Source organism: Hydrogenophaga sp., assembly GCF_026125825.1.
Classification (GTDB): Bacteria; Pseudomonadota; Gammaproteobacteria; order Burkholderiales; family Burkholderiaceae_C; genus Hydrogenophaga.
This window is the reverse complement of record NZ_JAHCKK010000029.1, coordinates 1-46,245: the sequence shown is the minus strand read 5'-3', so window position 1 is coordinate 46,245 and position 46,245 is coordinate 1. Positions and strand designations below refer to the sequence as shown.

The 46,245-nt window shown below is 68.4% G+C and carries 50 protein-coding genes; 21 read left to right on the top strand and 29 right to left on the bottom strand.

Going from position 1 to position 46,245, the window contains the following annotated elements:
- The 3 genes from KIT86_RS11840 to KIT86_RS11830 all read left to right on the top strand — a co-directional run.
- On the top strand, nucleotides 1-251 hold a 251-nt coding region (locus KIT86_RS11840), incomplete at its 5' end, for an HTH domain-containing protein (protein WP_297398571.1).
- A gap of 49 nt (nucleotides 252-300) precedes the next feature.
- Nucleotides 301-954, top strand: coding sequence for a hypothetical protein (locus tag KIT86_RS11835; protein WP_297398569.1), 654 nt, complete (start codon nucleotides 301-303; stop codon nucleotides 952-954).
- A gap of 516 nt (nucleotides 955-1,470) precedes the next feature.
- A complete protein-coding gene (locus KIT86_RS11830; protein ID WP_297398567.1) occupies nucleotides 1,471-1,926 on the top strand; it encodes an SRPBCC family protein in 456 nt (151 codons plus the stop codon).
- 13 nt (nucleotides 1,927-1,939) lie between these two features.
- Here KIT86_RS11830 and KIT86_RS11825 read toward each other — a convergent pair whose 3' ends face one another.
- From KIT86_RS11825 to KIT86_RS11810, 4 genes are all read right to left on the bottom strand, one after another.
- Nucleotides 1,940-2,506, bottom strand: coding sequence for an NADPH-dependent FMN reductase (locus KIT86_RS11825; protein WP_297398565.1), 567 nt, complete (start codon nucleotides 2,504-2,506; stop codon nucleotides 1,940-1,942).
- Nucleotides 2,507-2,520: 14 nt separating this feature from the next.
- On the bottom strand, nucleotides 2,521-3,447 hold the full coding sequence (locus KIT86_RS11820) for a LysR family transcriptional regulator (protein WP_297398563.1): 927 nt from the start codon (nucleotides 3,445-3,447) through the stop codon (nucleotides 2,521-2,523).
- Between the two features lie 63 nt (nucleotides 3,448-3,510).
- On the bottom strand, nucleotides 3,511-4,722 hold the full coding sequence (locus KIT86_RS11815; RefSeq protein WP_297398561.1) for a CaiB/BaiF CoA-transferase family protein: 1,212 nt from the start codon (nucleotides 4,720-4,722) through the stop codon (nucleotides 3,511-3,513).
- Between the two features lie 20 nt (nucleotides 4,723-4,742).
- Nucleotides 4,743-5,666: a hydroxymethylglutaryl-CoA lyase gene (locus KIT86_RS11810; RefSeq protein ID WP_297398559.1), complete on the bottom strand. Its 924-nt coding sequence runs from the start codon at nucleotides 5,664-5,666 to the stop codon at nucleotides 4,743-4,745.
- A 97-nt stretch (nucleotides 5,667-5,763) separates the two neighbouring features.
- Between KIT86_RS11810 and KIT86_RS11805 the strand changes: the two genes are divergently transcribed.
- Entirely contained in the window at nucleotides 5,764-6,510 is a 747-nt protein-coding gene (locus KIT86_RS11805; protein WP_297398557.1) for an IclR family transcriptional regulator, read from the top strand.
- A gap of 124 nt (nucleotides 6,511-6,634) precedes the next feature.
- Here the strand turns inward: KIT86_RS11805 and KIT86_RS11800 are convergent, their stop codons facing one another.
- Complete coding sequence (locus KIT86_RS11800) at nucleotides 6,635-7,723, bottom strand: porin (RefSeq protein ID WP_297398555.1); 1,089 nt, start codon at nucleotides 7,721-7,723, stop codon at nucleotides 6,635-6,637.
- Nucleotides 7,724-8,079: 356 nt separating this feature from the next.
- Here KIT86_RS11800 and KIT86_RS11795 point away from each other — a divergent pair, with 356 nt between their 5' ends.
- A complete protein-coding gene (locus KIT86_RS11795) occupies nucleotides 8,080-10,293 on the top strand; it encodes a malate synthase G (protein ID WP_297398553.1) in 2,214 nt (737 codons plus the stop codon).
- Nucleotides 10,294-10,409: 116 nt separating this feature from the next.
- Nucleotides 10,410-10,703: a hypothetical protein gene (locus KIT86_RS11790; protein ID WP_297398550.1), complete on the top strand. Its 294-nt coding sequence runs from the start codon at nucleotides 10,410-10,412 to the stop codon at nucleotides 10,701-10,703.
- Nucleotides 10,704-10,720: 17 nt separating this feature from the next.
- Here the strand turns inward: KIT86_RS11790 and KIT86_RS11785 are convergent, their stop codons facing one another.
- Nucleotides 10,721-11,470 (bottom strand): GDSL-type esterase/lipase family protein, encoded by a 750-nt coding sequence (locus tag KIT86_RS11785; protein WP_297398548.1) that lies wholly within the window; start codon nucleotides 11,468-11,470, stop codon nucleotides 10,721-10,723.
- Nucleotides 11,471-11,586: 116 nt separating this feature from the next.
- On the opposite strand from KIT86_RS11785, the gene KIT86_RS11780 reads away from it, so the two are divergent.
- Both KIT86_RS11780 and KIT86_RS11775 read left to right on the top strand, forming a co-directional pair.
- A complete protein-coding gene (locus tag KIT86_RS11780) occupies nucleotides 11,587-13,173 on the top strand; it encodes a gamma-glutamyltransferase family protein (RefSeq protein ID WP_297398546.1) in 1,587 nt (528 codons plus the stop codon).
- On the top strand, nucleotides 13,170-14,273 hold the full coding sequence (locus KIT86_RS11775; RefSeq protein WP_297398544.1) for an acyltransferase family protein: 1,104 nt from the start codon (nucleotides 13,170-13,172) through the stop codon (nucleotides 14,271-14,273). Before KIT86_RS11780 ends, KIT86_RS11775 begins: the two co-directional genes overlap by 4 nt.
- Here KIT86_RS11775 and KIT86_RS11770 read toward each other — a convergent pair.
- Nucleotides 14,260-15,075, bottom strand: coding sequence for a crotonase/enoyl-CoA hydratase family protein (locus tag KIT86_RS11770; protein WP_297398542.1), 816 nt, complete (start codon nucleotides 15,073-15,075; stop codon nucleotides 14,260-14,262). The genes KIT86_RS11775 and KIT86_RS11770 overlap by 14 nt on opposite strands.
- Before the next feature lie 60 nt (nucleotides 15,076-15,135).
- Here KIT86_RS11770 and KIT86_RS11765 point away from each other — a divergent pair, with 60 nt between their 5' ends.
- Entirely contained in the window at nucleotides 15,136-15,369 is a 234-nt protein-coding gene (locus tag KIT86_RS11765; RefSeq protein ID WP_297398541.1) for a cysteine-rich CWC family protein, read from the top strand.
- Here KIT86_RS11765 and KIT86_RS11760 read toward each other — a convergent pair.
- Nucleotides 15,366-16,472, bottom strand: a complete 1,107-nt coding sequence (locus KIT86_RS11760; RefSeq protein WP_297398539.1) for an AI-2E family transporter — start codon at nucleotides 16,470-16,472, stop codon at nucleotides 15,366-15,368. The genes KIT86_RS11765 and KIT86_RS11760 overlap by 4 nt on opposite strands.
- Before the next feature lie 142 nt (nucleotides 16,473-16,614).
- Between KIT86_RS11760 and KIT86_RS11755 the strand changes: the two genes are divergently transcribed.
- From KIT86_RS11755 to KIT86_RS11710, 10 genes are all read left to right on the top strand, one after another.
- Nucleotides 16,615-18,120 (top strand): DHA2 family efflux MFS transporter permease subunit, encoded by a 1,506-nt coding sequence (locus KIT86_RS11755; RefSeq protein WP_297398537.1) that lies wholly within the window; start codon nucleotides 16,615-16,617, stop codon nucleotides 18,118-18,120.
- Nucleotides 18,121-18,125: 5 nt separating this feature from the next.
- Entirely contained in the window at nucleotides 18,126-18,890 is a 765-nt protein-coding gene (locus KIT86_RS11750) for a class II glutamine amidotransferase (protein ID WP_297398535.1), read from the top strand.
- Between the two features lie 64 nt (nucleotides 18,891-18,954).
- Entirely contained in the window at nucleotides 18,955-19,980 is a 1,026-nt protein-coding gene (locus KIT86_RS11745) for an ABC transporter substrate-binding protein (protein ID WP_297398533.1), read from the top strand.
- Between the two features lies 1 nt (nucleotide 19,981).
- A complete protein-coding gene (locus KIT86_RS11740) occupies nucleotides 19,982-20,794 on the top strand; it encodes an ABC transporter ATP-binding protein (protein WP_297398531.1) in 813 nt (270 codons plus the stop codon).
- 4 nt (nucleotides 20,795-20,798) lie between these two features.
- A complete protein-coding gene (locus KIT86_RS11735) occupies nucleotides 20,799-21,626 on the top strand; it encodes an ABC transporter permease (protein WP_297398529.1) in 828 nt (275 codons plus the stop codon).
- A 280-nt stretch (nucleotides 21,627-21,906) separates the two neighbouring features.
- The gene (locus KIT86_RS11730) at nucleotides 21,907-23,244 is read left to right on the top strand and encodes an NAD(P)/FAD-dependent oxidoreductase (RefSeq protein ID WP_297398528.1); all 1,338 of its coding nucleotides are present in this window, start codon (nucleotides 21,907-21,909) and stop codon (nucleotides 23,242-23,244) included.
- On the top strand, nucleotides 23,241-24,257 hold the full coding sequence (locus tag KIT86_RS11725; protein WP_297398525.1) for a hypothetical protein: 1,017 nt from the start codon (nucleotides 23,241-23,243) through the stop codon (nucleotides 24,255-24,257). The genes KIT86_RS11730 and KIT86_RS11725 overlap by 4 nt, the downstream gene beginning before the upstream one ends.
- Nucleotides 24,254-25,051: a 1-acyl-sn-glycerol-3-phosphate acyltransferase gene (locus KIT86_RS11720; protein ID WP_297398523.1), complete on the top strand. Its 798-nt coding sequence runs from the start codon at nucleotides 24,254-24,256 to the stop codon at nucleotides 25,049-25,051. Before KIT86_RS11725 ends, KIT86_RS11720 begins: the two co-directional genes overlap by 4 nt.
- 3 nt (nucleotides 25,052-25,054) lie before the next feature.
- Entirely contained in the window at nucleotides 25,055-25,813 is a 759-nt protein-coding gene (locus tag KIT86_RS11715; protein ID WP_297398521.1) for a glycosyltransferase family 2 protein, read from the top strand.
- 13 nt (nucleotides 25,814-25,826) lie between these two features.
- Nucleotides 25,827-27,035: a cation:proton antiporter gene (locus tag KIT86_RS11710; RefSeq protein ID WP_297398519.1), complete on the top strand. Its 1,209-nt coding sequence runs from the start codon at nucleotides 25,827-25,829 to the stop codon at nucleotides 27,033-27,035.
- Between the two features lie 146 nt (nucleotides 27,036-27,181).
- On the opposite strand, the gene KIT86_RS11705 is transcribed toward KIT86_RS11710, so the two are convergent.
- The 19 genes from KIT86_RS11705 to KIT86_RS11615 all read right to left on the bottom strand — a co-directional run bounded on the left by KIT86_RS11705 (nucleotide 27,182) and on the right by KIT86_RS11615 (nucleotide 42,722).
- Complete coding sequence (locus KIT86_RS11705; RefSeq protein WP_297398517.1) at nucleotides 27,182-27,790, bottom strand: hypothetical protein; 609 nt, start codon at nucleotides 27,788-27,790, stop codon at nucleotides 27,182-27,184.
- Between the two features lie 19 nt (nucleotides 27,791-27,809).
- A complete protein-coding gene (locus KIT86_RS11700; RefSeq protein ID WP_297398515.1) occupies nucleotides 27,810-28,166 on the bottom strand; it encodes a hypothetical protein in 357 nt (118 codons plus the stop codon).
- Between the two features lie 111 nt (nucleotides 28,167-28,277).
- Nucleotides 28,278-29,387: a phospholipase A gene (locus tag KIT86_RS11695; RefSeq protein ID WP_297398513.1), complete on the bottom strand. Its 1,110-nt coding sequence runs from the start codon at nucleotides 29,385-29,387 to the stop codon at nucleotides 28,278-28,280.
- Nucleotides 29,388-29,397: 10 nt separating this feature from the next.
- Nucleotides 29,398-30,117, bottom strand: coding sequence for a 3-oxoacyl-ACP reductase FabG (fabG, locus tag KIT86_RS11690; protein ID WP_297398511.1), 720 nt, complete (start codon nucleotides 30,115-30,117; stop codon nucleotides 29,398-29,400).
- Between the two features lie 22 nt (nucleotides 30,118-30,139).
- Nucleotides 30,140-30,586, bottom strand: coding sequence for a hydroxymyristoyl-ACP dehydratase (locus KIT86_RS11685; RefSeq protein WP_297398509.1), 447 nt, complete (start codon nucleotides 30,584-30,586; stop codon nucleotides 30,140-30,142).
- Entirely contained in the window at nucleotides 30,583-31,377 is a 795-nt protein-coding gene (locus KIT86_RS11680; RefSeq protein ID WP_297398507.1) for a beta-ketoacyl synthase chain length factor, read from the bottom strand. Before KIT86_RS11680 ends, KIT86_RS11685 begins: the two co-directional genes overlap by 4 nt.
- Nucleotides 31,374-32,570, bottom strand: coding sequence for a beta-ketoacyl-[acyl-carrier-protein] synthase family protein (locus tag KIT86_RS11675; RefSeq protein ID WP_297398505.1), 1,197 nt, complete (start codon nucleotides 32,568-32,570; stop codon nucleotides 31,374-31,376). The genes KIT86_RS11680 and KIT86_RS11675 overlap by 4 nt, the downstream gene beginning before the upstream one ends.
- Nucleotides 32,571-32,632: 62 nt before the next feature.
- Nucleotides 32,633-33,355, bottom strand: a complete 723-nt coding sequence (locus KIT86_RS11670; RefSeq protein ID WP_297398503.1) for a class I SAM-dependent methyltransferase — start codon at nucleotides 33,353-33,355, stop codon at nucleotides 32,633-32,635.
- Nucleotides 33,352-34,161: a polysaccharide deacetylase family protein gene (locus KIT86_RS11665; RefSeq protein ID WP_297398500.1), complete on the bottom strand. Its 810-nt coding sequence runs from the start codon at nucleotides 34,159-34,161 to the stop codon at nucleotides 33,352-33,354. The genes KIT86_RS11670 and KIT86_RS11665 overlap by 4 nt, the downstream gene beginning before the upstream one ends.
- A gap of 1 nt (nucleotide 34,162) precedes the next feature.
- Nucleotides 34,163-34,801, bottom strand: coding sequence for an alpha/beta fold hydrolase (locus KIT86_RS11660; RefSeq protein WP_297398498.1), 639 nt, complete (start codon nucleotides 34,799-34,801; stop codon nucleotides 34,163-34,165).
- A complete protein-coding gene (locus KIT86_RS11655) occupies nucleotides 34,798-37,137 on the bottom strand; it encodes an MMPL family transporter (RefSeq protein ID WP_297398496.1) in 2,340 nt (779 codons plus the stop codon). The genes KIT86_RS11660 and KIT86_RS11655 overlap by 4 nt, the downstream gene beginning before the upstream one ends.
- Nucleotides 37,134-37,697 carry a LolA-related protein gene (locus KIT86_RS11650; RefSeq protein ID WP_297398494.1) on the bottom strand — a complete coding sequence of 188 codons (564 nt, stop codon included), beginning with the start codon at nucleotides 37,695-37,697 and terminating at the stop codon, nucleotides 37,134-37,136. Before KIT86_RS11650 ends, KIT86_RS11655 begins: the two co-directional genes overlap by 4 nt.
- Nucleotides 37,694-38,599, bottom strand: a complete 906-nt coding sequence (locus KIT86_RS11645; protein WP_297398492.1) for an acyl-CoA synthetase — start codon at nucleotides 38,597-38,599, stop codon at nucleotides 37,694-37,696. The genes KIT86_RS11650 and KIT86_RS11645 overlap by 4 nt, the downstream gene beginning before the upstream one ends.
- Nucleotides 38,596-38,910, bottom strand: coding sequence for a hypothetical protein (locus KIT86_RS11640; protein ID WP_297398490.1), 315 nt, complete (start codon nucleotides 38,908-38,910; stop codon nucleotides 38,596-38,598). The genes KIT86_RS11645 and KIT86_RS11640 overlap by 4 nt, the downstream gene beginning before the upstream one ends.
- Complete coding sequence (locus KIT86_RS11635) at nucleotides 38,891-40,243, bottom strand: AMP-binding protein (RefSeq protein WP_297398488.1); 1,353 nt, start codon at nucleotides 40,241-40,243, stop codon at nucleotides 38,891-38,893. The genes KIT86_RS11640 and KIT86_RS11635 overlap by 20 nt, the downstream gene beginning before the upstream one ends.
- Entirely contained in the window at nucleotides 40,240-40,902 is a 663-nt protein-coding gene (locus tag KIT86_RS11630) for a hypothetical protein (RefSeq protein ID WP_297398486.1), read from the bottom strand. The genes KIT86_RS11635 and KIT86_RS11630 overlap by 4 nt, the downstream gene beginning before the upstream one ends.
- 1 nt (nucleotide 40,903) lies before the next feature.
- Nucleotides 40,904-41,188: a phosphopantetheine-binding protein gene (locus tag KIT86_RS11625; protein WP_297398484.1), complete on the bottom strand. Its 285-nt coding sequence runs from the start codon at nucleotides 41,186-41,188 to the stop codon at nucleotides 40,904-40,906.
- A gap of 25 nt (nucleotides 41,189-41,213) precedes the next feature.
- The gene (locus KIT86_RS11620) at nucleotides 41,214-42,479 is read right to left on the bottom strand and encodes a beta-ketoacyl synthase (RefSeq protein ID WP_297398482.1); all 1,266 of its coding nucleotides are present in this window, start codon (nucleotides 42,477-42,479) and stop codon (nucleotides 41,214-41,216) included.
- 3 nt (nucleotides 42,480-42,482) lie between these two features.
- Nucleotides 42,483-42,722, bottom strand: coding sequence for an acyl carrier protein (locus KIT86_RS11615; RefSeq protein ID WP_297398480.1), 240 nt, complete (start codon nucleotides 42,720-42,722; stop codon nucleotides 42,483-42,485).
- A gap of 242 nt (nucleotides 42,723-42,964) precedes the next feature.
- Here KIT86_RS11615 and KIT86_RS11610 point away from each other — a divergent pair, with 242 nt between their 5' ends.
- Nucleotides 42,965-43,630 (top strand): phosphatase PAP2 family protein, encoded by a 666-nt coding sequence (locus KIT86_RS11610; RefSeq protein ID WP_297398478.1) that lies wholly within the window; start codon nucleotides 42,965-42,967, stop codon nucleotides 43,628-43,630.
- Here KIT86_RS11610 and KIT86_RS11605 read toward each other — a convergent pair.
- Entirely contained in the window at nucleotides 43,611-45,155 is a 1,545-nt protein-coding gene (locus KIT86_RS11605; RefSeq protein WP_297398476.1) for a methyl-accepting chemotaxis protein, read from the bottom strand. The two genes, KIT86_RS11610 and KIT86_RS11605, sit on opposite strands and share 20 nt — an antisense overlap.
- 190 nt (nucleotides 45,156-45,345) lie before the next feature.
- Between KIT86_RS11605 and KIT86_RS11600 the strand changes: the two genes are divergently transcribed.
- Nucleotides 45,346-45,825 carry a cupin domain-containing protein gene (locus KIT86_RS11600; protein WP_297398474.1) on the top strand — a complete coding sequence of 160 codons (480 nt, stop codon included), beginning with the start codon at nucleotides 45,346-45,348 and terminating at the stop codon, nucleotides 45,823-45,825.
- Between the two features lie 2 nt (nucleotides 45,826-45,827).
- Here the strand turns inward: KIT86_RS11600 and KIT86_RS11595 are convergent.
- Nucleotides 45,828-46,245, bottom strand: a 418-nt coding sequence (locus tag KIT86_RS11595) for an amidohydrolase family protein (RefSeq protein WP_297398472.1), incomplete at its 5' end; no start/stop codon positions are given.

Sequence of the window (46,245 nt, the reverse complement as noted above, 5' to 3'; positions counted from 1 at the left end):
TCGCACCACCGATCGACGGCGAACAGGCCTCGCTGCAGGCCCTGCTGGCCGATGGCGCGGCCTGGTCCACCTCCGCGCTTGCGCTCGCACTGGGCGCGAGCCAGCGCACCGTGCAGCGGGCGCTGGCCGAACTGGAGGCCGAAGGCCGCGTGCGCGCCATCGGGCAGGCGCGCGCGCGGCGCTGGCTGGCGCCCCCGCTGGCCGGATTCGCGACGATCTTGTTACTCCCTGCTTCGCTGCCGATTGAATAGAGTGACCCTCAAGCGCCGACCCCCGGTGCTGCCCCCAAGGAGATTCACCATGACCCCAACCACCACCATCGCGCGCACCGCCGAAGTCGTGCGCGAATATGGCCCCTTCCTCGGCTCCGAACGCGTGCATGGCGTCACCCACGACGGCCAGCGTGTGTGGGCCGCCACCGACGAAGGCATCGTCGCCTTCGACCCTGCCAGCGGCGACATCACCCGCACTCTGAAGCGCGCGGGCGACGCAGGCACCGCCTTCGACGGCAAGCACCTGTACCAGATCGCCGAAGCGCGCATCGACAAGATCGACCCGCTCACCGGCAAGGTGCTCGCGTCCATCCCCGCGCCTGGCGGCGGCGCCGACTCCGGCCTCACCTGGGCCGAAGGCAGCCTGTGGGTGGGCCAGTACCGCGACCGCAAGATCCACCAGATCGACCCGGCCACGGGCGCGATCCGACGCACCATCGAATCCAACCGCTTCGTCACCGGCGTCACCTGGGTCGATGGCGAGCTGTGGCACGGCACCTGGGAAGGCGACGAAAGCGACCTCCGCCGCATCGACCCGCAGAGCGGCAAGGTGCTCGAAAGGCTGGACATGCCGCCCGGCATCGGCGTGAGCGGCCTTGAATCCGATGGCGCCGACCTGTTCTATTGCGGCGGTGGGCCGAGTGGCAAGGTGCGCGCGGTGCGCCGGCCCAAAGCGGCCTGAGCCAGGCCGCCTCTTTGCTAAGCACCTTCGCCGTCGCGCGCGATGTGCTCGCGCGTGCGTCGATGTGCCGGGCGGCGCCTGAACTCCAAGGGACTCTCTTCCCACGACCAAGCGTGTTCATGTCGAACACACCTGTCCCAAGTAGCCGAATCCCCACTTGATCAACACGAAGAGAGAGAAACGCTGAGGCGTTCGAAGCACTCGCCGAGAACATGCTCCGTCGCACAGACCCCTTTGGCAGCAACGTGCTGCATGTCATCGCCAGGGCAGTGGTCGACCACATCTTCGAGATTGCGCTGAGCATCTGCCGTGGGGCGACATGAACTGTCATTTGATGGAGACGGCCATCGAGCAGCCGCCCCGCAGAAGGAGAGCCAACAGCACCTGGAATGACGACTGACGACGTGGGTCAATGTCGAAACGGCGCATGCCGGAGCGTCGTGGAGTCAGCAGCTGGGCGTCCCTTGTCGACGACCCGCGCTTGCCACATGATCCACCACCTGAAAGGCCCTGACCATGAGCACCTCGTCTTCCCGCGCCGTTCGTCTCCACCGCGTCCTCAAGGCGCCGCCCGAAAAGGTCTACCGCGCCTTTCTCGACGCCGACGCGCTGGCCCGATGGCTACCGCCCTATGGATTCCTTTGCAAGGTGCACCATCTCGACGCGAAGGTGGGCGGCACGTTCAAGATGTCGTTCCTCAATTTCTCGACCGGCCACGCGCATTCGTTTGGTGGTGAGTACCTGGAGCTCGTGCCGAACGAGCGCCTGCGCTACACCGACAGGTTCGACGACCCGAACCTGCCGGGCTTGATCACGGTGGATGTGCAGCTCAAGGCGGTGTCCTGCGGCACCGAACTCCACGTGGTGCAGGAGGGCATCCCTGATGTGATTCCGCTGGAGATGTGTTACCTGGGCTGGCAGGAATCCCTGGCTCAGCTGGCCCACCTGGTGGAGCCGGACATCCCCGGCTGAGGCGGCGCCGCGCTCAGGGTGTCTTCGTGGCCGCGACGAAGGCCGCGAAGCCCTGGACGAATTCACCCAGCTGCTGGCGCACCTTGTCGTCCAGCAGCGCGCCGTCGGGGCCGAACACGGATGAGGCGCGCGAGACCATCAGACGCCCGCCCTGCCAGGTGTGGGTGCCCAAGGTGCGCAGCACAGGCAGCCAGTGGGCCTGCGAGAGGATGGTGCCAAAGCCGCCGGGCGAAGCGCCCATGACGGCCACGGGCCGGTCGCGGAACACATCGGGCAGGCCGGGCGTGGGCCGCGAGAGCCAGTCCACGGCGTTCTTGAACACGCCGGGAATGCCGTTGTTGTATTCGGGCGTGACGAGCAGCAGGCCGTCGCTGGCCAGAATCTTTTCCTTGAGTTCGCGCACGGCCGCTGGCGTGCCTTCGCGCTGTTCGAGGTCGCCGTCGTAAAGGGGAATCCCGTGCAGCGTGGCCGCGTCGAGCCGGACCGCGTCGCCCGCCAGCGGAACCGCTGCGCGCAGCAGGGCGGTGTTGAAGGATGGCTGGCGCAGGCTGCCGGAGATGCCGAGGATTTGGGTGGTCATGGTGCGTCGAGGGTTCAGGTTTTCCAGAATTCGGGGCGAGCGTACTCGTGCTTGAGGAAGTCGATCCAGAGGCGCACGCGCAGCGCCAGGTGCTTGCGCTGCGGGAACAGCACGAAGATGCCGTTGGGCGGCGCGGCAAAGTCGTCGAGCACGCTCTCCAGCCGGCCGGCGGCGATGTCGGCCTCCACCTCCCAGGTGCTGCGCCAGGCAATGCCATAGCCGGCCAGGCACCATTCGCGCAACACCTGGCCGTCGGTGCAGTCCAGTGGGCCGTTGGGCCTCAGGTGCACGATCTCCACCTCACCCAGGCCGCCGGGCGCCGGCACGGTGAAGGCCCAGCCCCGGGTCTGCGAGGCGTCGCTGGAGAGGGTGAGGCAATCAAAGCGCGCCAGGTCGGTCGGCACCAGCGGGCGGCCATGCTGCTGCAGATAGCGCGGCGTGGCCACGCAGAGGCGGCGGTTGTCGGCCAGCCGCACGCTGACCAGGGACGAGTCGGGCAGGTCCCCGACGCGCACGGCGCAGTCGTAGCCTTCACCCGCCACGTCGACCACGCGGTCGCTCAGGTTGAGGGAGATGGTGACTTCGGGGTGCAGCTCGCGAAAGCGCGGCACCAGCGGGGCCACGTGGCGGCGGCCAAAACCGGCCGGCGCGGTGATGCGCAGGTGACCGCTGGCCTTGACGCCGCCAGCGCTCACGCTGGCTTCGGCGTTGGCCATGTCCACCAGCAGGCGCTGGCAGTCTTCCAGAAAGGCGCTGCCTTCGTGGGTGAGGGTGATGCGCCGGGTGGTGCGCACCATGAGCTTCACGCCGAGCCGGGCCTCCAGGGCGTCGAGCCGGCGACCGATGATGGCCGGGGCCACGCCCTCGGCTTTGGCGGCAGCGGTGAGGCTGCCGCGCGTGGCGACCGCCACGAAAGTTTCGAGTTGCTTGAGTTTGTCCACCCGGGCAGATTACCCCACCCACAGGAACGAATCAATGGCACTCGGTGGTTGATTGATGACTTTTCAGGCGGCTTTGACGACGTTGCGGCTGAGTTCGGCGGCGGCCTCGGCGCTGTAGCCCAACTCGGCCAACAGCTCGGCGCTGTGCTCGCCAAGTGTCGGCGGGCTGCGGCGCACACCCAGGCGCTCGCCGTCGAGCGCGAGAGGCAGCAGCACGGTCTGCGCGGTCTGGCCGGCGCGCTCGCCGTCGGGCAGGGTGATGGGCGCGAGCCCGCCGGTGGCGCAAAGGTGGGGATCGTCCAGCAGTTCGTGGGGCTTGGTGATGGGGGCGAATGGCAGGCCGTGGCGCTCGAACAGCGCGGCCAGGTCGGCCGCGCTCTGCAAGGCGAGGCGCTCGCGCAGCAGGGGGATGAGCCAGTCGCGGTTGCGCACGCGGTTGTTGTTGCCCTGCAGGCGCGGGTCGGCCTGGAGATCCTGGTAGCCGAAGGCGTCGCAGAAGATGGCCCATTGGGTGTCACTGACCACGGCCAGGAAGATCTGCTCGCCGCCTTTGACCTGGAACACGTCGTAGATGCCCCAGGAAGAGATGCGGTCGGGCATGGGCGCGGCGGGTTTTCCGGTGACGGCGAACTGCATCATGTGCTGCGCGACGAGGAAGACGTTGTTCTCGAACAGCGCGCTTTGCACCTCGCAGCCTTCGCCCGTTTTCTCGCGGGCGCTGAGCGCGGCCATGACGCCGATGGCGCCGAACAGGCCGCCCATGATGTCGTTCACCGAGGACCCTGCGCGCAGGGGGTCGCCGGGGCGGCCGGTCATGTAGGCCAGGCCGCCCATCATCTGCACCACCTCGTCGAGCGCGGTGCGGTGGTCGTAAGGGCCGGGCAGGAAACCTTTGTGGCTGACGAAGACCAGGCGAGGGTTGAGCTTCTTCAGGCTCACGAAATCGAGCCCCAGCTTCTTCATGGTGCCGGGCTTGAAGTTTTCGCTGACCACGTCGGCGGTGGCGATGAGCTTGAGCACGGCCTCCAGGCCCTCGGGCGACTGCAAGTCGAGCACCAGGCTTTTCTTGTTGCGGTTGAACAGGGGGTAGAAGCCCGCGCCCGAGCCGAGCAGGCGGCGCGTGTTGTCGCCCGCGGGTGGCTCCACCTTGATGACCTCGGCCCCGAGGTCGGCCAGCACCATGCCGCAGGTGGGGCCCATCACCATGTGGGTGAATTCAACGACGCGGATGCCCGCCAAGGGCAAGGGACGGGAGGTGTGTGGGGTGTCTGGCATGGAAGGGGGAGGCAGAAGGTTCAGGCGGCGCGCCAGCCCTTGGGCAGGCCGGCTTCGGGCATCATGCCGTACACCGGCTCGCCGGGCAGGCCGGCCCGCAGGGGATCGCGCGCGGCGATGAGGGTCGGGAGATCGATGCCGGTGCGAACACCCATGGCCTCGAACATGAAGACGAGGTCTTCGGTGACCACATTGCCGGAAGCGCCCGGCGCGTAGGGGCACCCCCCCAGACCGCCGAGCGAGGCGTCGAAGGTGCGCACGCCCACATCGAACGCGGCCAGGCAGTTGGCCAGCCCGAGGCCACGCGTGTTGTGCATGTGGGCCGCTCCAGCGCGCTCGCCCAGTTCGGCGCGCAAGCGCTTGAACAGGCGACGCACCTGCGCCGGGTTGGCCATGCCCGTGGTGTCGGACAGGCCCACCTCGTCCACCCCCGCGTCCGCGCAGGCCACGGCGAGGCGGATCACGTCGTCTTCGGCCACCTCGCCCTGCAGCGTGCAGCCGAAGGCAGTGGACAGGCCCACCTCCATGGCCGTCCCCGGTGCCGTGTCGCGGCGCAGCGCGTGCACCTCGCGCAACTCGCCGACCATCTGCTCGCGCGTTTTGCGCACGTTGGCCATCGAATGGGCCTCGCTGGCCGACACCGGCAAGGTGATCTTGTGCACACCGGCGGCCAGCGCGGCCTCGGCGCCGCGCCGGTTGGGCACCAGCGCCATCACGGTGACGCCGGCATGGCCTAGCGCATGGCGCACCACGTCGTCCACGTCGGCCATCTGCGGCAGCAACCTCGAAGGCACGAAGGACCCCACCTCGATCTCGCGCAGGCCGGCGGCCACCAGCGCGTCGATCCAGCGCAACTTGTCGGCGGTGGGCATCGTGGCCTTCACCGATTGCAGGCCGTCGCGGGGGCCGACTTCGCTGATCAGGACTTCGGGGTCGTTTTGCATGAAAGACGTGGCGCTGCTTGCGTTTTGTAAGATAGAACGATATTCTTTCTAACAAAAGAATCGCAGATCACCCGCGTCCTGTCAACCAAGCCCTTCCATGCCTCGCAAAGCGCAGACCCCTTCGCTGGCCGATGCCAACGCCGCTGCCGGCGGCACCGCTGCGGTGGACCGCGCACTCTCGCTGCTGGGTGCGTTTCACCCGGGCGATGCTTCGTTGTCGCTGGCCGAGCTGGCCGAGCGCACACAGCTGCACAAGAGCACCGCGCTGCGCCTGCTCTCCTCGCTGGAGCATGCGCAGCTGCTGCAGCGGCTGGACGATGGGCGTTATGCCCTGGGTGGCGAGGTGGCGCGGCTGCATGGCATCTACGCGGCCTCGTTTTCGCTGGACCGCGTGGTCATGCCGGTGCTGCGCCAGCTGATGTCCGCCACCGGCGAAAGCGCGGCCTATCACGTGCGGCAGGGCCAGGCGCCGAACCAGACGCGCCTGTGCCTCTACCGCGTGGACTCACCCCACCCGGTGCGCGACCACATCCGCGCGGGCGACGTTCTGCCTCTGCACCGAGGCACTGGCGGGCGCGTGTTGTCAGCCTATGGCGCAGGCGACGACAGCCGCCCACCCACGGCCGCCGACAAGCGGGTGTTGGCGCGCATCCGCGCGGACGGGTTCATGACGGCCGTGGGCGACCGCCTGGCCGAGGTGGCCGGCATCTCGGCGCCGGTGTTCCATGCAAGCGGTGCGATTGCGGCCTCTCTCACGCTCACCATGCCGGCACACCGGTTCGATGATCGGCATGTGGGCAAGGTGCTGGCGGCGGCTCGGCAGCTGAGTGGGCGGATCGGCTGATCGCCGGATTCGCAGTCGGCGCGAACCGGTCGCCCGACGCAGACAAAAAAAAGCCCGCAACTGATCGCTGCGGGCAATTCCAACACCTGGCCCCCTGCGGCCAGGTGTTGGCCCTTGCGGATGCTCAGAACTTGTGGCGCACGCCCACACCGTAAAGCCGATCGCGCGAGGTCAGCACAGGGGTGGTTTCGGTTTCGAACTTCACATTGTTGAAACCGGCATACACCGTGGTGCGCTTGCTCAGATCGTGACGGTATTCGACGCTGGCAGACGACGTCTTGACCTGACGCGTACCGGTGGCGGCGTCCTTCTGCGACTCGGAGCCGATGCCCGCATTGATGGTGCCAGCAGCGCCGACCGGCACCGCGACGCTCAACACGTAGCCGTTTTCCTTGATGCCATTGACCCAACCATCCTTTTGGGCAATGTACTGTGCCAGCACCTTGACCGAATTGAAGTCGTAGCTGGCACCCAGTGCAGTTGTCTTGGCGGTGGCTGCGCCAGAGCCCGCGCCCTTGAGGGTTTCATACACGCCTTGCACTGCCAGCGGACCAGATGCGTAGAGCGCCGAGACGCCCATGGCGTGGCCAGCCGAGACACCAGGACCGCCGTTTTCGCCAAACGCGTATTGCAAGGATCCGGTGAACCCTCCCATGGTCGGCGTGGTGTATTGCAGCATGTTGTCCCTGCGCAAGGCCGGTGAGAGCGTGCCGGTGGCCACCAGGCGAGCAGGCCCGAAAATGGCGTTGGTGGCCGAGAAGCTGGACGTGCCCTGGGCATCGAAACGGTCCATCAGCTGGAACACCTGCGTGTATTGGCGGCCCATTTCAAGGGAACCGAAGCCACCGCTCAGGCCCAGCTTGCTGGTGCGGTTGAAACCACCACCCGCCGCGACACTGGTGCCGGTGTCGGCGTAGAAGCCGGACTCCAATTGAAAGGTGGCCTTCAGGCCTCCACCGAGGTCTTCGGTTCCCCGCAGGCCCCAACGGCTTCCGTTCAGCCCGCCGCTCGTCAGGCTCATACCGGGACTGGTTCGCGAGCTCAGATCACCAACCGTGACCTTGCTGGTGCTTTTGCCGACAAAAAGGTCGACCAGGCCATACAGCGTGACCTCAGATTGGGCATGGGCGACCCCGGTCAGGGCCCCGAAAGCGGCCAGGGCGACCGCCGTCTTTTTCAAAAGTGTCATTTTTGAGATTTGAGATGGGTTCAACACATGCCACCAGCGAGCGACTTTTGAACAGCCGGTGGCTTCTAAACGGACACGCAAACGGCTTTGCGCACCGAATCCTGGAAGAACACGTAATCTATGAATTTATTTCCAACGAATTACATTGATGGAACGAAATGACCGTTCAATGGATTCATTTGAACACTTTTTTACACATTCCGCTTCTTCTTCAGCGCGGGCGCGTGCAACGGGAGCGCAGCAAGCGGGCCATTACCCACGGCCAAGTCACTGATCCGTGACGAAAAATCGAATTAATGCTGACCCAGGTATGGAATACAGTTCGCTCACGCCCGCGCAAGTGCGGGCACCCCCCACTTTTCGCCCAGACGGAGCTTTCCATGACCGCACGCACCCAGATCCACGGCCTGAAGGTCGCCACCGAACTGTTCGACTTCATCAACCAGCAGGTGCTGCCCGGCACCGGCGTGAGCGAAGCGACCTTCTGGAAGGGTTTTGACGGCATCGTGGCCGACCTGGCGCCCAAGAACGCGGCCCTGCTGGGCGAGCGCGACCGCCTGCAGACCGAGCTGGACACCTGGCACGCGGCCAACCCGGGCCCGATCCGCGACATGGCGGGCTACCGCAAGTTCCTGGAAACCATCGGCTACCTCGTGCCCCAGCCCAAGAGCGTGAAGGCCACGACGAAGAACGTCGACGACGAGCTGGCCGTGCAGGCGGGCCCGCAGCTGGTGGTGCCGATCCTGAATGCGCGTTACGCGCTCAATGCCGCCAACGCGCGCTGGGGCTCGCTGTACGACGCGCTGTATGGCACCGACGTGATTTCGGAGGACAAGGGCTGCGGCAAAGTCGGCCCCAAGGGCGGCTACAACCCCAAGCGCGGCGCCAAGGTCATCGAGTACGCGCGCCACGTGCTGGACCGCACCGCGCCGCTGAAGAAGGGCTCGCACGTGGGCTCGATGGGCTACCGCATCAACAAGGACGGCGAGCTGGTGGTGACGCTGGCCGACGGCGGCACCAGCAAGTTGGCCGACAAGTCGCAGTTCGTGGGTTACCAAGGTGAGGCCAAGAGCCCCAGCGCGGTGCTGCTCGCGCACAACGGCCTGCACCTGGAGATCCAGATCGACCGCAGCACGGCCATTGGCAAGGGCGATGCCGCCGGCGTGAGCGACCTGGTGGTGGAGGCCGCGCTCTCGACCATCCTGGACCTGGAAGACTCCGTGGCCGCGGTGGATGCCGAGGACAAGGTGCTGGCCTACCGCAACTGGCTAGGCATCCTGCAGGGCACGCTTACCGAGTCGGTGACCAAGGCCGGCAAGACTTTCACGCGAGGCCTCCATGGCGACCGCGAATACACCACGCCCAACGGCAAGAAGAACGGCGTGCGTCTGCACGGCCGCTCGCTGATGTTCGTGCGCAATGTGGGCCACCTGATGACCAACCCCGCCATCCTCTGGGGCGCGGACGACAAGGAGATCCCCGAAGGCATCATGGACGCGATGGTGACCACCACCATCGCCATGCACGACCTCAAGCGCACGAAGAAAGACGCGATCCGCAACTCGCGCAAGGGCTCGGTCTACATCGTCAAGCCCAAGATGCACGGGCCGCGAGAAGTCGAGTTCGCCGCCGAGCTGTTCGGCCGCGTGGAGAAGGTGCTGGGCCTCAAGGACAGCACGGTCAAGCTGGGCATCATGGACGAGGAGCGCCGCACCTCCGTCAACCTCAAGGCCTGCATTGGCGCGGCCGCCAGCCGCGTGGCGTTCATCAACACCGGCTTCCTGGACCGCACCGGCGACGAGATGCACACCGCCATGCTGGCCGGCCCCATGGTGCGCAAGGGCGACATGAAGGCCAGCGCCTGGATCCAGAGCTACGAGAAGAACAACGTGATCGTGGGCTTGTCTTGCGGCCTGCGCGGCAAGGCGCAGATCGGCAAGGGCATGTGGGCCATGCCGGACCTGATGGCCGAGATGTTGCGCCAGAAGATCGCCCACCCCAAGGCCGGTGCCAACACCGCCTGGGTCCCCAGCCCCACGGGCGCCACGCTGCACGCGCTGCACTACCACCAGGTGCTGGTGTCGGACGTGCAGAAGGAGATGGAGAAGATCGACGCCAACGCCGAGCGCGACAACCTGCTCACCGGCCTGCTGACGGTGCCTGTGAGCAGCAACCCGAACTGGAGTGCGGCAGAGAAGCAGCAGGAGCTGGACAACAACGTGCAGGGCATTTTGGGCTATGTGGTGCGCTGGGTGGACCAGGGTGTGGGCTGCTCCAAGGTGCCCGACATTCACAACGTGGGTCTGATGGAAGACCGCGCGACGCTGCGCATCTCCAGCCAGCACATCGCCAACTGGCTGCACCACGGCATCGTGACCGAGAAGCAGGTGCGCGACACCTTCGAGCGCATGGCGGCCGTGGTGGATGGGCAGAACGCCGGTGACCCGCTGTACCAGAAGATGGCCGGCAACTTCAAGACCAGCAAGGCCTACCTCGCCGCGATGGACCTGGTGTTCAAGGGCAAGGAGCAGCCCAGCGGCTACACCGAGCCGCTCCTGCACGCCTGGCGCCTGAAGGTCAAGGCGTCGGCCTGACCCTCGAAAGCCCGCCACCCGGCGGGTTTCTTCTTGAGACACCCAGGTGCAGCCTGCTGCGGCAGCCGCTCTGGAAAGCCAGCGGACAACCGGCCGAGCTTGCCGCGATGCCCACGATGAACTACCTACTTTTTGACGCCAGCGACGACGGCGAAGGCACCGGCACCTGGGAGGCCATGGCCAGCGTGCGCGCCGCGCAACTCCCCGAGGTGATGACCGAGGTGCGCGCGGTGCTGGATTGGGCCGAGACCCACGCGCCGGGCCCGCGCGGCCCGCTCGACGAGGGCGGCGCGTGGGACGCAGACGAGCAGGTGCAAGCGGAGGGCGAATGGATCACGGTGACGCTGACGATCACCGGTCCCTGGGTCTGGGGCGAGGCCCTGCTGGCGCACTGTGCGCCAGAGAATTGACAACGGGCATGCGCGCGCTAGCGCGCCTTCGCTGCTGCCAGCACGGGTGCGAGCCCGCCTTGCGCCATGAGTTCGTCGAACCACACGCGGTAGCCCGCGTCGCTGGGGTGCAGGCCATCGGCGGCGTTGAGTTCGGGCCGCTGGGCGAACGGGTCGTCTGCCCGGTCCTTGAACAGGTTCACGTAGACCGCCTCGTGCCGCGCCGCGGCTTCGCGCACGAAGCCGTGCATCGTGCGGGCTCGCGAGGTCATGAGCCAGGACACCGGTGCGAAGAAGAACGGCGCGTTCCCCACGTTGCCGGCCGGCATGAGCAGTGCGCGCGCGCCCCGCGCGCGGGCGAGCGCGGTCACGCGGTCGATGTCGGCGCGCACATCGTCGAGCGAACGCAGCCGGATCACATCGTTGCCCCCGGCCTGCACCAGCACCAGGTCGTAGCGCGCGGTGGTGGCTTCGAGTTGACCGATCACTTTCGCAAAGGTCGCGCCATCGCTGGCGCGGTTGTCGATGTGCAGCCTCGGATAGGCCTGTGCGAGCAGGCCGGCCAGGCTGCGGCGCGGGTCGCTCGCCCCAGTCCCCACGCCGGTGCTGTCGCCCACGATGAGCAGGCGCAGCGTGGCGTCGGCCGGGGCGTGCTGCAGCGGTTCGCTGCGCTGGGCCAGCTCGCGCGCCTGGCCGATGCGCCAGACCGCACAGCCCGAGGTGGCGAACAGGGCGACCAGCAGAACGGCGACGAGGGCAGGCAGCACGGGCCAGGACGGGGAACTCATGCGCCCCAGTCTATGCCCCGGCAGCCATGGCGTGCGAACGGCCCGCATTTACCCCTTGGCGGCACCGCGACAATAGCGGGTTGCCGGCATTTTTCCAACGCAGGAGACGTTTTCCGATGATCCACACCCACAAGGCCCTTGGCGGCATGGTGGTCGCTCCCCATCACCTGGCGGCACAGGCCGGGCGCGACGTGCTGCGCGAGGGTGGCAACGCGGTCGAGGCCATGGTGGCCGCCGCTGCGGCCATCGCCGTGGTCTACCCCCACATGAACGCCATCGGGGGCGATGGCTTCTGGCTGATCCACGAGCCGGAGCAGCCCATGGTGGCGATCGACGCCAGCGGACCGGCCGCGGCGCTGGCCACGCGCGATTTCTACGCCGGCCTGCAAGAGATCCCCGCGCGCGGCCCCACTGCCGCGCTCACGGTGGCCGGCACCATCGGCGGCTGGGCTCAGGCGCTGAACGTCGCCGCACCCTGGGGCAAGGCCCTGCCACTGGCGAGGCTGCTGGCCGACGGCATCCGCCATGCGCGCGACGGCGTGGTGGTGACCCGCAGCCAGGCCGCCCTGACACGGCAAAAGCTCGACGGTCTGAAAGATGCACCGGGTTTCGCACCGACCTACCTGGTGGATGGCCAGCCACCCGAACCCGGCCACCTGCTGCGCCAGCCCGCCCTGAGCCGCACGCTCGCCACGCTGGCCGAACGTGGCCTGGACGATTTCTACCGCGGCGATCTGGGCCGGCGCATCGGTGCCGAGCTGGAGCGCCTGGGCAGCCCCCTGCGCGCCAGCGACCTGGCAGCCTACCGGGCGAAGCAGGTCCAGCCGCTCGCGGTGCGCCTGAAGGACAGCACCGTCTACAACCTGCCGCCGCCCACGCAGGGCCTGTCGGCGCTGATGATCCTGGGCCTGTTCGACCGCCTGGGTGTCCGCGAGAGCGAGGGCTTCGAGCACCTGCACGGGCTGGTGGAAGCCACCAAGCGCGCCTTCCGCGTGCGCGATCGCGTGGTGACCGACCCTGGCCGACTTCCGGCCGACCCGCAAGCCTTGCTGGCGGCCGCCTCGCTGGACGATCTGGCCGCGCAGATCGACCCGCGCCGGGCCCTGCCTTGGCCTGACCCGGCCGCGCCAGGCGACACCATCTGGATGGGCGCGATCGACGCCCAGGGCCGCTCGGTGAGCTTCATCCAGAGCGTGTATTGGGAGTTCGGGTCGGGTACCGTGCTGCAGGACACCGGCATCTGCTGGCAGAACCGCGGTACCAGCTTTTCGCTCGACCCCCAGGCACTCAACCACCTTGAACCAGGCCGCCAGCCCTTCCACACGCTCAATCCGTCGATGGCGGTGTTTGACGACGGCCGTGTGATGCCCTACGGCACCATGGGCGGCGAAGGCCAGCCGCAGACACAGGCCGCGGTGTTCACGCGCTATGCGCGCTTTGGCCAGCCGCTGCAGCAGGCTGTGAGCGCGCCGCGCTGGCTGCTGGGCCGCACCTGGGGCGACACGAGCACCACGCTCAAGCTGGAGAGCCGCTTCAACCCGTCGCTGGTGCAGGCCTTGCGCGACGCCGGCCACGTCATCGAGGAACTTGCCGAGGCTTTCAGCGACACCATGGGCCACGCGGGCGCGCTGGTGCGACATCCCAACGGGGTGATCGAGGGCGCGGCCGACCCGCGCAGCGATGGCGGGGTGGCGGCGCTGTGAGCACCGTCAAGCGCCCTGGCGCCGGCGAGCGCCTGATGTTCATCGACCTGCTCAAGGCCGTGGGTTCGCAGCTGATCGTGCTGCACCACCTCGCCTTCTATGGCCCCATGTCGGACTGGACGCACCGGCTCGCGCCGGACCTCGTGACCTGGTTCAGCCAAGACGCGCGCATGGCGGTGCAGGTCTTCCTGGTGGTCGCGGGTTTCCTGGCCGCGCGCAGCCTCGCGCCCGACGGTGTGCTGCGCTCGGCCTCACCGCTGGGCCAGGTCGGCCAGCGCTACGTGCGCACCGCCCTCCCCTATATCGCCTCGCTGCTGGTGGCCATGCTGTGCACCGAGCTGGCGCGACGGTGGATGGCACATGACTCGATTTCTGCGCCGCCCGGGTTGTGGCAGTTCATTTCGCACGCCCTGCTGCTGCACACGCTGCTGGACGTGGACTCGCTGTCGGCCGGCGTCTGGTACGTGGCGATCGACTTCCAGCTCTACGTGCTGCTGCTGGGCCTGCTCTGGCTGGCGCGCCGCCAGCACGCGGCCGGCACCTGGGCGCAGGCGCTGGTGGTGGTCGTGGTGGCGGCCTCGCTGCTGCACTTCAACCGCGAGAGCGACTGGGACAGCTGGGCGTTGTACTTTTTCGGCGCCTACGGCCTGGGCGCGCTCACCTGGTGGGCCACCCACAGCGATGAGGCCTGGCGCAGCGGCCGCTGGCTGCTCGGCGCCCTGGCCGCGATGACGCTGCTGGCGCTGGCGATCGATTTTCGCGCGCGCATCGCGCTGGCGCTCGCGGTGAGCCTGGCACTGGCCTGCTCGCAGCGCCAGGGCTGGCTGCTCACCTGGCCACGCAGCCGCGCGGTGGCCTACCTGAGCCGCATCTCCTACGCGGTTTTCCTGCTCAACTTCCCCATCGCGCTGGTGGTCAACGCACTGTTCACGCGCTTTGGCAGCGCGGACGCCGGGGTGCAGACCCTGGGAGTGCTGCTGGCCTGGCTGGCCTGCAACGTGGCTGGGGCGCTGTTCCATCATGCGGTGGAACAGCCGCTGGGCCGCATCGGCCGCCAGCGCGAGCCTGCGCTGGCCGGGGCGACACTCACCGCCCGGTAAAGCGCGCGGCGCGCCTGGCCTGGAAGGACAGCACGCCCTCGCGCGCATCATCGCTGCACGCCAGCCGCTGCTGCGTGGTTTCGAACTCGTCGGCCGCCGCCATCGGGCCCTCCTCCACCGCCTTGAGCGCGTTGAGCCGCGTGGCCACCACCGCCAGCGGCGCCTGCTGGGCGATCGCCTGCGCGATGCGCAAGGCCTCATCGAACTCGCTGCCAGCAGGCACCACGCGCTGCACGAAGTGCAGCCGCAGCGCTTCGGCGCTGTCGAACACGTCCGCGGTCAGCAGGTGCAGCATTGCGTTGCCCAGGCCTGCGCGCTCGGCCATGCGCAGGGTGGCTCCGCCGGTGGCCATGATGCCGCGCTGCACCTCCAGCTGCGAGAAGCGGCAGTCGTCCGCCGCGACCACCATGTCGGCCGCCAGCATGAGCTCGATGCCCAGCGTGTAGGTGATGCCTTTGACGGCCACCACCATCGGCTTGGTGCGCCGCCGCAGGCCGGGGCGGCCCAGGTTGAGCGGGTCCACCAAGCCCTCGGCGATGGCGCGTTGCCCGCGCTGCATCAGCGGCGCGAAGCTCGGCAGATCCAGGCCCGCAGTGAAGTGGTCGCCCTGGGCGTGCAGCACCCCCACCCGCAGCGCGGGGTCGTCGTCGAGGCGGGTATAGGCTTCGGCCAGGGCTTGCAACATGGCTGGCGTGAAACCGTTGCGCTTGGCCGCGCGATCGATGGCGATCAGCAACACCGGGCCTTGCACCTCGGTGTGGATGCGGCCTTCGGGCGTGGGGGCGAGGACGTCGTCGTTCATGAGGACCATGGTAGTGAGGCGTGGCGCTGCGCTTGTCGCTGATGCGTCATACACTGCGCCATGCCCACCCCCGCGATCGACCCCGGCCGTTGCCCGCTTTGCGGCTCGGACAACCGCTGCGCGATGGAAATCCAGCGCGAGACCGGCCAAACCCAGCCCCCTTGCTGGTGCGTGGACGCGACGTTCAGCCCCGACCTCTTCAAGCGCATCCCCGAGGCGGCTCGCGGCCAGGCCTGCATCTGCGCGGCCTGCGCAGCACAGGCCTTGCGGGGCGCGCGCGACGCGGCTGGCTAGGGCTCGCGCGCGGCGTCCGCCTGCGGTGGCGGCACCAGCGCGGGTGGCGGCGCTGCGCTCAGGCTGTGCAGCCACTCTCGCCAGATCGCCACCAGCAGCGCCATCAGCACCGGGCCGACGAACAGGCCGACGATGCCCATGGTCTTCACGCCGCCCACCAACCCGAAGAAGGTCGGCAGAAAAGGCAGCTTCACCGGCCCGCCCACCAGGCGCGGGCGCAGCGTCTTGTCCACGATGAAGAGCTCGATCGACCCCCACGCGAACAGGCCCACGCCGGCCCACAGGTGGCCCGAGCCCACCAGGTAGAGCGAGACCAGCGTGAACGACAGCGGTGCGCCGCCCGGAATCAGCGCCATGAAACCGGTGGCCACGCCCAGCAGCACCGGCGAGGGCACGCCCGCGACCCAGTAAGCCACGCCCAGCACCACGCCTTCGCCGATGGCGATCAGGCCCAGACCGGTCACGGTGGCGCTCACGGTGGCCGGCACCACGCGGGAGAAACGCTGCCACTGCAGCGGCAGGATGCGCTCGCCAATGGTGTCGAGCTGGCCGGCGATGCGCGCGCCGTCCTTGTAGACGAAGAACAGCGTGATCAGCATGAAGAGCACCGTCAGCGCGAGGTTGACGGCATCGCCCGTGGCGCTGAGCACCATGCGGTAGATGTTGCCGATGTGCTGGCCACTGAGCAGCTGGATCCAGTCGCCCAGCGCGTGCGGCTCGCCCAGGTGCTCGCGCCAGTAGGTGGCCAGCGTCTCACCCACCCAGGGCAGGGCTTCGATCCACTGCGGCGGCGGGGCGCCGTTGCGGTTCACATCCAGCAGCCAGGCCACCAGTGATCCCGCCTCCTTCAATGCGTAGTGCAGGGCCAGGCTCAGCGGCACGATCAATACGACGACCACCACCAGCAAGGCCAGGCTGGCCGCCAGCGCGGTGCGCCCGCCGCAGGCGCGCACGCCCCGGCGGTACAAGGGCCAGCTGGCGAAGCCGATGATGAGCGCGGCCAGCACCGGCACCAGAAAGCCCCGGAAGAAGTAGACACCGGCCGCCACGATCAGCAGCAGCAGGCCGCGAATGATCAGTGAAGCGTTCGGGACCGGGGGCATGGAGGGAGAAGAAGGGCGCGAAAATGGACAAAAAGACCTGGGGCAATATACCCGACCCCCCTGCGGCACCGGATGAAGCCCGTCTGCGCGCGGGCCCAACCGCAAAGGCGCTAAGCTTGACCGCCACCACGGCACCCATCCCATGAGCCCACCGCCCGACCATTCCCTGCCCGCTCTGCGCGAACGGTACGGCGAGCGCTACCGCTGGCTGCTGCTGCTCTCGGTGATGGTGGGCACCATGGCGGCCATCATGTCGTCCACCATCATCAACGTGGCGATCCCGGACATGAGCCGCCACTTCACGCTCGGCCAGGAGCGCGCGCAGTGGGTCACCTCCGGCTTCATGGCCGCCATGACGGTTTCCATGCTCACCACCCCCTGGCTGCTGGCGCGATATGGCTACCGGCGCACCTACGTCGGCTGCATGTGCCTGCTGATGGCGGGCGGCATGGCCGGCGGTTTCGCCAGCGACTACCCGTTGGTGCTGGCCGCCCGCGTGGCCGAGGGCCTGGCCGCGGGGGTGGTGCAGCCCATCCCGGCCATCATCATCCTGCGCGCCTTCCAGCCGCACGAACAGGGCCGCGCCAGCGGCATCTTCGGCATGGGCGTGGTGCTCGCGCCCGCGCTGGGACCCAGCATCGGCGGGTTGCTGGTGGACGGCTTCGGCTGGCGTTCGATCTTCTTCATGGTGGTGCCCTTCTGCGTGGCCTCGCTGTGGCTCGCGCACCGCTTCGTGCCCACCACTTCGCCGGGCGGCGCCGCGGCCAACCCGCAGGGCAGCGGGCTGGACTGGCGCGGCCTGTTGCTGGCCGCCGTGGGCACGCTGTGCCTGCTCAACGGCCTGGTCGAACTGCACGGTGGCACCGCCACCACCGCCGCGCTGCTGCTGGGCGGCGCCTTGCTGGCGCTGCTGGCCTTTGTGGTTCTGGAGCGGCGCACGCTGCGCGCGCGCCGGCGCCAGCCCGAGCAGGGCACGGATCCGCTCATGAACCTCTCGCTGTTCAAGGACCGGCGCTTCGCCATGGGCAGCATCGTGGCCTTCATCTACGGCATCGCCCTGTTCGGCTCCACCTACCTGCTGCCGGTCTACATGCAGAGCGGCCTGGGTCTGTCGGCCTCCCACGTCGGCACCATCCTGCTGCCGGCCGGGCTGGTGCTGGCCGTGGCCATCGCGGTGGTGGGGCGGCTGGCCGACCGGCAGCCCACGCACCGGCTGGTGAGCATCGGCCTTGTGCTGTTGTCGGCTTCGTTCGGCCTGATGGCCACCATCGACCCCAGCCGCCCGGCGCAGATCATCCCGCTGCTGGTGACCTGGGCCATCGTGGGACGCATCGGCCTGGGCTTCATCCTGCCCTCGCTCAACATCGGCGCCATGCGCGGGCTGGAGCGCGTGGACATCGCGCAGGGTGCGAGCGTCATCAATTTCCTGCGCATGCTCGGCGGAGCGGCCGGCGTGAGCCTGTGCGGCATCGTGCTCGAATGGCGCCTGGCCGCGCACGGCGCGCAGCTCACCGCCGGCAGCGTCGCCACCACGGCGCGCGTGGCGGCATTTGAAGAGACTTTTCTCATGCTGGCCGCCATTTGTGCGCTGGCACTGACCGCTGCGCTGCGGCTCAAGGCCGCGCCCGGGGCCCAGGCATCACAATAAACACCATGTGCCAACTGCTCGGACTCAACTGCGCCACGCCGACCGACGCGGCCTTCAGCTTCACCGGTTTCTGCCAGCGCGGCGGCAAGACCGACCACCACGCCGATGGCTGGGGCATCGCCTTCTTCGAAGGCAAGGGCCTGCGCCTGTTCGTGGACCACCAAAGCGCGTCCGATTCGCCCATGGCGGCCTTCCTGCAGCGGTACCCGCTCAAGAGCCGCAACATCATCGCCCACGTGCGCAAGGCCACCATCGGCGCCGTGGCGCTGGAAAACGCCCACCCTTTCGTGCGCGAACTCTGGGGCCGCCAATGGGTGTTCGCGCACAACGGCGACCTGAAGGACTACGCGCCCACATTGCACAGCCACTTCCGCCCCGTGGGCACCACCGACAGCGAGCGGGCCTTCTGCTGGCTGATGCAGGAACTCGCCAAGTCGCACGCGAGCCTGCCCGATGTGCGTGAGCTCACCCTGACGCTGCGCGAGCTGGTGCCGCAGGTGCGCCAGTTCGGCACGTTCAACTTCCTGCTCTCCAACGGCGAGGCGCTGTGGGCCCACTGCAGCACCAAGCTGCACTGGCTGGTGCGCCAGCACCCCTTCGCCCAGGCCACGCTCATGGACCAGGACTGGACGGTGAACTTCGCCGAACTCAACCACCCCGGCGACCGCGCCGCCGTGGTCGTGACCACGCCACTGACCAGCAACGAGCAATGGACCGCCTTCGAGCCCAACGAGCTCAAGGTCTTCGTGGACGGCCTGCCTCTGCCGTGATTTCCCGGATGCGTGGGGCCGGGGCCGGGGCTACCATGCCTCCTTCAACGAAGGAGACATCACCATGCAAAGACGACACCTCGTGGCCGGCGGTCTGGCCGCTGTGGCCCTCCCCCCGCTCGCGTTCGCTCAAGGCCTGGAGAAGCCCAAGGTCACGATCGCCGTCGGCGGCAAGAACCTGCTGTACTACCTGCCGCTGACCATCGCCGAGCAGTTGGGCTACTTCAAGGCCGAGGGGCTGGATGTGACCATCGTCGACTTCGCGGGTGGCTCGCGCGCGCTGGCCGCCGTGGTGGGCGGCAGCGCCGACGTGGTGTCGGGCGCCTTCGAGCACACGGTCAACATGCAGTTCAAGGGGCAGCCCATGCGCGCCTTCGCGCTGCAGGGCCTGGCACCGCAGATCGTGCTGGGGGTCAACCCCAAGACCATGGGCAGCTACAAGGCCATCAGCGATCTCAAGGGCAAGAAGATCGGCGTGACCGCGCCCGGCAGTTCGACCAACGTGATGGTCAACTTCGTGCTCGCCAAGGCCGGCCTCAAACCCAGCGACGTGAGCATCGTCGGCGTGGGTGCGGGCAACGGCGCGGTGGCCGCGATGCGGGCGGGCCAGATCGACGCCATCAGCAACCTCGACCCCGTCATCACCCTGCTGCAACGCTCGGGCGACCTCAAGATCATTTCGGACACGCGCATCGTCGCCGAGTCGGCCAAGGTGTTCGGCGGCCCCATGCCGGCGGCCTGCCTGTACGCACCTCAGCCCTTCCTGGACAAGAACCCCAACACCGCGCAGGCGCTCACCAACGCCATCGTGCGTGCCGACAAGTGGATCCAGGCCGCGGGCCCGGGCGACATCATCAAGGCCGTGCCCGAGAGCTACCTGCTCGGAGACCGCGCGGTCTACATCGACGCCTTCATGGCCGCCAAGGGCGCGCTCTCGCCCGACGGCAGCTTCCCGGCCAAAGGGGCGGACACCGCCTTGCGCGCCCTCGCCAGCGTCGACGCCGAACTGGCCAAGGCCAAGATCGACCTCAACGCGGTCTACACCAACGACTTCGTCCAGAAGGCCAACGCGAAGTACCCGAAAGGTTGATGTGACGAGTCCGGCGATCGACCTGCAGGGCGTGTCCTGCACCTTCATCAGCAAGGACAAGCCCGGCCAGCGCTACACGGCGGTGCAGAACGTCACCCTGACCGTGGGTGCGGGCGAATTCGTGAGCGTGGTGGGGCCCACGGGGTGCGGCAAGAGCACGCTGCTCAACGTCGCAGCCGGGCTGCTCGCACCCAGCACAGGCTCCGTGCAGGTCTTCGGCCAGCCGCTGCGGGGCATCAACACGCGCGCGGGCTACATGTTCCAGACCGAGAGCCTCATGCCCTGGCGCACCGCGCTGGACAATGTGATGGCGGGCCTGTCGTTCCGGGGCACGCCCGAGGCCCAAGCGCGGGCCCAGGCCGAGGACTGGCTGCGCCGCGTGGGCCTGGGCAGTTTTGGCGACCGCTACCCGCACCAGATGAGCGGCGGCATGCGAAAGCGCGCCAGCCTGGCCCAGACGCTGGTGCTGGACCCCGACATCATCCTGATGGACGAGCCCTTCTCCGCACTCGACATCCAGACCCGCCAGCTGATGGAGAACGAGGTGCTCGACCTCTGGACCGCGAAAAAGAAGGCTGTGCTCTTCATCACCCACGATCTCGACGAAGCCATCGCCATGAGCGACCGCGTGGTGGTGCTCAGTGCCGGCCCGGCCAGCCACCCCATCGGCGAGTTCGCCATCGACATTCCACGCCCACGCGACGTGGCCGAGATCAAGACCAGCGCCCGCTTCGTCGAGCTGCACGCGGCCATCTGGGCCGTGATGCGCGAGGAGGTGCTCAAGGGCTACCAGCAACAACTCAAGGCGGCCTGACCCCATGTGGAAGCACATCAAACCGCAGGCATCCACACTGCGCCTGTGGCAAGGGGCGCTGCTGGTGGCGCTGGTCCTGTTTTGGTACCTGATGACCACGCCAGGACTGGTGCCGCCCTTCATGTTCGACAACGATCGGCAGGCTGCCTTCTTCTTCGGCGAGCCCTTGCGAGTGGCCGAGCGCATCTGGACCTGGTTCGTGCGCGATGCCGACATCTACCAGCACCTGGGCGTGACCCTCACCGAGACCGTACTGGCCTTCGCCATCGGCGCGATCGGCGGTCTGGGTGGTGGCCTGTGGCTCGCGCTCTCGCCCATGGCCTCGGCCATCCTGGAGCCCTACATCAAGGCCTTGAACTCGATGCCGCGCATCATTCTCGCGCCCATCTTTGCGGTGTGGTTCGGGCTGGGCATCGCGAGCAAGGTGGCGCTGGGCGTGACCCTGGTGTTCTTCATTGTGTTTTTCAACGTCTACCAGGGCGTCAAGGAAGTCAGCCCGGTCGTCCTGGCCAACGCGCGCATGCTGGGCGCCAGCCAGAAGCAGCTGCTGCGCCACGTGTACCTGCCCAGCGCCACGAGCTGGGTTTTCAGCTCGCTGCACACCTCGGTGGGGCTGGCCTTCGTGGGCGCGGTGGTGGGCGAATACCTGGGCTCGAGCCAGGGCGTGGGCTACCTGATCCTGCAGGCCGAGGGCAGCTTCGACATCAACACCGTGATGGCAGGCATCGTGGTGCTCACGGCGTTCGCGCTGGCACTGGACTGGGCCGTCGGCCGCATCGAGAAACGGCTCATGAAGTGGCAGCCACGAGCCGGGGAAACCGAGAAGCTCTGACCCCGCTGGACGTCAGGACGGGGCGACAGGCGTTTGGCGCCCGCGGTTGGTCAGCGACGCGCAGCAATTGGAAAGGCATGCGCACAGCCTCGCCCAGATGGAACGCGGGGGACGAAACCCTGACTGGGTGAACCGCCCTTCGGAAGAATTCGGTTTTTCAACAAAATACCGTCGGGCCTTCTGAATCAGTTGCCGCGTGTAACCAACGCCCGGCAGGGCGCGACCACCCTCGTTTGGCACCGTACAATTTTGGACTACCCACTGTCCGAGAACCCCGGCCATGAATCCAGACAATGCAGGCGCCGACCACCAGACCTGTGACGTTCTTGTGATCGGTGGCGGGCCAGCCGGCTCCACCGTCTCGCCCCTGCTGGCCGGCAAAGGCCATCGCGTGGTGATGCTCGAGAAAGCGCACCACCCCCGCTTCCACATTGGCGAATCCCTGCTGCCGGCCAACCTTCCCCTGCTGGAGCGCCTGGGCGTGGCCGAGGAGGTCCGGGCGATTGGGCAGCACAAGCCGGGCGCCGAGTTTGTCTCACCACACCACGCTCACACGCAGACCTTCGAGTTCGCCGATGCATGGGACAAGTCGATGCCGTTCGCCTACCAGGTCAAGCGCGCCGAGTTCGACGAGATCCTGTTCCGCAATGCCGCGCGCAAGGGCGTGGAGGTGCATGAAGGCTGCAGGGCGCGCTCGGTGGAGTTCCTGGCCGACCAGACGGTGCGTGTGCACGCCGAGCACGACGATGGGCGCACCAGCGTATGGCATGCGAAGTTCCTGGTGGACGCCTCCGGGCGCGACACATTTCTTGCCTCCCGTTTCAAAATCAAGGAGCGCAACCCCCGGCACAACAGCGCGGCCGTCTATGGTCACTTCGCGAACGCTCACCGCAACCGCGGCGAGGCCGAGGGGAATATCACCATCTTCTGGTTCGATCACGGCTGGTTCTGGTTCATCCCACTCACTGGCGGCGTCACCAGCGTGGGCATGGTGACCTGGCCTTACCACATGAAAACGCGCCAGGGCCGCAGCGTCGAACAGTTCCTGATGGACAACGTGGCCACCTGCGCCGGCCTGGCCGAGCGCCTGAAAGACGCGCACCTGGTGGCACCGGTGGAGGCCACCGGCAACTTCTCCTACGCCGCTCGGCGCAACCATGGCAACAACTACCTGATGCTGGGCGACGCGTACACCTTCATCGATCCGGTGTTCTCCTCAGGCGTGTGGCTGGCCATGAACGGCGGTGAGGTGGGCGCGCAGACCATCGACACCTGCCTGCGCCAGCCCGCCCAGGCGCGCGCGGCGCTGCGGCACTTCGACCGCCAGAGCCGCCACGGCCCCAAGGCGTTCTCTTGGTTCATTTACCGCGTGACCAATCCGATCATGCGCGACTTCTTCATGGGCCCGCGCAACATTTTCCGCGTCAAGGAGGCCCTGCTGTCCACGCTGGCGGGCGATGTGTATGGCGGCGCACCGATCGGACGCTCGATGCTGGCGTTCAAGACCCTCTATCTGCTGGCCAACCTCACCCAGCCCCGCCGCGCGTTCGCCGCCTGGCGCAAGCGCCGCTTCAACATCCAGCCTGCGGACGAAGCCGCCCTGGCCCGCACGCCGTGAGCCTTCAGCACACACTCCACCGCGCGCCCGCCATTTCCCTCGAAGGCGGCAACACGCTGGGCGGCATGTCGATGGGGGACTCAAAAGACGCCAGTGCGCCGCTCGCCTGGCCGCAACAGCCGCTGCGCGCACCCGTGCTTCCCACTGGCGCTCCGCCTGTGCACGAGCAATGGCACGCGGAGGGGCCGTTGCGCCAGGGCCGCGACGAAGGCATCCACTGGCGGCGCAACGCCGAGATGCTCTATGGCGTGATCGAGCTCAACGAGGTCGATCACCCTCCCGTGGCCGAGGACGTTTCGCCGCTGCAAACGGCCAGCCGCGTGCTCTACGAACGCCTGTTCCGTCTGCTGCGCGAGCAGGGGATGCCCCACTTGTGGCGGGTCTGGAACTACATGGCCGACATCAACGGCGAGTCGCACGGGCTGGAGCGTTACCGCCAGTTCAACCTCGGCCGCTACGAGGCCTTCGTGGGCGCCCAGCGCGAAACCGGTGGGCAGGTGCCCGCGGCCTGCGCCATCGGTGTGGCCGACGGCCCGCTCTCGGTGGCCTTCCTGGCCGGCGCCTCGCCCTTGCTGCCACTGGAGAACCCACGCCAGGTGAGCGCCTGGCGCTACCCCTCGCAATACGGGCCGCGTGCGCCCACCTTCTCGCGCGCCGCGCTGGCCTACCCGCGCGGGCGCGAGGCGCTGTTCGTCTCGGGCACGGCCAGCATTGTGGGACACGCCACCGTGCATCCCGGCGATGTGGCCGCGCAGTGCGAGGAGACGGTGCGCAATATCGAATGCCTGGTACAGGAGGCCAACCGCGCGGCGCGCTCGGACCGGCCGTTCTCGATCGCCGGGTTGAGCCACCGCGCCTACGTGCGCCATGCCACCGACGCGCACACCGTGCAGCGCACGCTGCAGCCGCTGCTGCGCGGGGCTTCGCTGGTGTGCGTGCAGGCCGACATCTGCCGCGCCGATCTGCTGGTGGAGATCGAGAGCCAGGCCATTCATCCGCTGGTGTCGCCATGAACGCGGAGGCGACCCGACCGGCCTCGCTGCTGTGGAGCGTGTACGAGCACGTCGCGATGGTGGTGGGCCTGAGTGCGCTGGCCCTGGTGTGCCTGAGCTGGACGCCGCCGGCGCTGGCGCTGTACCCGGTGTTGCCCCGGCCGCTGGGGCGCTGGCTCGGCCGCCAGGCCATCATGCGCGGCTTTCGCCTCTACGTGGGCATCCTGCGCCTGCTGTGCGCCTGCCGCTTTGACCTGACCGAGATCGATGCCCTGCGCGACCAGGGGCCGATGGTCATCGCAGCCAACCACCCTTCGTTGCTCGACGCCGTGCTGATCACCTCGCGCCTGCCCAATGCGGTCTGCTTCATGAAGGCCGACCTCATGGACAACCCCCTGCTGGGCGCGGGCGCTCGCCTGGCTCGCTACGTGCGCAACGACAACCTGCTCACCGCTGTGTTGAACTGCCGCCGGGAATTGCAGCAGGGCGCGCAGGTGCTGATTTTCCCGGAAGGCACACGCACGCGCGGGTACCCGGCGAACCCGATCAACCCGCTCTCGCGTTCCACCGCACTGATCGCGGCACGCGCCGAAGTGCCCGTGCAGACGCTGATCGTGGAGTTCTCCAGCCCGTATCTGGGCAAGGGCTGGCCGATCTGGCGCCGCCCTATCCTGCCGCTGACCTGCCGCGTCCGCCTGGGCCGGCGTTTCGAGGCGCCGCACAACCCGCGCGCCTTCACGCAGGAACTCGAAGCCTATTTCCGTGCCATGCTCGACCCCTCCTCTCCACCCATGGCGTCGTCCGCCGCCGCCTGATCCATGCCCGATTCCAGCCGCACGCACCTGGTCCTCATCCCCAGCTACAACCCAGGCCGCAAGGTATTGGCCACCGTGCGCGCGGCGCGCGCGCACTGGACGCCCGTGTGGGTGGTGGTGGACGGCAGCACCGACGGCTCGGCCGACTGGCTGACCGAAGAGGCCGCCGGCGACCCCGGACTGCGCGTGCTGGTGCTGCCCGAGAACCAGGGCAAGGGCTCGGCCGTGCTGCACGGCATCACCATCGCGGCACAGCAGGGCTTCACCCATGTGCTGACCATGGACTCCGACGGCCAGCACCCCGAAACCCTGATCCCCGACTTCATGTCCGCCTCTCAGGGCGCGCCCGAAGCCATGGTGCTGGGCAAGCCGGTGTTTGGCCCCGAGGCGCCCTTGGTGCGGGTGATGGGTCGCAAGATCTCGAACGGCTGGGCGAACCTGGAAACGCTGGGCGCGGGCATCGGCGATTCGCTCTACGGCTTTCGCGTCTACCCCATCGCACCGCTGATGCATGTGATGCGCGGCACGCGCTTCATGCGCCGCTTCGACTTTGATCCCGAGGCCGTGGTGCGCCTGAGCTGGGCCGGCGTGCGACCGATCAACATCGACGCCCCGGTGCGCTACTTTTCGCCCGAAGAGGGTGGCGTCTCGCATTTCAACTACCTGCGGGACAACCTGCTGCTCAGTGGCATGCACACGCGCCTGTTCATCGGCTTCGTGCTGCGCCTGCCTCTGCTGCTGTGGCGGCGACTGACCCGATGAAACCCACCCCGCCATGAACACCACCGAAATCTTCCTGATCGCCATGGCGGTCATCTTCACCGTGCCGTGGCTGATCTGGCGGCTGGGGCGCACCGACTACTGGGCACCTTTGGTCGTGGTGCAGATCATGACCGGCATCCTGCTCGGCCCCGGCGTGCTGGGCAAGGCCTTCCCCGAATACCATGCCTTCGTCTTCAACCCTGCCGTGATCCAGTCGCTCAACGGCATCGCTTGGTGGGCGGTGATGCTGTTCGTGATGATCGCGGGCATCGAGCTCGACTTGCGCCAGGCCTGGAAACACCGGCGCGAGAGCGGCATCACGGCCGGCCTGGCGCTGGGTGCGCCGCTGCTGCTGGGCAGCGCGGCCGCGCTGGTGATGCTGGGCATGCCGGGGTGGATGGGCCCAAGTGCGCGGCCGTGGCAATTCGTGCTTGGTGTGGGGATGGCCTGCGCGGTCACCGCCCTGCCCATCCTGATCCTGCTGATGGAGAAGCTGGAACTGCTGCGCCAGCCGCTGGGCCAGCGCATCCTGCGCTACGCGAGTGTGGACGACATCGCGATCTGGGGTGTGCTCGCGCTGATCCTGATGGACTGGCAGCGCGTGGGCAAACAAGGCGCGTTCATCCTGGCGTTCATGCTGCTGAGCTGGGCCTTTCGCCACCTGATGCGCCGCCTGGCCGAAGCCGACCGCTGGGCCGTCGCCCTGATCTGGTTGGCGTTGTGTGCCTTTGGCGCCGACTGGTCAGGCCTGCACTACATGGTGGGCGCCTTCCTGGCAGGGGTCGTGATGGATGCCGAGTGGTTCGACCAGGACAAGCTGGACCAGCTGCGCCACCACGTGCTGCTGGTGATCATGCCGGTGTTCTTCCTCTCCACCGGCCTGCGCACCAATTGGGACGTGGGCGGTGCGGCGGTGTTCGGCATGGCGGCACTGCTGCTGGTGGCCTCGGTCAGTGGCAAGCTGATGGGCGTTCATCTCGCCGGTCGCGTGCTGCGCTGGCCACCGGGCGAGGCCTCGCTCATCGGCTGGCTGCTGCAGACCAAGGCGCTGATCATGATCATCTTCGCCAACATCCTGCTGGACAAGCACATCATCACCAGCGAAACCTTCACCTCGCTGCTGCTGATGGCAGTGGCCAGCACGATGCTGACGGTGCCCATCGCGGAGCCCAAGCTGCAGGGCATCCGTCGCCAGGCCTCCACCGGCTGGGCCAATACCTAGCGGTTCAAGGCGGGCAGAGCCTTGTGGCTCATGCCTTTCAACAGGAATTGGGTCCTCAGCGATACGTAGATCTCGGGTGGCCTTGAATGCTCCGCACCGCGGGCCAATGGCCGCGCCTGACGCGGGTCTACCCGTTCGAAATGATGTCACCTGGGATCGAACCGAATGGACACACTGTGCTCGTCGGGCTCTTTCAGCGTCCGCCCATCACCATCGTAGTGGCGCACGTCGTCCCCCAACGCATACAGCGAAATCGGTTGCTTCAACGCGGCTGCCACCACGCCGGCGATGCTGTAGGGCATGTAGAAACCCTGTGTTGCACAACACGAAATGAACTCGCGGCGGATGGCGTCTTGCGCCACCGAATCCAGGCCATTGAGTGCAACGTCGGGCTTCAGGTGATTTTTGACTTTGTCTGCCGACCACTTGATCAAGCGGAAATTGGGCAATTCGATCGACTCCTTCGAAGAAGCTTCTTCGTGCAAAAAAAACACTTCCTGCAGATTCTCACAAAACCCTACCAAGCCACTATCCACGGCCGCCTTCAAATGAGGCGCTGGCTTCTCCAGCAGCGGCTTCAACGCCTTCCGGAAGCCGTCCACTTGCTCTTGCGTGCAGTGAAATCCATGGGCTGTTTTTGCCCCCTGAGCGGCATGCAGGAAGCACTCCCCATCGCCATAGGTCGGCACGCCGTCTTTCCAGGGCAAGGCGGCGTCATACTCCCTTTTTGCTTCTATGCTGACCAGCCAGTCCATGCAGCGCTCCCACAGGGCTTTAGCGCCGACCAGCGCTCTCACCGCCATCCTCTTGCGATCGGAAAAACGCTTCGACGATGTGCGAAGCGTCCTTGAAGCGCACCAGCCCGGCTTCGAAGCCCATGTCATTCGTGGCATAGCTCAGCCTCGCGAGACGGGCTTCGCAAGCCTCCTTCAAATCGCGATCTTTGGCGTCAATGGCGTAGTCGAGCAGAGCGACCAAGGTCTGCACCGCCCCATCGCCGTCGATCTGCCGCACGGCTTCACGCCAGCACCCACCGTCGGTGCGCAGCTCGATCACGTCCGAGGCATTGGGCAGGGGCTGGTTCTGAGGGATGAAGACGGAAGCTATATTGCTGGGAATCGTATTGCTCACGGCTCACCCGCTCAATGGAAGATGAACGGGTAAGTGAACCTCACGGCCGATCGCTTCGCGCCTGGGCAGCCGACTGACGAGCGGCCGGGCGACACGCCACGCCGAGCCGCCTCAGAACTGCAAGAAGCTCACGCCAGCGCCCAGGCTGGTCTGCCGGAAGTTGTAGTCCGACAGCGTTTCGCCGTAGCCGCTGAACAACTGGACGTACCAGCGAAGCCCGTTGGGATGGTCGCGGGCCACCGGGTAGGTCCATTCCAGCGATGTGCTCCCTCGGTTGCCTCCCCGCAGTGTGGTGCGGTGGACCAGCGACGCGGTGTGCACCCCGCTCGCCCACCCGAGGGTGAACTCCGCCTTGCCCCGGTAGTCGATGAGGTCGGGGTTGTTGTCGTTCTCTTCACGCTCGCGCAGGCGCTTGTTGAGTTTGGCGGTGAAGGTCCAGTTGCCGCGCTCGAAGCCGGCACCAAGGTACACCCGGTTCCAGCTGCGAGACAAGGGGTCGGACTGCCCGTTGGACTGGTGCGCCAGGCCCAGTTGGGTGAATCGCCATTGCCAACCCAGCGGCAAGGCGCGGAATTGCGGGGCGGTGGGCACCACGTAGATCAGCTCGGGCTGGTAGTCGGTGTTGCGAAACGGCCTTGAATCGGCGTGGTTGTAGACCTGCCACATCGTCTGCAGGGTGAAAGCACCCCACAGATCGCCGCCGGGGAAACCGACGTCCTGCAAGAACTTGGTGCGCAGCGACAACTGGAATTTCGCCTCCTCGCGGCGATCGTCGGGCGCGCTCACGGCCGCCTGCGTCGGGGACTGGGGCGAGCGGTTGATGCGGGAGGTGACGTGCACCGGCTGCACGTAGTTCGGCTGGTAGCCCACGAAGTTGAACACCCCGCGCTTGTCGATCGGGTCCAGCTCCCAGAATTTGGACAGCAGGCTGCTGGAGGAGGTGGGCGCGGCCGCCGGGGTCAACTGCCCGCCCGACTGCGACAACAGCGAAGGCGCCGGGTCCCCTGCGGCCGCTTCGACCCCGACCGGCTGCTGCGCGATGGGAACGGCAGGCGCAGGCGCACGCCCGGCAAGCTTGTCGTAGCACGTCAGCCGGTCGGCCGCGGCTCCAATGGCGGCGCAGGCCTCCAGCGTGGGGCTGGCTTCGGTCTGAGCCTGCGCAGGCAGACCAGCAGCGAGGCCGCACAGCAGGAAGATGGGAGACAGGTTTTCTGCTTTCATGGACTGACCCTCAGCACATCGCGCCGTTGATGGAGATCACCTGCCCACTCACGTAGGCCGCATGGTCGGACACGAGGAACGCCACCAGCCCGGCGACCTCGTCCGCGCGGCCGGCCCGCTGCATGGGCACCAGTCGCTTGATCGCCTCGGCGTCGAAGGCGCCTTCGATCATGTCGGTCTCGATGATGCCGGGCGCCACCGCATTGACGGTGATGCCCCGGCTGGCGAGTTCGAGCGCGAGCGACTTGCTCGCCGCGTGCAGTGCGCCCTTGGCGGCCGCGTAGTTGACCTGCCCCCGGTTGCCCATGAGGCCTGCGATGGAGGAGATGCTCACGATGCGGCCCCAGCGCTTGCGGATCATCGGCATGGTGAGCGGTTGCGTCACGTTGTAGAAACCATTGAGCGAGACATCGACCACGCGGTCCCATTGCTCGCCGCTCATGCCGGGGAACACCGCGTCGTCGTGGATGCCGGCGTTGTTCACCAGGATCTGGATCGCGCCCACCTCGGTGAGGGCCGCAAGCGCGGCGGCGGTGGCGGCACGCTCGGTCACATCGAAGGCCACGGCCTCGGCGCTGCCGCCGCTGTCGCGGATGGCCGACGCGATGGCCTGGGCCTTGTCGAGCTGGCGGTTGGCATGCACGACGACGTGGTGCCCGTCGAGGGCCAAGCGCTGGCAGATCGCCGCGCCGATGCCGCCGCTGCCACCGGTGACGAGAGCTCGTTTCATGGCTGTGGGTCCTTGTTCGGGTTCAGAGGGATTCGGCGTCGAGCACCACGGCCGCGCGCCCTTCGAGCAGGCAGCGGCCGGCATGGGCCACGGTGAAACGGTAGAGCACGTTGGAGGCGTCCCCCGAGAGGCGCTCGGCGCGCACGTCCAACGGACCCGGCAGGTCGTCCAGCCGCGCGGCGTGCAGGGTGACGCCGCGCACGCTGGTGAGGTACCCCTGGCGCGGCGCGGCCTCGGTGCCGGCCACCAGCGCGCCGTGCACCGCCATGGCCTGCGCGGCGTACTCGATGCCATGGGCCGCACCGAGGCGACCGTGCGCGCGCAGCGGGTGCGCCGGGTCGGTGTGGCCCACGGCCCGGCACACCACGTGATCGGCCGACCACGCCGTGACCGCATCGAGCAGGCACATGTCGCCGTGGTGCGGGATGCGGGCCGCGATGCCGGCGTGGTCCAGCGTGGCCGGGCTCATGCGATGTCGATCTGAACCCGGATCTGCAGGCCGGGCAGGTAGTCGATGCAGACCTCGCCGCTGCGGCCTTGCGCCAGGCGCTCCAGCAGCGGCAGCGCCCGCAGCGCGGGAATGGCGGCGCGCAAGGGTTCGAGCGTGGCCTGCTCCAGGGGCCGCGCAGGCGCTTCGGTGGTCTGCACCGTGATGTGCGCCAGCGCCTGCGGCGAGGGCTGTCCTTCCAGGCGCAGGGACACGCCCGCGCAGTCGGGCACGGGCCGTTTGGCGAACAGGGGCTCGGGGTACTCGCTGTCGTAGGCCAGCAGCAGCGTGGCCTGGCGATCCAGCACCACCTGCCCGAGCGCGTCGATCAGGCCCGCGCCGAAGCTGCCGTCGTGGGCACACAGCACCTGGCAGGGCGCCATGGACTTCGTGGCAATGCCCCAGTAGCCGGCCGGCGCGTTGTGCACGGAGTTGTGAAAACGGGTGGGCGAGATGTGGCGGTCGTCGGTGGCGAGCTGCTCGCACAGCGCGTGGCAGTTGTGGCCGTCCGAACCCGAGGCGCTGAACACCGTGGCCAGGGTGGACACGTCGGCGCCGGCTGCGGCCTCCAGGCCGATGCCTAGCGCAAGCTTGATCACGCGGCTCGCGCGCCGGCGCTCGGCCGGCGGCAGCAGCGTGGGCGTGGGCAGCACCGAGGGCGCGGAGGTCCAGGCCTGTTCGCCGCGCAGCACGGCGCGCGCGCTGGGCCAGTCGGGCAGGCCCGGTGCGATCAGGCCGATGCCGGTGATCCAGGCGTTCAAGGGCGCGTTCATGCAGCGGCCTTTCCAAACACCAGGCTGCAGTTGCTGCCGCCGAAACCGAAGGAGTTGGTGAGCGCGTGGCGCAGCGCGGCGGGCCCTCCGTGCAGCTGGTAGCACAACCCGATGGAAGGATCGAGCTCGCGCGTGCCGGGGCTGCCGGGCAGATGACCGTCGACCAGGGCCAGCGCGCACAACACCGCTTCCACCGCGCCGGCTGCGCCCAGGGTGTGGCCGGTGGCGCCCTTGGTGGACGAGCACGGCACGCGCGCGCCGAACACGGCGGACACGGCCTTGCCCTCGGCGCTGTCGTTGGCCGGTGTGGCCGTGCCGTGCAGGTTGATGTAGTGGATGTCGCTCGGCTGCAGGGACGAGGAGCGCAGCGCGGCTTCCATGGCCAGTTTCGCGCCCAGGCCTTCGGGATGCGGCGCGGACATGTGGTGCGCGTCACTGGATTCGCCCGCGCCCAGCAGCCAAACGGCCTGCGCGTCGGCGGCTTGAGCGCCGCGTTCCAGCAGCGCGTAGGCGGCACCTTCGCCAATGGAGATGCCGTCGCGCTCTGCGTCATACGGCCGGCAGGGTTGGGCGGAGGTGAGTTCGAGCGAGGCGAAGCCGTACAAGGTGGTCAGGCACAGCGAGTCGACGCCGCCGACCAGGGCCGCGTCGATGGTGCCCAGCTCGATCTGGCGGGCGGCGGCGGCGAACACCTTGGCGCTGGACGAGCAGGCGGTGGAGATCGTCATGGCCATGCCGGTGATGCCCAGGTGCCGGCGCAGGAACTCGCTGAGCGCATGGGGGTTGTGCGTGGTGGCGTAGCCGAATGTGGCGGGCAGCGCGCCGCTGGCGGGATCGCGCTGGCGGTAGGCCAGCTCGGTCTCCAGGATGCCCGAGGTGCTGGTGCCCATGAAAACGCCGACGCGGGAAGCACCATGTTTCGCCACCGCGGCGCGCACCCGGTCCTCGAAGCCATCGGCGCGCAGTGCGAGCAGGGCCAGGCGGTGGTTGCGGCAGTCGTAGGCGGCCAGTGCAGCGGGCAGGGCCTGGGCGTCCACCGCCTCGATTTCACCCACCCAGGTCGGCAGGTCCACGGTTTCGAAGCGGCACGGCCCAAGCCCGCTGCGCCCCTGGCGCACGGCCTCGCGGTGGGCGTTGATTCCCACCCCCAGGCAGGTGGTGACGGTGTAGGCGGACAGCAGCAGGGGAGTCACGGTCGGGGCGCAAAAACGGGGTCGGGCATTGTCTCAGATGGTGGCAGGAAAACCGGCCGCGCTCAGTGCGGTACCCGGCACACCAGCATCACGTTGGCAAAGGGTTTGCGGCCGCTCATGGGCTCGGTCTCGACCACGAAGCCCAGGCGCTGCAGCTCGGCGACCCAGTCCTGCAGGGTGCGGCAGTACAGGCGCGGAAGGCGGTGCCCGCGGGTGTAGGTGACGAGGCGGTCCACGCCGTTGCAGATCCGGTAGGTCAGGCCCGCGCCCGCATCGCCAATGCGGGTGAGGAACACGCCCCCGGGCGGCAGGGCCTGGCGGATGCGCGCGAGCACCTCGCGCTGCTGCTCGTGGCTGAAGTAATGCAGGGCGTCGAGGATGAGGATGGCGTCGGGCCGGCCGAAGTCCACCGCGTTCATGTCGCCCTGCTCCACCCGCACCACCGGGTGCTGCGGGCCGAAGGCGCGCGCAGCGCGGTCCACGTCGCGTTGCATGAGTTCGACGCCGCGCAGCTTCTTCGGCGCCGGCGGTGGCGCCCAGCCAGCCGGCCAGTGGCCCTGGTCGTGCAAACGGCGCGCGGCCAGCAGCCAGGCAAACAGGCTGCCCTGGCCGCAGCCGAGGTCGAGGTAGTGGCCGCCTTCGGGCAGCAGGCCCCGGCGCAGCATCTCATGGAAGATGCTGTCGTAGCCGAGCTTGCCGCGCGCGTAGTGGTAGGCGAAGCGCCCGCTGGGGCGAAAGGTCTGGCTGGCTTCGTTGACCAGCATCTGGACGGATTGACGGCTCATGGGTGGGGCAGGGCTTGGTTCAAGGTGACGGGTGAGAGCTGGCGCTCGGCGAGGGTCTGCAGCAGGCGCGGCAGCACCACGAGGATGACGGGTTCCCCCGTGGGGGTGCGGGCGCAGTGTCCATCGTGCATCAGCACGATGTCGCCAGGCCCCAGGTGTTGCGAGAGGCGATGGAACACGCGTTCGGGGTCGCCGGTGCGGGTGTCGTAGGCGCGGCGCGTCCAGGTGGCGAGCGTCAGGCCCAGGCCGTGCAGCACCGGATCGAGGAACGGGTTGCGCAGGCCCGCGGTGGCGCGGAAGAAACGCGGCGCTTCGCCGGTGATGTCGGCCAGCGTGGCCTGCGCGCGGGCGATGTCGCGCCGCATGGCGCCAGGGCCGAACAGCGAAAACACATTGCTGTGCGCGTACCCGTGGTTCTCCACGCGGTGGCCGCGCCGCACGATCTCGCGGCACAGCGCGGGGTGCTGCCGGGCAATGCGGCCGATGCAGAAGAAGCTGGCTCTGGTGTTGGCGGCGTCGAGCAGGTCGAGCACGCGCGGCGTCACCTCGGGGTCGGGCCCGTCGTCGATGGTCAGCGCGACCTCACACCGACGCACCGACGTCTCGGGCAGTCGGATCAGGTTGGGGCCAAGCAGGCGCGAACTCGGCCACAGGCCGGCCCCGGCCAGCAGCGCATGGTTGGCCGCCAGCGCACCCACCGCCCAGGGCCAGGCGGCGGGTGCGACGAGGGTGCCCAGCACGGCCGCGCCATGCACGGCTGCGCTGGCACTCAGGAAGGGGGACGGTTTCCAGCGCGAGGTGGCCATGTCAGTGGAAGTGCCCGGCATCGAGGAAACGCGCCCACAGCGGCTGCCAGGCCGACCAGTCGTGCCCACCCGGCACGGTGTGGCGCGACGCAGGCGGGAAGCGCTCGGCCAGTTGCGCGATGCGCTGGGCGAAGCGGTCTTCGGTGCCATGGCCGACGAAGACGGGCAGGTCGGCGGGCGGCCGCTGCAACCACTGCCATACACGCAGTTCGGGGTCCTGCAAGTCTTGCGCGGTTGGCTGCCAGCGCTCGATGCCACCGGCGCGCTCGATCACATTCACGCTCGGGCGGCTGCCCGGATACGGCGCGAGCAGGCACAGGCCGTCGGCCACGCCGGGGCGCGCGGCCAGATGCGCCATCGCGACCATGCCACCGAGCGAGATGCCGCCCAGCCAGACGCGCGCACCGCGCTCGCGCGCCGGCGTGAGCACGTGGTGCTGCAAGGCATCCCAGGTGTCCACGGCATCGAGGCCCAGGCCACTGATGTCCACCGCCAGCAGGTCCAGCGCCAGGTCACGGCGTGCGATGGCCTCGGCGAAGCCGGCTTCGAAGATGTCCTCCGGCCGCATGCCCACACCGGGCAGCATCACGAGCAACTGCGGTGCAGCGCCCGACGTGCCGACGGTGCGCAAGGGCTTCATGGCGCGGGCTTTCTGACCGCGAACGCCGCCGACAGCACCAGCGCCAGCACCGCGCCCGGGCCCACCGTCACGCCGATGGCATGCAGCACCGGCACCGTCGACCAGGCCAGTACGCCGAAACCGATGACGGTGGTGAAGCTGGCCACGCCGATCGACAGCAAGGTTTCGTCGTCCAGCACTTCGCCCAGCGCGAGGCGGTCGAAGAACAGCGCGTAGTTGGAACCCACGGCCACGGTCAGCAACATGCCCACCAGGTGCAGCAGGTGCAGGCGCACGCCGAAGAAGTGCAGGCCGGCGATCACGACCAGCACCGCCATCACCAGCGGCAGCATCACGCTGGCCAGCCGCAACGCACTGCGCTGCACGAAGGCCATGGCCACGACGATGGCGAGAAAGCCCGCCAGCGAGAGCACGATGGCCTCGTCGATGTATTCGCCGTAGAGCGTGTCGAACTCGCCCTTGAGGTCGATGAACAGCGCACCGCTGCCGGCCAGCGCCTCGCGCACGGCCGCCACGGGGATGTCCGCACCGGCGGCCTCGGCCGAGGGGCGCAGGGGCAGCAGCACGCTCCAGCCGTTGGAGCGCTGCATCAGCAGCGCGTCCACCGCGAGCCCCAGGCCCGTGCCTTCGAGGTCCTGGCGAGTCAGGTTGGGCGCCTGGCGCGCGGCCGCCACGTCGTCCAGGAAGGGCTGCAGGCGATCGGCCGGGAGGGGCGCGTCGACCAGGGCGCTGCGCAGCCGTTCGCGCAGTTCTTCGGGCGCGGGCAGGCTGGCGCGGCGCGCCGCCTGGGTGGCCTCGCTGGGCAGGAAGCGCGCCGGGGTGTCGAAGCCGCCGATCAGGCCCTGTTCGACCAGAGGGCGCAGCTTGGCGCCCGCGCGTTCGGCCGCCTGCAGCGCGCTCTCGCGGTCGGGCGCGGTGATCACCGCCATGTAGCGCGCATCGGGGGCCCCGAGGTCACCGCGCAGCCGCGCATCGAGTTCGCCCTCGGCCTGGCTCACGGTGGACAACGCGGACAGGTCGGACTGCCAGACGCCTTCGCGCTCCTGCACGAGGTACACGCTCGAGGCGAGAACCAGGGCCAACAGCGGCCAGCGCAACACGGTGGCGTGTTTCACCAGCGGCCGCAGCAGCCGGCCCTGGCGAGCGCCGTCGTGCAGGTGCACGCCCGGGCCCGCGAGCTGCGGCAGCAGGTAGCGGGTGACCAGCGCGGCCGTGAGCACCCCGGTGATGGCGTACAGGCCCAGCTGCGCCAGGCCCGGGAACCCCGAGAACAACAAGGCGCCGAACCCGAGCACCGACGTGAGCACACCCAGACGGATGGTGGGCCAGTACTGCTCGCGCCAGGACCCCACGCCCTGCCGCCCGGACTGCACGAAGTAGTAGATGGCGTAGTCCACCGCCTCGCCGATGAGCGCGGCGCCAAAGCCCACGGTGATGCCGAACACGGTCCCGTGCACGAGGCCGACCATCACGATGGCGGCCAGCGTGCCGCTGAGCACCGGCACCAGCGTGAGCAGCATCAGGCGCCCACGGCGGTAGACGAAACCCAGCATCACCGCGAGGATGGCCGTGCTGATGAGCGAGAGTCGGCTGACCTCTTCCTGAATGGTGGCCCGCGCGCGCACCGCAAACAGACCGGGGCCCGACATTTCCAGCGTGAGGGCCTGCAGGCCAGGCTGCTGCACGACCTGCGCGAAGCGCTCGCGGATCAGGTCGATGGCGGCGGCCTGGCCGTCGGTGTCGGAGCCGAGCGCGTGCGTCTGCACCACCAGCATGGCGCGCTCGCCGTCGCGCGAGGCCCACACGCCGTCCTGCTCGTTGGGTTGCACGCCCGCGTTCAGGCCCGAGACCAGTTCGACCAGCTCGCCCGTGGGGTCGCGCGCCAGGTAGGGTTTGAACAGCAGGCCAGCCGAGGAACTGAGCAGGTCCACGCTGTGGTTCACCGCGCTGCGCAGGCCTTCCACGCTAAAGCGCTCGGGCGTGACGGCGCTGCTGAGCACATAGCGGTGGTCAAGCAGGAAATCGCGCGCGGCGTCCATCGCATCGGCTTCGCCGTTCTGCACGGTGTCCAGGCTGGGCTCGTCTTTGAGCGAGGCGCGCAGCGCGCGCGATGCATCGGCGCGCTGCTCCGGCGTGCCACCGACGATGGCCAGCATCAGCAGGCGCGAGACCGCGCCCTCGCGCAGCTGGTCCACCATGACCGCCTGCTCGGGCGTGGGCTTGGAGGGCAGGAAGAAGGAGACGTCGGCCGAGAACCGTGTGTTCCACAACAGGCCCAGGCCGACGGCCATCGCCGCCAGCCAGATCAGCAGGGCGCGCCAGACACTTCGGGTCATGGCGTTGGCTCGATCGTCATTTCGGTGCGGTCGCCATCGGCCTGCAGGTAGTCGATGCCCAGCACCTGCTGGCGCACGCCCTTGACCGTGATGCTCTTGAGCAGGCTGGTGATGCGTTCGTCGTTGGGCACCAGCACCAGCACCCAGGCCTCCAGGCCACCGCTGAGCGAGAGCTTGTAGTTGCGCTCGAGCGCGGCGCGGTCGCCCGCGAGCGTGCTGCGAATGCTGTCCACGAAGGCGGCCACCTCGGGGCGCGCGCTCAGCCGGATGGTCATGCGGCGGCGGTCACGCTCCAGGCTGAGCGTGTCCTTGTCCAGCACCATGGTCTCGACCTGGGGCGTGAGCGTGCGCTTCTCCAGCCGGTCGGGTGGCGTGTAGCGCATCTCGCCGGTGGCGATGACCGGCTTGTCGAGCAGCGCAAGGTGACGTTTTTCGACAAACTTCGCCTGTCCGCCCGGGTTGCGGGCCAGTTCGGCCATCAGCTGGTCGATGTCGAGGGCGGCGTGCGCCAGGGCGCTCAAGCCCAGCAGCGCGAGGCCGCAGAAGAGTCGTCGGATCATTTGCGTGGCCAGAAGTCGTAAAAGTTGAACCAGTTGTAAGGCGCCCGGCGACAGAGTTCGCTCAGGCGGTCGGCATAGGCCTGCATGGCCTGCGCGATGGCGGCATCGCGCTCGCCGCGCTCGACGTCGGAGAAATCGGCCAACTGCTCGAAACGCAGTTCGTAGCGGTTGCCACCCAGGTACAGGCCGGCCATGAAGAACACCGGCCGGCGCAGCATGGCGGCCATGCGCCAGGGTCCGACCGCGAATCGCGCCGGCTCCCCCAGGAACAGGCATTCTGCCGTGCTGTCGTTGGCCAGGGAACGGTCGGCCAGAAGACCCACCAGGTAGCCGTCGTCGAGCTTGTCGCGCGCCTTGAGCATGGTATCCGGATGTCCCAGCGCCACCACGTCCTGCCGGGCGCCGGGTTTGATGGCGTTGAGGATGGCGTTGATCTTCTGCGCGTTGTCCTCGTACATCATCATGGCCACGGGCGCATGGGCCCGCGCGTGGGCCATCACGCGCAGCACCTCGAAGCTGCCCAGGTGGGCGCCGAGCAGCAGGGCGCCGCGCTGGCGCTGCAAGGTTTCGTGCAAGGCATCGTCACCCACGAAGGTGATGTCGAACAGATCAAAGCGGTCATTGAGCAGGTAGACGCGGTCGTGCACGGTGCTGGCAAAGCTGTGCACATGACGGTAACCGTCGAGCCAGGTGGGCGCGCGGCCGAGCGCGCGGCGCAGGTAGTCGCGGCCGGCGCGGCGCGCCCGGGGCGAGAAGAGCACGAAGTACAGGGTGACGAAGCGCAGCACGAAGCGGCCGAAGGGGCGGCCCAGGGTGAGCGAGAGCCAGACCATGAACCGCAGCGCGCCGAGGTGGCTGCGTTCGCGCTGGCGCATCCACTGGGGAGGCGTGTCGCCCCTCATGGCGCCGGTGGCACGAGGCTGCCGGCGGCCACTTCCTGGCCCTCGCAGCTCACACGGAAGGCAATGGCGCCGCGCGGCGTGGTCTGCAGCGCAAAGCGCAGTGCCTGGGACGGCCCGACGGGCACGAAGAACTTGGCCTGCGCAACCTGCCATCCGTCCAAGTCGGGCCGCCCCCGCATTTGCGCCGCGAACACGAGGGCCTGATCGAGCAGCACGACGCCCGGCACGATGGGCCGCGCCGGGAAATGGCCGGCGAAGGCGGGGTGGTCCGCCGGTACCGCCCAGTCGAACTCAGCCGCGTCCAAGGCCATGCCCCACTTTTTCGGCGTACAGCGCCTGCAAGGCCTGGCGCGGCAGCTTGCCGGTGCTGTTGCGCGGCAGGGCCTCGACGAACACCAACGGGCGCGGCAGGAAGATCGCGTCCAGCCGCTGGCGCAGGCCGGCCATGAGCGTGCGGGCGTCCAGCGTGGGTGCGACCACGAAGGCGGTCAGGCGCGTCACGCCATCGTCGTCGAGCTCGTCGGGCAGGAAGAAGGCCGCATCGACCACGCCGGGCAGCGCGCCGATCTGGTGATTGAGGTAGGCCAGCGAGGTGCGCTTGCCAGCGATGTTGATGAGGTCGGCGTGGCGGCCGTGCAGCAGGAAGCGCCCGCCGGTACCGGGTTCGATCACGTCGGCCAGCGGTACGCGGCCTTCGACGTGGCCTCCGCAGGCGTAGGTGGTGTCGCCTTCGTGCTCCAGGCGCACGGCGTTCATGAGCCGCCAGTCCGCGCCATCGAGCGTGCGGCGGCTGGCCAGGGCAGAGGACTCGGTGGAACCGTAGATCTCATGCACCGGCGCGCCGCAGCGTTCTTCAGCTCGGCGCGCAAGATCCGGGCTGAGTGGCGCGGTGGCCGAGAGCACCAGATCCATCGGCGGCAGCGGCAGCTCCGAAGCCAGCAGCGCGGAGAGGTGGAACGGCGTCGTCACCAGCATGCGCGGGCGGGGCACAGCCTCCAGCGCGGCCACGATGTCCTGGGGGTAGAAGGGTTTGCCGGCCGCGAACTGGCATCCGCCGTGCAGCGCGATGAGGAACGTCGACTCGAAACCGTAGCTGTGCTGGACGGGCACGGTGCCCACGATGGACTGCGGCCGCTGCATCAGGCCCAGCGCCGCGGCCTCGGCCCGGCCATTGAGCACCAGCTTGCCCCAGGTCTTTCGGTGTGGCTGCGGCAGGCCGGTGGACCCGGACGTGAACAGGATGGCGACGACGCGCTCGACGTCCACGTGGGGCATGTCGTGGACCTCGGGCCGAGGCCCGGCGGCGAGATCGGGAAACGCCATGCCCGGCAGGTCGGGCACCGCACCCGGGCGGTCGCCCAGCCAGCACACGCCGGGGTAGTCGGCCGCCAGGCGCTGCAGGGTTTCGGGCGACTGCGACGAAGGCTGGAGGCTGACCTTGCCCGCCAGCAGGCCGGCGGCGAAACCGACGGCGAAGTGGTACCGGTCTTCGCACACATTGAGCAGCCAGCCACCCTCGGGCAGGCGTTGGGCGAGCGCGTGCGCGTCGGCCAGAAACTCGCGCACGCGCGCCGGACCTTGCGCGCGCCAGGCCAACACGTCGTCGAGCCCGCGGGCCCCGATCAGCGGCAGGCTGTCGTTCATGGCGGAGGCGACCCGGCGCTGCGGCGCGCCGATTCTCGCTGGTAGGCCCGCCGGATGTCGGCCAGGCCCGGGCGCTCGTGCGGCGGCAGCACACGCAGGCGGACGAGGTGCTCCCCCAGGAACATGAGGCCGATCAGCGGACCCGTCAGCACGTTGGCGTGGATCGACCAGATGGCGGGTGGGGCCCAGATGAAGAGCCCGGTGGATACCAGCGCATTGACGAAGAAGAAGACGGTCCAGGCCAGCGTGGCGCCGCGCGTGTAGCGCAGCTTGCGCTCGGACAGGTCGTCCCCGAAGATGCGCCGCGCCATGCGGGTGATGAGAGCGTCGCCCGGGCCAAGCAGCGACTTGCCGAACAGCACGCCCAGCGCAATGTGGATGCCAAGGTGCTGGATGTAGTACAGCAGGGCCACGTTGTGGCGCAGGCGGGGCCAGAGCCAGGCCAGCAAGGCACCCAGGGCCAGCACGCCAGCGCCGCGCACGGCCCAACGGGGCAGGCGCCACAGCGCCATCAGCGCGGCCACGGCGATGGGCAGCACGCCCACGGCGGCATTGAAATCGGCGTTGCCCCAGCCCGAGCTGCCCACGTGCGCCGCGATCACCCAGGCCACCATCAGCAGCAGTGCGCCGAGGTCCCGCAGCAGCGTGGAAGCGGTCATCTCACTGGGTGCGCTGGCTGGCGATGTGGGCGGCCAGGGCGCGCGGCGAAGCGAAGATCTTTTCGTTGTCCTCGTTGTCCGAACGCATCTGGAAACCGTAGCGCTTGGAAATGACGAGCGAGATCTCCAGCATGTCGATGGAATCGAGCCCCATGCCGTCGCCATAGAGCGGGCCGTCGGGGTCGACCTCGGCGGGTGCGAGCTCCATGTTGAGGGCTTCGATGATCAGCGCGACCACCTCGGGCCACAGGGCATCGACGGTTTCAGGGGAGACGGGTGGGGTCATGACGGGCACTCGGGGAAAGAGATGTTCAAAGGGGCGGCGCGCGGAACGCCAGCACGGCGTTGCTGCCACCGAAGGCAAATGAGTTGGACAGTGCCGCGCGCAACGGCACATGGCGGCGGCCTTGGAGCACGTGGTCCACGCCTTCGCAGGCGGGATCGATGCGCCCGGCCAGGTGGGCGGTGGGCGGAATGGCCTGCTCGCGCAATGCCAGCACGGTGGCCACGGCCTCGATCGCACCCGCGGCACCCAGCAGGTGGCCGTGCATGGACTTGGTGGCGCTCACCGGCAGCGCCCTGGCGCCATCGCCAAAGACCGCGCACAGGGCCGCGACCTCCACCGGGTCGCCCTCGGGTGTGGCTGTGCCGTGGGCATTGACGTACCCGACTTCCTGCGGCGCAAGGCCGGCGTCGTCGAGCGCGGCGCGCAAGGCGCGCTCTTGTCCCTGCCGATGCGGGCGGACCAGATGACTGTGATCGCAACTGGTGCCATAGCCCACGATTTCACCATGGATGGTCGCGCCGCGGGCGATCGCGTGGTCCCAGGCCTCCAGCACCAGGGCCGCCCCGCCCTCGCCAAGCACCAGGCCGGCGCGGTCGGCCGCGAACGGTCGGCAGGCAACAGGGGCGGTATCGGCATCGCCGGGCGCCATCACCCGCATGGCTTCCCAGGCGCGCAACACGCTGTAGGACTGGCACACGTCGGAGCCGCCGGTGACCATGACCGCGGCCTCGCCGCTGCGCACGCGCCGAAACGCCTCGCCGATGGCGATGCTGGACGAGGCGCAGGCCGCCGTGTGGCTGGTGCTCAGCCCGCCCAGACCGAGCTGGATGGAGATGTGGGCATTGACCGCGTTGTTCATGCCCTGCACCACCGACAGCGGCGAAACCCGATCGCGACCGCGCACCCACAGATCACGGCCACCGCGCTCGTGCGCCTCCAGGCCGCCCAGGGCAGAGCCCCAGATGCAGCCCCAAGCTTCGCGCTCATCGCCCTGGGCCTCGTCGGGCCGGCGTGGCAGGCCGGCCTGCTCCCAGGCCTGGAAGGCCGCGGCCACGCCGAGTTGGGCGAATCGCTCCATCATGAGCGCCAGCGGCTTGCCCAGCGCGGCCTCGGCGTCAAAACCGGCGCAGCTCACGAACGGATGGGACATCGGGCGCGGCAGGTCCTGCGTCACCAGCAGGTGGCGAACGGCGGACTCGCCTGCCAGCAGGCGTTCGAAGAAGTCCCGGGCATCACCGCCGTAGGGGCTGATCACCCCGATGCCGGTGATCGCGACGCGGTGCAGGCGCATGGTTCAGCCGGCCTTGAGCGCGGCCAGCGAATCGATGACGGTCTGCATCTCGGCGACGGTCTTGGGCGGCTGCACATCGGAGGGGATGTCGATGCCCAGCCGGTCCTCGGCCTCAAACATCAGTTCGGCCAGCATCAGCGAGTCCACCCCCAGTTCGGCCAGCACGGCCTCGGGCAGCACCTGCTCGGGCTGGACGCCCAGGCGGTCGACAAGGAAGCTGCGGATCAGTTCAGTGGAGCTCATGAAAAATGCCCAAGGATGAGACTGGCACGGTGGGGCCTGCACGCAAGCCGATGCGCAAGAACGAACATGGGGGAACGCCTCCGAAGCAAAGACCGTCCTGAGGGTTCTGGCACGGCCTCGCGCGGGCACGCCGCCCGTGCTTCGCAGGGCAGGCGATTATACAAAGGGGCCATGGGAAGGCCACCCGTCACACGCGTGTCGTACATTAGGCCAGCCACTTTGTGCCGGCCCCGACCACACCCATGCCTCTGCCCACCGAACGCGCCTGGAACCGCCAGCTCTTGTCCCGGTTCGTCACGTTGTGGTATCTCAAGGCCTTCGGCACCATGGCGTTCATGGTGTTGTTCTTCCAGGCCTACTTCTGGGTGCTGCACCACCCGATGGCCGAACCGCTGATGATGCCCACCCTCGCGGTGGACGACTGGGTGCCATTCTTGCCCGAGGCCTTCTATGCCTATGTGTCGCTGTGGGTCTACGTGTCGCTGGCCCCGGCCCTGCTGCCCAACCTGCGCGAGTTGCTGCGCTACGGCCTGTGGGTGGGCGCGCTGTGCGTGTTCTGCCTGGCGCTGTTCTGGCTGGCGCCGACGCAGACGCCGGTGACCCACATCGACTGGTCTCAGCATCCCCAGCTGGCCTTTCTGAAAGGCATCGACGCCTCGGGCAACGCCTGCCCCTCGCTGCACGTGGGTTCGGCTGTGTTCTCCGCGTTCTGGTTCCAGCGCATCTTCCGGCAGACCGGCGCGCCGGCCGCGCTGCGCTGGCTGAGCGTGTTGCACTGCGCGGTGATCGTCTGGTCCACGATGGCGATCCGCCAGCACGTGTTCCTGGACGTGCTGGCCGGTGCCGCCGTGGGCGCCGGCTTTGCCTGGCTGTCGCTGCGCCGCTGGCTCAGCCCGTCGAGAGCCTGAACACCGACACGGCCTGCACCATCTGTTCGGCGCGGGTCTTGAGGCTGGAGGCGGCAGCCGCGCTTTGCTCCACCAGCGCCGCATTCTGCTGCGTGGCCTGATCCATCTGCGTGACGGCTTCGCCCACCTGGGCCACGCCCGAGCTCTGCTCCTGGCTGGCGGCGCTGATTTCGCCCATGATGTCGTTGACGCGGCGGATCGAGTTCACCACCTCGGTCATGGTCACGCCAGCGCGGTCGACCAGCGAGCTGCCCTGCTCCACGCGTTCCACGCTGGCGGTGATCAGGCCGCGGATTTCCTTGGCGGCTTCCGAGCTGCGTTGAGCCAGGTTGCGCACCTCGCCGGCCACCACGGCAAAACCCCGGCCCTGCTCGCCGGCACGCGCGGCTTCCACCGCTGCGTTGAGCGCCAGGATGTTGGTCTGGAAGGCGATGCCGTCGATCACGCCGATGATGTCGGCGATCTTGCGGCTGCTGTCGTTGATGTCGCGCATGGTGTCCACCACCTGGGCGACCACCTCGCCACCCTGCGTGGCCACGGTGGAGGCACTCATTGCAAGCTGGTTGGCCTGCTGCGCGTTGTCTGCGTTCTGGCGCACGGTGGAGCTGAGCTGCTCCATGGACGCGGCGGTCTCCTCGAGCGCGCTGGCCTGCTGTTCGGTGCGGGCCGACAGGTCGTTGTTGCCCTGGGCGATCTCGGCGCTGGCCATGGCCACGCCTTCGGCGTTGCCACGCACGTTGGAGACCACGCGGCCCAGGCTCTCCTGCATGCCCTTGAGCGCCTGCAGCAGCTGCGCGGCTTCGTCGCGGCCCTCGGTGCGGATGGCCTGCGTGAGGTCGCCATCGGCGATCCGGCGCGCGCCCTCGGCGGCCTGGCGCAGCGGCACGGTGATCGAGCGGCTGAGCACGAAGGCGGCCGCCGCACCCAGCAGGGTCGCGACCAGACCACCGACGATCAGGATGGTGCGGCCGCTGGCGGCCTTGGCCTCCGCCTCTTTCAGCGCCGCGTCGTAGATGCCCTGCTGGCGCTGCTCCAGCTTGAGGATGGAGTTGATGTAGGCCTCGGCCAGCGGCTTGAGGTCGCGGTCGAGCGCGGCGCTCATGTCTTCGCCGGCCATGCGGGCCTTGAGCACGGCAGCGCGTGGCGTGCGGTAGGCCTCGCGCGCGGCGTCGATGTCGGCGAGGAGGCCTTTGCCGGTGTCGGAATGGACCAGCTCGATCATGCGCTTGCGCGAGGCGGTCGTGATCTCGGAGGTCTTGTCCATGTCGGCCTGCCACATCGGAATGCGGCTGGTGTCGGAATCGAGGATCGCGGCGCGGGTGCGCACCCAGTTCACGTCGATGGTCTGGCGCCAGCGCGCGGCCAGTTGCAGTTTTTCGTTGTCCTCTCCGGCCAGCGTGCGCGTCGTCTGCACCAGTTCCTGCAGGCGCCAGACGCCGATGCCGGCCATCAGGGCCGTGATCAGCAGAACCAGTCCGAAGGCGATGCCCAGGCGGCTGCCAACCTTGATGTCGTTGAGTTTCATGCGGGTGAACTTTCTGGAGAGGTAAGGGGATCGGCGCCCGGGACAGCCCGCTTTTGGCGGACGTGGCCCAGCGCCACCACCCTCAGGGCATCGGCGGATTGGCCATGATCTTGAGCGACCCACCCGACGGCAAAGCGCCGAAGAAGGCAAGCTCTTGCCCGCTTTTCAGCGCCCGACCACAATCCTGGCCATGCCCACCGACTCAAAACCCGTGGCCGTGGTGGCCGCCGATGCCCCTGCGCGCACCAAGCCCTCGAACTACCCGGCGCCTTTTGCGGCCCGGGTGGCCGGGCGCGTCAAACGTCCCCTGGGCGACAGGTTCGGCCTGACCCACTTCGGGGTCAACCTCACCACGCTGCCGCCCCGGTCGGCCTCGGCGCTGCGGCACGCCCACAGTCGGCAGGACGAGTTCATTTACATCTTGGCGGGGCACCCGACGCTGTACACCGACGAGGGCGCGACGCCCTTGTCGCCCGGCATGTGCGCAGGTTTTGCGGCCGGCAGCGGCAACGGTCACCGGCTGGCCAACGAAACCGACGAGGTCGTGCAGTACCTGGAGGTGGGCGACCGCAGCGAGGGTGACGAGGTCAGCTACCCGGAAGACGATCTGCAGGCGGTGCAGGTCGAGGGCCGCTGGATCTTCACGCACAAGGACGGGCGACCGTACTGACCTCAGCCGCCGCGCGGCTCCAGCCTGGGCAACAAACTGGGTCGTCCGCGCCGCAGGTAGCGGCCCTGGCCGCGGCGAGGATGGAATACCCCGCCGTGCCAGACCACCTCACCGCCAGCCAGCGTGGTGCCCGGCCAGGCGCGCAAGACCATGCCCTCATAGGGCGTGTGGTCCACCGCGTGGTGCAGGTCGGTGTTGCGCACGGTGCGCTCGCCCTCGTCCCAGATCACGAGATCGGCGTCGCTGCCGATGGCAATCGTTCCCTTGCGGGGGTGCAGGCCATAGGCCTTGGCCGGGTTGGTGGCCGTGAGTTCGACGAAGCGCTGCAAGGTGATGCGCCCCCCCAGCACGCCTTCGGAATACAGCAGCGGCATGCGGGTCTCGATGCCGGCCAGGCCGTTGGGAATGTGCTGGAACGCC

Bases quoted from the DNA above. Each gene is read 5' to 3' on its own strand.
- KIT86_RS11835 (WP_297398569.1), top strand. From the start codon at position 301: ATGACCCCAACCACCACCATCGCGCGCACCGCCGAAGTCGTGCGCGAA.
- KIT86_RS11830 (WP_297398567.1), top strand. From the start codon at position 1,471: ATGAGCACCTCGTCTTCCCGCGCCGTTCGTCTCCACCGCGTCCTCAAG.
- KIT86_RS11825 (WP_297398565.1), bottom strand. From the start codon at position 2,506: ATGACCACCCAAATCCTCGGCATCTCCGGCAGCCTGCGCCAGCCATCC.
- KIT86_RS11815 (WP_297398561.1), bottom strand. From the start codon at position 4,722: ATGCCAGACACCCCACACACCTCCCGTCCCTTGCCCTTGGCGGGCATC.
- KIT86_RS11810 (WP_297398559.1), bottom strand. From the start codon at position 5,666: ATGCAAAACGACCCCGAAGTCCTGATCAGCGAAGTCGGCCCCCGCGAC.
- KIT86_RS11805 (WP_297398557.1), top strand. From the start codon at position 5,764: ATGCCTCGCAAAGCGCAGACCCCTTCGCTGGCCGATGCCAACGCCGCT.
- KIT86_RS11795 (WP_297398553.1), top strand. From the start codon at position 8,080: ATGACCGCACGCACCCAGATCCACGGCCTGAAGGTCGCCACCGAACTG.
- KIT86_RS11790 (WP_297398550.1), top strand. From the start codon at position 10,410: ATGAACTACCTACTTTTTGACGCCAGCGACGACGGCGAAGGCACCGGC.
- KIT86_RS11785 (WP_297398548.1), bottom strand. From the start codon at position 11,470: ATGAGTTCCCCGTCCTGGCCCGTGCTGCCTGCCCTCGTCGCCGTTCTG.
- KIT86_RS11780 (WP_297398546.1), top strand. From the start codon at position 11,587: ATGATCCACACCCACAAGGCCCTTGGCGGCATGGTGGTCGCTCCCCAT.
- KIT86_RS11770 (WP_297398542.1), bottom strand. From the start codon at position 15,075: ATGAACGACGACGTCCTCGCCCCCACGCCCGAAGGCCGCATCCACACC.
- KIT86_RS11765 (WP_297398541.1), top strand. From the start codon at position 15,136: ATGCCCACCCCCGCGATCGACCCCGGCCGTTGCCCGCTTTGCGGCTCG.
- KIT86_RS11760 (WP_297398539.1), bottom strand. From the start codon at position 16,472: ATGCCCCCGGTCCCGAACGCTTCACTGATCATTCGCGGCCTGCTGCTG.
- KIT86_RS11755 (WP_297398537.1), top strand. From the start codon at position 16,615: ATGAGCCCACCGCCCGACCATTCCCTGCCCGCTCTGCGCGAACGGTAC.
- KIT86_RS11750 (WP_297398535.1), top strand. From the start codon at position 18,126: ATGTGCCAACTGCTCGGACTCAACTGCGCCACGCCGACCGACGCGGCC.
- KIT86_RS11745 (WP_297398533.1), top strand. From the start codon at position 18,955: ATGCAAAGACGACACCTCGTGGCCGGCGGTCTGGCCGCTGTGGCCCTC.
- KIT86_RS11735 (WP_297398529.1), top strand. From the start codon at position 20,799: ATGTGGAAGCACATCAAACCGCAGGCATCCACACTGCGCCTGTGGCAA.
- KIT86_RS11730 (WP_297398528.1), top strand. From the start codon at position 21,907: ATGAATCCAGACAATGCAGGCGCCGACCACCAGACCTGTGACGTTCTT.
- KIT86_RS11720 (WP_297398523.1), top strand. From the start codon at position 24,254: ATGAACGCGGAGGCGACCCGACCGGCCTCGCTGCTGTGGAGCGTGTAC.
- KIT86_RS11715 (WP_297398521.1), top strand. From the start codon at position 25,055: ATGCCCGATTCCAGCCGCACGCACCTGGTCCTCATCCCCAGCTACAAC.
- KIT86_RS11710 (WP_297398519.1), top strand. From the start codon at position 25,827: ATGAACACCACCGAAATCTTCCTGATCGCCATGGCGGTCATCTTCACC.
- KIT86_RS11705 (WP_297398517.1), bottom strand. From the start codon at position 27,790: ATGGACTGGCTGGTCAGCATAGAAGCAAAAAGGGAGTATGACGCCGCC.
- KIT86_RS11695 (WP_297398513.1), bottom strand. From the start codon at position 29,387: ATGAAAGCAGAAAACCTGTCTCCCATCTTCCTGCTGTGCGGCCTCGCT.
- fabG (WP_297398511.1), bottom strand. From the start codon at position 30,117: ATGAAACGAGCTCTCGTCACCGGTGGCAGCGGCGGCATCGGCGCGGCG.
- KIT86_RS11685 (WP_297398509.1), bottom strand. From the start codon at position 30,586: ATGAGCCCGGCCACGCTGGACCACGCCGGCATCGCGGCCCGCATCCCG.
- KIT86_RS11680 (WP_297398507.1), bottom strand. From the start codon at position 31,377: ATGAACGCGCCCTTGAACGCCTGGATCACCGGCATCGGCCTGATCGCA.
- KIT86_RS11670 (WP_297398503.1), bottom strand. From the start codon at position 33,355: ATGAGCCGTCAATCCGTCCAGATGCTGGTCAACGAAGCCAGCCAGACC.
- KIT86_RS11665 (WP_297398500.1), bottom strand. From the start codon at position 34,161: ATGGCCACCTCGCGCTGGAAACCGTCCCCCTTCCTGAGTGCCAGCGCA.
- KIT86_RS11660 (WP_297398498.1), bottom strand. From the start codon at position 34,801: ATGAAGCCCTTGCGCACCGTCGGCACGTCGGGCGCTGCACCGCAGTTG.
- KIT86_RS11655 (WP_297398496.1), bottom strand. From the start codon at position 37,137: ATGACCCGAAGTGTCTGGCGCGCCCTGCTGATCTGGCTGGCGGCGATG.
- KIT86_RS11650 (WP_297398494.1), bottom strand. From the start codon at position 37,697: ATGATCCGACGACTCTTCTGCGGCCTCGCGCTGCTGGGCTTGAGCGCC.
- KIT86_RS11645 (WP_297398492.1), bottom strand. From the start codon at position 38,599: ATGAGGGGCGACACGCCTCCCCAGTGGATGCGCCAGCGCGAACGCAGC.
- KIT86_RS11640 (WP_297398490.1), bottom strand. From the start codon at position 38,910: ATGGCCTTGGACGCGGCTGAGTTCGACTGGGCGGTACCGGCGGACCAC.
- KIT86_RS11635 (WP_297398488.1), bottom strand. From the start codon at position 40,243: ATGAACGACAGCCTGCCGCTGATCGGGGCCCGCGGGCTCGACGACGTG.
- KIT86_RS11630 (WP_297398486.1), bottom strand. From the start codon at position 40,902: ATGACCGCTTCCACGCTGCTGCGGGACCTCGGCGCACTGCTGCTGATG.
- KIT86_RS11625 (WP_297398484.1), bottom strand. From the start codon at position 41,188: ATGACCCCACCCGTCTCCCCTGAAACCGTCGATGCCCTGTGGCCCGAG.
- KIT86_RS11620 (WP_297398482.1), bottom strand. From the start codon at position 42,479: ATGCGCCTGCACCGCGTCGCGATCACCGGCATCGGGGTGATCAGCCCC.
- KIT86_RS11615 (WP_297398480.1), bottom strand. From the start codon at position 42,722: ATGAGCTCCACTGAACTGATCCGCAGCTTCCTTGTCGACCGCCTGGGC.
- KIT86_RS11610 (WP_297398478.1), top strand. From the start codon at position 42,965: ATGCCTCTGCCCACCGAACGCGCCTGGAACCGCCAGCTCTTGTCCCGG.
- KIT86_RS11605 (WP_297398476.1), bottom strand. From the start codon at position 45,155: ATGAAACTCAACGACATCAAGGTTGGCAGCCGCCTGGGCATCGCCTTC.
- KIT86_RS11600 (WP_297398474.1), top strand. From the start codon at position 45,346: ATGCCCACCGACTCAAAACCCGTGGCCGTGGTGGCCGCCGATGCCCCT.